The sequence below is a fragment of the Aeromicrobium sp. genome, from assembly GCF_050700635.1.
Lineage (GTDB): Bacteria > Actinomycetota > Actinomycetes > Propionibacteriales > Nocardioidaceae > Aeromicrobium.
Genome location: NZ_JBOHDT010000160.1, coordinates 1 through 56227, shown reverse-complemented (window position 1 = coordinate 56227; position 56227 = coordinate 1). Strand labels below are relative to the sequence as shown.

Below are 56227 nucleotides of genomic sequence, written 5' to 3'. Positions count from 1 at the left end.
CGCGCAGCGTGATCTCGTCGCCGCAGGTCGGGTTCACGTGGTGTACCTCGGCCTCGTACGGCTCGCGGAGTCCGCGTCCGTGCGGGTTCGTGTAGTGGTCCAGGATGATCTCCTGGTACAGCGAGTCGACGTCCATGTTGCCCCCTCCCATCAGCTCAGTCCTCAGGCTCCGAAATAGGTCTTCGTGTGATGCAACGCATCGACGAGCGCATCTATGTCCGATGTCGTCGTGTACAGGTAGAACGACGCCCGCGTGGTGGACTGCACGCCGAACCGCTGGTGTGCCGGTTTCGCGCAATGGTGCCCCGCTCGCACAGCGACCCCCCGAGAGTCGAGCAGCTGGGCGACGTCGTGCGGGTGCACACCTTCGAGCGTGAAGCTGACCGCTCCCCCGCGGTCGACGGCCTCCTTCGGGCCGATGACCGTGAGTCCGTCGATCTCCTGCATGTGGCCGAGCGCGTACGCGGTGATCGCATGTTCGTGGGCGGCCACGTTCTCCATGCCGATCGCGCCGAGGTAGTCGGTGGCCGCGCCGAGGCCGACGGCCTGGGCGATCGGCGGGGTGCCGGCCTCGAACCGTGACGGCGGCGGCGCGAACGTGGAGCGCTCCATCGTGACGGTCTCGATCATCTCGCCACCGCCGAGGAACGGCGGAAGCTCGGCGAGCAGGTCGTGACGGCCCCACAGGACGCCGATGCCCGTGGGTCCGACCATCTTGTGACCGGTGAAGGCGACGAGGTCGGCACCAAGCGCGGACACGTCGACCGGCAGCTGCGGAACGGCTTGCGACGCGTCGACCACGACGAGGGCGCCCGCCTCGTGGGCGCGACGGATGACGGGCTCGAGCGGGTTGATGGTGCCGAGCATGTTCGAGACCCACGTGAGTGAGACGACCGCGGTGCGTTCCGTGATGAGCTCGTCGAGCTGGTCGAGGTCGAGGCGACCTTCGTCGGTGATGCCGAACCAGCGGAGCGTCGCGCCGGTGCGCTCGGTGAGGAGCTGCCACGGCACGATGTTGGAGTGGTGCTCCATCTCGGTGATGACGACGTCGGTGCCTTCGCCGACTCGTCCGGCGTCTCCGAGCACGCGAGCAACGAGGTTGAGTGCCTCGGACGCGTTCTTGGTGAACACGACCTCCTCACGGCGGTTCGCACCGATGAAGCCAGCGACCTTGGTGCGTCCGTCCTCGAACGCCCCGGTGGCCTCGGCGCCCAGCTGGTGCATGGCGCGCGCAACGTTGGCGTTGTGCTGCCGGTAGTGCTCATCGAGCGCGTCGATGACGGCCGACGGCTTCTGCGACGTGTTGGCGCTGTCGAGGTAGACCAGCGGCAGGTCGCCGGACATCCGACGCGCCAGGATCGGGAAGTCCTCCCGGATCCTGGTCACGTCGTAGGTGGCCGGCTCTGCGATGGTCATGACAGTGTCCTCACGCTTGGGCGGCCGCCTTCACGTACTTGTCATAGCCCTCGGCCTCGAGCTGGTCGGCGAGCTCGCGTCCGCCCTGCTCGGCGACTCGTCCGGCCACGAACACGTGCACGAAGTCGGGCTTGATGTACTGCAGGATCCGCGTGTAGTGCGTGATCAGCAGCAGACCCTTGTCGGCCTGTGCGGTGTAACGGTTGACGCCGTCGGCCACGATGCGCAGGGCGTCGATGTCGAGGCCGGAATCGGTCTCGTCGAGCACGGCGAACTTGGGGTTGAGCAGCTCGAGCTGGGCGATCTCGTGGCGCTTCTTCTCGCCGCCGGAGAATCCCTCGTTGACGCTGCGCTGCGCGAACTCGGGGTCGAGGTCGACTCCCTCGAGTGCCGTGTTGACGTCCTTGATCCACGTGCGGAGCTTGGGCGCCTCGCCGTCGAGGGCGGTCTTGGCAGTGCGCAGGAAGTTCGCGACGGAGACGCCGGGCACCTCGACCGGGTACTGCATCGCGAGGAACAGACCGGCACGGGCGCGGGCATCGACGGTCATGCCGAGGATGTCCTGACCGTCGAGCGTCACCGACCCCTGCGTGATCTTGTACTTGGGGTGACCGGCGATCGAGTAGGCCAGCGTGGACTTGCCCGAGCCGTTCGGGCCCATGATGGCGTGCACCTCGCCGGAGTTGACCGTGAGGTCGACGCCGCGAAGGATCACCTTCTCACCGTCGTCGGTGTTGACGGAGACGTGCAGGTCCTTGATGTCCAGGGTGGTCATGCGTTCAGCTCCTGTTTCGGGGAAATGTCGACCATCACGGTGTCGCCGTCGATGGTCGTGGGGTAGGTCTGTACCGGCTCGGTGGCCGGGAGGTTGACGGGCTTGCCGGTGCGCAGATCGAAGCGCGAGCCATGCAGCCAGCACTCGATCTCGCAGCCCTCGACCTCTCCTTCTGAGAGGGGGATGGCCGCGTGCGAGCACTCGTCGATGACGGCGTAGACGACGTCACCATCACGCACCAGCGCGAGCTCGACGCCGTCGACCTCGACGGCGATGGCTCCGCCGTCGGGGACATCCGCCAGAGCGGCGGCCTGTACGAACACCATCAGAGCCGTCCGACGTGCTCGGCCAGCTCGTCCTCGATGGCCGCGACGAGCCGTTCCTGCAGCTCGGGTACACCGATGCGCCGGATGATGTCGTTGAAGAAGCCGTGCACGACGAGTCGACGTGCTTCTTCCTCCACGATGCCGCGGCTCATCAGGTAGAACAGGTGCTGGTCGTCGAAACGGCCGGTGGTGGAGGCGTGACCCGCTCCCTCGATCTCGCCGGTCTCGATCTCCAGGTTGGGCACCGAGTCGGCGTGGGCGCCGTCGGTGAGCACGAGGTTGTCGTTCTGCTCGAACGTGTCGATGCCCTCGGCGATCTTGCGGATGAGCACGTTGCCGATCCAGACCGTGTGGGCATCCTGACCCTGCAGCGCGCCCTTGTAGTCGACGTTGCTGCGGGTGTGCGGCGCCGTGTGGTCGACGAACAGGCGGTGTTCCATGTGCTGACCGGCGTCGGCGAAGTAGACGCCGAACATCTCGACGCTGCCGCCGGTGCCGACGTAGTCGGCCGAGGTGCTGGCGCGCACGATGTCGCCGCCGAGCGTCACCGTGACGTGCTTGAGCGAGGCGTCGCGACCCACGCGAGAGTGCTGGTTGACGACGTGCACGGTGTCGTCGGCCCAGTCGTGCACCGTGACGAACGTCAGCTCGGCGCCGTCCTCCAGAACGACCTCGATGTTCTCGGCCCAGGTGGCCGAGCCCGAGTAGTCGACGACCACGACGGACTTGCTGAAGGCGCCGGCACGGACGAGCAGCTGGCCGGCGGTCGCGGGCTCGACGTCGCCGCCCTTGATGCGCACCGTGGTGGGCACGTCGAGGACGGAGTCCTTCGGGATGGTGACCTCGAAGACCGATGTGGCCGCGTCCCAGGCGCGAGCCGACACGCGGTCGACAGGCACGTAGCCGGAGGCTCCGCGGGCGGAGTCGGCGACCGGTACGGAGCTGGCCGTCACGCCTGGCGCGGTGTCGACCTCAACGGTGAAGTTGTCACCGACAAGCGGCGTGTCCTGGTGCAGGCCGCGGAGTCGCTTGAGCGGGGTGAAACGCCAGATCTCCTCCAGGCCCGTGGGCACGACGTGGTCGTCGACCACGAAGGAGCCCTTAGGGTGGAGGTGCGATTCAACGTGGTCGAGTTCGAGGGCTTCGACGACGGTCAACCGACCGCTCCTTCCATTTGCAGCTCGATGAGCCGGTTGAGCTCGAGGGCGTACTCCATCGGGAGCTCCTTCGCGATCGGCTCGATGAAGCCACGGACGATCATCGCCATGGCCTCGTCCTCCTCCATGCCTCGGGACATGAAGTAGAAGAGCTGGTCGTCGCTGAGCTTGGAGACGGTGGCCTCGTGGCCGAGGGTGACGTCGTCCTCGCGGACGTCGACGTACGGGTACGTGTCAGAGCGGCTGATCTGGTCGACCAGCAGCGCGTCGCACTTGACCGTGCTGGCGGATCCGTAGGCGCCGTCGTTCACCTGCAGCAGGCCGCGGTAGGACGTGCGTCCGCCGCCGCGGGCCACCGATTTGCTCAGGATGGAGCTCGAGGTGTGTGGTGCGCAGTGCACCATCTTGGCGCCGGCGTCCTGGTGCTGGCCCTCGCCGGCGAAGGCGACGGACAGCGTCTCGCCACGAGAGTGCTCGCCCATGAGGTAGACGGCCGGGTACTTCATGGTGACCTTGGAGCCGATGTTGCCGTCGACCCACTCCATCGTGCCACCCTCCTCGCAGGTGGCGCGCTTGGTGACGAGGTTGTAGACGTTGTTCGACCAGTTCTGGATGGTCGTGTAGCGCACCCGGGCGTTCTTCTTGACGATGATCTCGACGACCGCGGAGTGCAGCGAGTCGCTGGAGTAGATCGGAGCCGTGCAGCCCTCGACGTAGTGCACGTAGGAGCCCTCGTCGGCGATGATCAGCGTCCGCTCGAACTGACCCATGTTCTCGGTGTTGATGCGGAAGTACGCCTGCAGCGGGATGTCGACGTGGACGCCCGGGGGCACATAGATGAACGAGCCGCCGGACCACACCGCCGAGTTGAGTGCGGAGAACTTGTTGTCGCCGACCGGGATGACCGTCGTGAAGTACTCCTGGAAGATCTCCGGGTGCTCCCGGAGTGCGGTGTCGGTGTCGAGGAAGAGCACACCCTGCTCCTCGAGGTCCTCACGGATCGAGTGGTAGACGACCTCGGACTCGTACTGCGCGGCGACGCCGGCGACGAGTCGCTGCTTCTCGGCCTCGGGGATGCCGAGCTTGTCGTAGGTGTTCTTGATGTCCTCGGGAAGGTCTTCCCAGCTGGTGGCCTGCTTCTCGCTGGACCGGACGAAGTACTTGATGTTGTCGAAGTCGATGGTGCCGAGGTCGGCGCCCCACGTGGGCAGCGGCTTGCGGCCAAAGAGGCGCAGGCCCTTGAGACGCAGGTCGAGCATCCACTCCGGCTCGTCCTTGAGCGCCGAGATGTTGCGGACGACGTCCTCGTTGAGACCGCGGGCCGCGATGGAACCGGCTTCGTCGGAGTCGGCCCATCCGAAGGCGTAGCGGCCGACGTCCTTGAGGCCGGGGTTCGCCTCCTCGACGGCGTTGGTGACGGGAGTCTCGGACGTGGTCGTCATGAGGGCAACCTCTCTGCAGCGGACTTCTTGGACGTTTGGTGTGGCAAATGCGTGGTGCAGATGCCGTCGCCGTTGGCGATGGTCGCCAGACGTTGGACATGCGTGCCGAGGAGGCGAGAGAACATCTCGGTCTCGGCCTCGCACAGGTGGGGGAACTCGCCGGCCACGTGGGCGACCGGGCAGTGGTGCTGGCAGATCTGCTCACCGGAAGCGGCCGCGTCGACCGTGGCGGCGTACCCGTCGCCCGTGAGTGCCTCGGCCAGGACGGCGGCTCGGTCTTGCGGCTCGGCGGCGTCGATGAGGGGACGGACTCGGTCCTCGAAGGCGGCCAGACGCTGTCGGGCGAAGGCCGACACCGCGTCGTCTCCCCCGGACTGCTGGACGAATCGGAGGGCATCGGTGGCGAGCGTGTCGTACGCATGACCGAAGTGGTCGCGACCAGTGTCGGTGATGACGAAGACCTTGGCGGGACGGCCGCGTCCTCGGGGCCCATGAACGCGCGGCTCGCGTGCCTCGAGCACGCCGTCGGCGAGCAGCAAATCGAGATGACGGCGTACGGCCGCGGGAGTCAGGCCCAGGCGCTCGGCCAGCGCAGCAGCCGTCGACGGACCGTTCTCCATGATCGTGGTGGCCACGCGCTCACGGGTGGGTGCGTCGTCGACGATCGGCGACGTCTCCTCTGCCCGCATGTTTTTCACAACACCAGTGTGCCGTTATTGTTTCCCCACATCAACAAAGGTGAGCCTAACCCGCCACACCTACCGCGAGTGGCGCAAATTCGTCGCATTCGTCAACGAAAGGCGGCGAATCTGCGCCACTCGGCGGGCAATTTGCGCCACTCGCGCAACTAGGCTGACGCCATGGCGTCGAAGGCTGCAGCGGTGGAGGTCGACGCCGGTGGGCGTCAGGTACGGGTATCGAGCCCCGATCGGGTGATCTTCCCGGCATCAAAGCTGGGTGGCGACGTCACGAAGCTGGAGGTCGTCGAGTACTACGTGGCCGTCGCCGACGGCATCGTGCGGGCGCTGCGCGACCGGCCAGTCTCCCTGGAACGGTGGCCCAAGGGCGTGCTGCCCGGAATGAAGCTCACCGCGCGCGACGCCACCCACGGACGCGGTCCGCAGGGCGACGCGTTCTACCAGAAGCGCCTCATGCGCGGCATGCCTGAATGGGCCAAGTCGGTCCGGGTGCACTTCCCGTCCGGGCGGCGGGCCGACCAGCTCTGCCCCGACCACGTCGCCGCCGTGGCTTGGGCGGCCCAGATGGGCGCGATCACGTTCCACCCCTGGCCGGTTCGATCCACCGACGTCGACCGGCCCGACGAGCTTCGCATCGACCTCGACCCGCACGGCACCACCTCGTTCGTCGACGCCGTCCGCGTGGGCGGTGCCGTCAAGGAACTGCTCGACGAGGTCCGCATCGCCGGCTTCCCGAAGACGAGCGGCAAGAACGGCGTGCACGTCTACATCCGCATCGAACCGAAGTGGACGTTCACCGACGTCCGCCACTCCGCCATCGCCTTGGGCCGCGAGCTCGAGCGCCGCACCGACGGAGTCACCACGGCGTGGTGGAAGGAGGAGCGCGGCGACAACATCTTCGTCGACGTCAACCAGAACTGCCGCGACCGCACGATCGCGTCCGCCTACAGCCTCCGCCCGAAGGAGGGCGGTCCGGTCTCGACCCCCGTCACCTGGGACGAGCTGGCCGACCTCGACGACCCGAACGAGTTCAATCTCCGCACAGTGCCGGCCCGCCTTGCGTCAGTCGGTGACGCACACGCCGCCATCGACGACGTGCACCACTCACTTGAGCCGCTGCTCGACTGGTGGAAGCGCGACCTCGAGAACGGCCTGACGGACATGCCCTACCCGCCCGAGTACCCGAAGATGCCGGGCGAGCCGAAACGGGTCCAGCCGAGCCGTTCTCGCAGCGATACGAGTGGAAACATCATGTAGCTGTCGTGGCGTACCCACAGCTCCGCCCCGGCGAGGTCGACAAGCGCACGCAACGGCGGAATGGTGGACGTCGAAGGCAGACGTCCTTGAAGGGAGCCTCTGATGTCCAGCCCGTACCCAGCGATCGCCATGTTGTCGCGTGCACTCGACCAGACCGGCGACGTGCTCGCGGCGATACGCCGTGACCAGCTGTCCGATCCCACGCCGTGCGCCGACTGGGATGTCGCCCACCTGATCGGCCATGTCCTCGGCGCTCCCGCACGATTCGCCGAGGCAGCGCGAGGTGGCGAAGCCGACTGGTCGGCCGCACCGAAGCCGGTCAGCAGCAACTCGGTCACACAGTTCCGCTCGGAGGCGGACGACCTGATCCACACCTGGCACCAGCGGGGCGACCAAGCCGAGGCCGGGTCGGTCGACTGGCAGACTGCGGAGTTCGCCGTCCACACCTGGGATCTGGTGAAGGCGACCGGCCAGAACCGCAAACTGGATCCGGAGGTCGCCGAGCGGGGCCTGGCTTTCATGACGCAGGGGCTCACGCCGGAGAACCGGGAGCCGGCGTTCGATCCCGAGGTCGAGGTTCCCGAGGACGCCGACCCCTACGACCGCCTCGCCGCCTTCGCGGGGCGACACATACCTACCTCATGACGTCGGCGAGGTCGTAGCCGACGACCTGCTCGAGCTGCGCGTAGCCGCACGACTCGGGCTCGCGGTCGTCGCGCCACCGCTTGAACTGCGCGGTGTGGCGGAAGCGGTCGCCCTCCATGTGCTCGTAGCCCACCTCGACGACGCGTTTCGGCGCGAGCGGCACGAAGGAGAGGTCCTTGGTGCCGGTCCAGCGGCTCTGACCGCCTGGCAGACGCCCGCTGGCCTGGGCGGCCTCGTCCTGCCACGCACCCCACGGGTGATCGGCGAACTCGACCCGCAGCGGGTCGAGCTCCTCGAGCAGCTCCGCCCGCCGCGCCTCGGAGAACGACGCGCACACGCCGACGTGCTGTAGCCGGCCATCGTCCGCGTACAGCCCCAGCAGCATCGACCCGAGCAGCGGCCGCTCGGGCGTCGACGTCTTGTGCAGGCGGTACCCGGCCACGACGACGTCGGCGGTGCGGGAGTGCTTGATCTTGAGCATCGTGCGTCCGTTCGGCGCGTACGGCCCGTCGAGCCTCTTGGCCACGACTCCGTCGAGGCCCGCACCCTCGAACTGGTCGAACCACTCCTCGGCCTCAGCCGCATCGAGCGTGCGACGCGTGACGTGCACGGGCGCCGACGCGCCGGCCATTACCCTCTCCAACCGCTCGCGGCGGGCTGAGAACGCCGCGTCGAGGAGCGACTCGTCATCGATGGCGATCAGGTCGAAGGCCACCAGGCTGGCCGGCGTCTGCTCGGCCAGCAGGTTGACCCGAGACTCCGCGGGGTGGATGCGCTGGCTCAAAGAGTCGAAGTCGAGTCGACCATCAATCGCGATCACGATCTCCGCGTCGACCACAATCCGCTCCGGCAGGTTGTCCTTCACCGCCGCAACGACGTCGGGGAAGTAGCGCGTCAGCTCCTTGGTCGACCGGCTGGCGATGACGACATCGTCGCCGTCGCGGAAGACGATGGCCCGGAATCCGTCCCACTTCGGCTCGTACGAAAACCCGCCCTCCACCGAGTCCGCAGCGGGAACCCCCTTCACCGACTTCGCGAGCATCGGCCGCAGCGGGGGCATCACCGGCAGGTCCATGAAAGCCAGCATTTCACGTGGCTCCTCCGAGATGCGCCGAATAATCGTTCGGGCCATCCTGAGGGCAACGACATGGTGTCGTCTGATTCGAGAAGGAGCTCATCGTGATCGTCCTCGGTGTGATTCTGGTGATCTTGGGCGCGGTGCTCAATGTTCCGATCCTCTACACGATCGGTGCCATCTTGCTGATCGTCGGCGTAGTCCTCTGGGTCCTCGGCTCGATGGGCCGCGGGGTGGGGGGCAGACCCCACTACTACTGAGCCGGACATCGGCTGACGCATGAACCGGTGGCCGTAGCCGAATCTCCTACACTGAGCGGGTGAGTCAACCCGCCGTCGAGGTCCACGACCTCGAGATGCGCTACGGCCCCACCACCGCAGTCGACGGCCTGTCGCTTACAGTCGCCCCGGGCCAGGTCACCGCGATCCTCGGTCCCAACGGAGCGGGCAAGACCACGACCATCGAGACCTGCGAGGGATTTCGACGTCCTCACGGCGGCTCCGTGCGAGTGCTCGGCCTCGACCCCATCGCGGACGCTCGGGAGCTACGCCCCCAGGTCGGCGTCATGCTTCAGTCCGGCGGGGCATGGTCGGGCGTGAGGGCTGACGAGATGCTGCGCCACATGGCGTCGTTGCATGCCCATCCCCTCGACGTCGGGGCGCTCGTCGCCCGCCTCGGACTCGGTTCGTGCGGGCGCACCCCCTACCGGCGCCTGTCCGGTGGCCAGCAGCAGCGGTTGAGCCTCGCCATGGCGGTCATCGGGCGCCCGCGCCTGCTGTTCCTCGACGAGCCAACCGCGGGCCTCGATCCCCAGGCTCGCCGCGCCACCTGGAACCTCATCGACGAGATGCAGTCCGACGGAGTCACCACGGTGCTCACCACTCATTTCATGGACGAGGCGGAGGTGCTGTCCGACCAGGTCCACATCGTCGATTCCGGCAAGGTCATCGCCTCCGGTTCCCCGGCCGAGCTCTCTCAGTCCGGCGCTAAGAACACGGTCCGATTCACGGCCCGTCCCGGGCTGGACGTCGACGCCTTGATGCTGGCCCTCCCCCACGACACGAAGGTCGACGAGACACAGCCTGGCCACTACGTCATCGCCGGCGACGTCGACCCCGAGCTGCTGGCGACCCTCACGGCGTGGTGTGCCGGACAGGGTGTGCTTGCCGAGTCGGTGCTCGTGGAGCGTCAGACCCTGGAGGACCGGTTCCTCGAGCTCACCGGGAAGGCGCTTCGATGATCCTCGACCTGTCCCCACGGCCGGGCGCCGCGACGAAGAGCGAGATGCTGAAGGCGCAGACCGTCATGGAGCTTCGGCTGCTTTCTCGCAACGGTGAGCAGCTGCTGCTGACCTTGGTCATCCCGTTGCTGCTCCTGGTCCTCGGAACCCGCTCCGACCAGATCGTCGATCTCGGCCCTGGCCGTCCGATCGACATCATCACGCCCGGTGTACTCGCGCTGGCCGTGCTGTCGACGTCATTCACGTCCCTCGCCATCGCCACCGGTTTCGAGCGACGCTACGGCGTGCTCAAGCGGCTCGGCGCGACTCCGCTCCCCCGCTGGGGGCTGTTGATCGGCAAGATCGGCGCCGTCCTGCTCGTCGAGCTCGTCCAGCTCCTGCTGCTTACGGTGGTGGCGATGCTCGTGGGGTGGGACCCCTCGGGTGGCGTGGCGGCGGTCGGCTGGCTGATACTCCTGGCCCTGCTCGGCACGGCCGCCTTCGGATCGCTCGGGCTGCTCATCGCAGGAACCCTGCGCGCCGAGGCGACACTGGCCGTCGCCAACCTCGTCTACGTGATGTTGCTCGTCGGTGGCGGTCTCATCGTCCCGCTCGAGCGTTACCCCGGACCCACCCATCGCGCACTCGAGCTGCTGCCCTCCGGTGCGCTCGGACAGGGGCTGCGCGACGCGTTCAACGGTGTCTCCCCCGGCCTGCTGCCGGTGGTCGTGCTGCTGGTGTGGGCGCTCGGCGCCGGCGTCCTCACCGCAAGGACGTTCCGATGGGAGTGAAGTCGGCCCTCCTCTCGCCGGATCGCGTGACCGTCGAGCGATGGGCGTGGGCATCGGTCGTCGCCAACACGGTCATCGTGCTCACCGGTGGCCTGGTACGGCTCACCGGCTCCGGCCTCGGCTGCCCCAGCTGGCCGCGCTGCACGGACGAGTCGTTCGTGCCGCACCGCGAGCTCGGTATCCACGGCGTGATCGAGTTCGGCAACCGCATGCTCACCTACGCGCTCGTCGCCGTCGCGATCGGAACGCTCATCGCCATCTGGAGGTGGGCCGGGGCGACGCCATTCACCCGGCGGCTCGCGGTCGTGCTGGCACTCGGCATCCCGTTCCAGGGCGTCATCGGCGGCATCACAGTGCTCACCGATCTCAACCCATGGATCGTCTCGCTCCACCTGCTGCTCTCGATGGCGCTCATCGTGGGCTCGGTGCTACTCGTCGTCCGTGTTCGACCCGAGGCCGCAACACCTGTTCCGGCCCGATCGGTCGCGCTCAGCCAAGTCACGTTCGCCGTGCTGGTCGTGGTCGTCTATCTCGGCACCATGGTCACGGGCAGCGGTCCGCACGCCGGCGACGCCAGCTCTCCGCGCAACGGACTCGACCCGCACGTGATGAGCCACGTTCACGCAGCCGGCGTCTACGTGCTGCTGGCCCTGACCCTCGCCACGATCGTCGTGCTGCGCGGAACTGCTGCCGTACGCTTCGCGTTCCTGCTCCTGGCCGTCGAGCTCCTGCAAGTCACCATCGGCCTCGTGCAGTACCTCACCGATCTGCCCGTCGCGCTCGTGGCAGCCCACCTGGTGGGTGCCGCGATCCTGGTGGCCTCGGGGGCGCGCCTCGTGCTGGCGGTCCGGTCAGCCGCGAAGGTGGATGAGCGTCCACTCGCCACCCAAAGCGGTGACTCTGCGTCCACTCAACTGCGCTGACTGGACGTAGAGTCACCGCCCGCGACGGCCTCAGGTCGGTGCATGGCGCGGCAGCCTTCGGCGTCCGGATCGGAGTCGTCGAGCACGAAGCCGCAACGTTCGTACAGGCGGATCGCGGTCTCGTTGCCGTCGAGCACCCGCAACCACAGGGGCCGGCCGGCAGCAGCGGCGATCACCCGTCCGACGAGTGCACGGCCGACGCCGTGCCCGCGTGCCGATGGGGCAACCCACATGGAGATCAGCTGCTGGCCGTCGTCGTCATCGTTGGGCCGGATCGCGACCAGGCCCACGGGTGCGGCCCCGTGCTCAGCCACGAAGCAAGCGCCGGGCGCGGCCAGACGAGCGCGCCAGTTGCCCTCGCGGTCCTGTTCGCCGGTCCAGCGCTCGACCGACGCCGCAAAGGCCTGCGGGTCCTCCAGGAGCGAGCGCTGACGGAGCAGGCGCCAGACCACCCAGTCGTCGGGGCCGACCTCGCGGACCCGCATCGTCACCCCGGCTTCGAGCGACCAGTCGCCACTCGAGGTGCTCATGCGGGACGGAGCCGGTCGGTGGGAACCGACAGCGTGACGCGCTCGACCATGTCCACGGGGCGTCCGACCACCAGGGCGAAGTCGGCGTCGCTCACCACGACGTGGTCGGCGTCCACCTCGACGATCACGACCCGCTGGTCGGAACCGTCGTCGCGGCGGAGCAGCCACGGCTCGGCCAGGTAGGACAGGCCGGCGTCTTCGAGCATGTCCTCGGCAGCGAACCGGTCAATGGCCGCACCGATCGGGTGGCCGACCAGGTTGACGGGGACGACGAGGCCGCTCTCGTCCGCCACAAGGTAGCCGATGAGCTCGCCATCGTCGCGGTGGTAGGGCTGCCAATCGGCGGGGATCACCGGAGGAAGGGGTCGGCGGCCGCGGCCACGAAGAGCAGCGCGAGGTAGGCGTTGGAGAGATGGAACAGGCGCATCGGCTTGATGACCGACAGCTCCTCGCTGTCGTGCGAGCGAGTGCGGAGGTCGTAGGCCTCGACGAGGAACACGATGCCGAGGACGATCGCGACGCCGGGGTAGAACCAGCCGGTGACGGCCACCGGCCACAGGGCGATCGACGTGAGGACCATGATCCAGGAGTAGGTGACGATCTTCTGCGCGACCTCGCGCGAGGAGGCCACCGACGGGAGCATCGGGACGCCGGCGGCGGCGTAGTCGTCGCGGTACCGCATGGCCAGGGCCCAGAAGTGGGGCGGCGTCCAGAAGAAGACCACGACGAACAGGACGACCGGCGCCCACGCGAGCTCGCCCGTGACCGCTGTCCAGCCGATCAGCGCCGGGAAGCAGCCCGCCGCTCCGCCCCAGACGATGTTCTGGGTGGTCCGTCGCTTCAGGATCATCGTGTAGCCGACGACGTAGAACACGTTGGCGGCGAGCGCGAGCCCGGCCGAGAGCCAGTTGACGAGCACCCCGAGCCAGAGCGTGGAGACGACACCCAGCACCAGGCCGAACACCAGGGCGGCGCTGGTCGAGACCTGGTGCCGTGGCAGCGGGCGACGCGCGGTGCGGCGCATCTTGGTGTCGATGTCGGCGTCGAAGACGCAGTTGAGGGCGTTGGCGCTGCCGGCCGACAAGGTGCCACCGACGACCGTGGCAATCACCAGCCACAGCGGCGGGACGCCCTGGGCCGCGAGGAACATGACCGGCACGGTGGTGAGCAGCAGCAGCTCGATGATGCGTGGCTTCATCAGCGCCACATAGGCACCGACAACCCCCGTGAACGTGGTGCGGGACGACGCCTCGAGGGACCCCTGGGCCAACGGCGTCTCGAGTGCACTCACGGGGGCGAGTCTAATCCCACGGCTAGTAGGGTCGGAGCGACGGCACGACGAGGTCGTCGAGGCGACCTCCACGACGAGAGATCAGGAGCCCTGCGTGAGCTCGGCAACCCCCGCACTGGACTGGAACAAGCTCGACGACACCGCGGTGGACACCGTCCGTCTGCTGGCTGCCGACGCCGTGCAGAAGACCGGCAACGGCCATCCCGGCACCGCGATGAGCCTCGCTCCCGCCGCCTACCTGCTGTACCAGAAGATCATGCGGCACGATCCCGCCGATCCGCTCTGGCCAGGACGGGACCGGTTCGTGCTGTCGTGCGGGCACTCCAGCCTCACGCAGTACATCCAGCTCTTCCTCGCCGGCTACCCGATGACGCTCGACGACCTCAGGAGCCTGCGCACCTGGGGCAGCCAGACGCCGGGGCACCCGGAGCACCACCACACGCCTGGTGTGGAGGTCACGACCGGACCCCTCGGCCAGGGTGTCGGCAACGCCGTGGGCATGGCGATGGCCGCTCGGCGCGAGCGTGGCCTGCTCGACCCCGACACCGCCGAGGGCGAGAGCGTCTTCGACCACCAGGTCTACGTGTTCGCGTCCGACGGCGACCTCCAGGAGGGCGTGGCGTCGGAGGCGTCGTCGCTGGCCGGCCACCAGCGGCTCGGCAACCTCACCGTTCTGTACGACTCCAACCAGATCTCCATCGAGGACGACACCGACGTCGCGTTCAGCGAGGATGTCGCCCAGCGCTACGAGGCCTACGGCTGGCACGTGCAGACCGTCGACTGGACGAAGGGCGGCAAGGGCTACGACGAGGACGTGGTGGCACTGCACCGGGCCTACGCGGCCGCCCGTGAGGTCACCGACCGGCCCAGCCTCATTGTCCTGCGCACCATCATTGCTTGGCCGGCCCCCACGGCGCAGAACACCGGGGCTGCGCACGGCTCGGCGCTCGGCGCCGACGAGGTCGCCGCCACCAAGAAGGAGCTCGGCTTCGACCCCGACGAGTCGTTCGTCGTCGCCAACGACGTGCTCACCCAGACGCGGGAGGCCCGCGAGCGTGGCGCGCGCGTCCATGCGGAGTGGCAGGAGCGGTTCGACGCCTGGAGTTCGGCGAACAGCGAGGCCAAGGCCCTGCTCGAACGGATCACGTCCCGCGCCCTGCCGCCGGGATGGGACGCCGACCTGCCGACCTACCCCGCCAACCAGAAGGGTGTCGCCACCCGAAAGGCGTCCGGCGAGTTCCTCAGCGCTGCCGCAGCCCACCTGCCCGAGCTGTGGGGCGGTTCGGCCGACCTCGCCGGCTCCAACAACACCACCCCGGATGGTGAGCCGTCGTTCATCCCGCCCGACCGCTCCACCAAGGAGTTCCAGGGCGACTGGTACGGACGGGTGCTGCACTTCGGCATCCGCGAGCACGGCATGGGCGCGATCCTCAACGGCATCGCCCTGCACGGACCCACCCGGCCGTACGGCGGCACGTTCTTGGTGTTCAGCGACTACATGCGGCCTTCCGTTCGGCTCGCCGCACTGCAGGAGCTGCCCGTCACCTACGTGTGGACCCACGACTCCATCGGCCTCGGCGAGGACGGCCCCACCCACCAGCCGGTCGAGCACCTGGCGGCGCTGCGGGCCATCCCCGGTCTCGACGTCGTCCGCCCAGCCGACGCCAACGAGACGGTGGCCGCCTGGCGGACCCTGCTCGGCATCACCAACCGCCCGGTGGCGCTCACGCTCAGCCGGCAGAACGTGCCGACGTTCCCGCGGGGCAGCGGTGGGTTCGCCGACGCCGACGGCGTCGCCCGAGGCGCGTACGTTCTGCTCGACTCAGACCGGGAACCGGACGTCGTGATCGTCGCCACCGGTTCGGAGGTGCAGCTCGCCGTCGAGGCCCGCGAGACGTTGGCCGCCGATGGCGTCCAGGCTCGCGTCGTGTCGATGCCGTGTCGCGAGTGGTTCGAGCAGCAGGACGTCGCCTATCGCAACACCGTCATCCCGCCGTCGGTCCGCGCCCGCGTGTCGATCGAGGCCGGCGTGTCATTCGGATGGCGCGACGTCGTGGGCGACGCCGGACGCATCGTGAGCCTCGAGCACTACGGCGCCTCCGCCGACTACGCCACCCTGTACGACCAGTTCGGCATCACCGCGAGCGCCGTCGTCGTCGCCGCGCACGAGTCGATCGCTGCCGCCACGTCCGCCGAGCCCGTCGGGTTCCACGCGCGGCCGGCCGGACCGGTCGGACCCGGAGACAACGTGGACGCACCCGGCTGACCGACAACTCACCCCCGAGCGAAGGAGACCCATGAACGACCGCCTACAAGCCCTCACCGATGCCGGCGTGTCGATCTGGCTGGACGACCTCTCCCGCGAGCGCATCGTGTCCGGCGGACTTGCCGAGCTCGTCGAGTCGTCCGGGGTCGTGGGCGTCACCACGAACCCGACGATCTTCGCGAGCGCGCTATCCGACGGCGAGCTGTACGCCGACCAGATCGGCGAGCTCAAGGAGTCGGGTGCAGGCGTCGACGCCGCCGTCTTCGAGCTCACCACCACCGACGTACAACGCGCCTGCGACGTCCTACGCGATGTTTACGACGCCACCGACGGCGTCGACGGGCGGGTGTCCATCGAGGTCGACCCCGGCGCGGCTCGCGACACCGATCACACGGTGGAGCTGGCCCAGAAGCTGTGGCAGCGCGTCAATCGTCCGAACCTCTTCATCAAGATCCCGGCCACCGAGGAGGGGCTGCCCGCGATCACGGCGACCATCGCGAACGGCATCAGCGTCAACGTCACGCTGATCTTCTCGCTCGACCGCTATCGCGGCGTCATGGACGCCTACCTTGCGGGGCTCGAGCAGGCGGCAGAGAACGGGCACGACCTGGGCTCGATCCAGTCGGTCGCGTCGTTCTTCGTCAGCCGCGTCGACACCGAGGTCGACAAGCGGCTCGGTGACGATCATCCGCTGCGTGGCAAGGCGGCCATCGCCAACGCTCGCCTGGCGTACGAGGCCTTCGAGGCGGTGGCCCGATCACCGCGGTTCCAGGACCTCACGGCGAAGGGTGCCAACCCGCAGCGACCGCTGTGGGCCTCCACCGGCGTCAAGGATCCCGCCTACCCGGACACCATGTACGTCACCGAGCTCGTCGTCGCCGCCACCGTCAACACCATGCCCGAGAAGACGATGGACGCCTTCGCCGAGCACGGGGAGATCAGAGGCGACACGGTTCACGGCACCTACGACGACGCCCGCGACGTCATCGCGGCGCTCGAGCGGGAGGGCATCAGCTACGACGACGTCGTCGCCGTCCTCGAGGACGAAGGAGTCGACAAGTTCGACACCTCATGGGCCGAGCTGCGCGACACCGTCTCGAACGAGCTCGACAAGGCCTGATCCATGACGTCTCTCCCGTTCGGCGCCACGCTCGCCGTTCCCGTCCAGCGTGAGTTCGAGCAGGCGATGCACCGTGCCATCGAGGACCGAGTCGCCTCTCGCATCGCCGACCAGGATCCGACACTGTGGGGTCCCGAGGCCGAGTCCGAGGCATCCGTCCGCCTGGCGTGGACATCGCTGCCCACGTCGTCGCGCCCTCTCGTCGACGAGATCGAGGCGCTGCGCGATGACCTGGTCAGTCGCGGTCTCGACCACGTCGTCCTGTGCGGGATGGGAGGCTCCTCGCTGGCTCCGGAGGTCATCTGTCACACCGCCGGCGTGGAGCTCACGGTGCTCGACTCCTCGCAGCCCGACATGGTTCGGCGCGCCCTCGCCGACCGCCTCGAACGCAGCGTGGTCGTGGTCTCCAGCAAGTCCGGCGGCACGGTCGAGACCGACAGCCTGAAGCGCGGCTACGAACAGGCCGTCCGAAGCGCAGGCCTCGACCCGGCCGACCACATCGTCGTCGTCACCGATCCCGACTCCCCCCTCGACCAGGAGGCCTCCGAGGCCGGCTACCGGGTGTTCCGCGCCGATCCGGATGTCGGCGGACGCTACTCGGCGCTCACCGCCTTCGGCCTCGTGCCGGCCGGTCTGGCCGGCGCGCCCATCGGGGAGCTCCTCGACGACGCCGAGACGGTGCAGGCGAGCGTCGCTGCTGACGACGGCGACAACCCGGCCCTGAGGCTGGGCGTCATGCTCGGCGTCGCGAACCGGCACGGTGTCGACAAGCTCGTGCTCGCCGACCAATCGCGTCACGGCCTCGGCGACTGGATCGAGCAGCTGGTGGCCGAGTCCACCGGCAAGCAGGGTCGGGGCATCCTGCCCGTCGTCGTGCCGTTCGAGAACGCGTTCAACTTCAACCCGAGCACGGCCGACAGCTTGTTGGTCGCCCTCGGCGGTCCCAATGCGCCCGAAGCGCAGTCGGGGTGGTCGGCCGGCGTGCGCGGCGGGCTCGGCGCGCAGATGCTCGTCTGGGAGACCGCGGTGGCCGTGGCGGGTCGCCTCCTCGGCATCAATCCGTTCGACCAGCCCGACGTCGAGAGCGCCAAGAAGGCGGCCCGTGCGGCCCTCGACGGCGGGAGCAACTCCGAACAACCCGATCTGGAGTCCGAGGGGGTGGCGGCGTACGGCACTACGGCGTCCGACCTGCGGGCCGCGGTCGACGAGCTGCTCGCCTCACTCGACCTGTTCCACGGCTATGTCGGCGTCCAGGCCTACGTCGACCGCCTCGGCGTGCCCGAGTACGCCGCGCTCCGTGAGGACCTGGCCAAGCGGACCGGCCGCCCGGTCACGTTCGGCTGGGGCCCGCGCTTCCTGCACTCGACCGGGCAGTACCACAAGGGCGGACCCGCTACCGGCGTGTACCTGCAGCTCACCTGCGACCCGGTGGACGATCTCGACGTCCCGGGGCGTGACTTCACCTTCGGGCAGTTCATCGCGTCCCAGGCCGCGGGCGACGCGCAGGTTCTCCGCAAGAGCGGACGTCCGGTCCTCCGCCTGCACCTGTCCGACGCATCAACTGCCCTGCCAGTCCTGCGCGAGCTCCTTTCATGACCAACCCTCTGCGCGACCCACAGGACCGCCGCCTGCCCCGGATCGCCGGCCCGTGCAGCCTGATCCTGTTCGGCGTCACCGGCGATCTCTCCCGCAAGAAGCTCATCCCGGCCGTCTACGACCTGGCGAACCGGGGCCTGCTGCCACCGGGGTTCGGGCTCGTCGGTTTCGCTCGCCACGACTTCAGCCAGGATGAGTTCGCTCAGCTGATCAAGCAGGCCGCGAAGGACGGAGCTCGCACGCCGTGGCGCGAAACCCTCTGGAACCAGCTCGCTGCCGGGATCCGATTCGTTCCCGGGGAGTTCGATGACGATGCCGCCTGGAAACGTCTTGCCGACACGATGCGCGAGCTCGACGAACAGCAGGGGACCAACGGCAACCACGCGTTCTACCTGTCCATCCCACCGGCTCTGTTCCCGGTGGTCGTCTCCCAGCTCAGGGAGCACGGCCTGGCGACGTCCGACGACGGCTGGCGTCGGGTGGTCATCGAGAAGCCCTTCGGGCACGACCTCGCCTCGGCCCAGGACCTCAACCGGGTCGTGGCCGAGGTGTTCCCTCGCGAGAGCGTGTTCCGCATCGACCACTACCTCGGCAAGGAGACGGTGCAGAACGTCCTGGCGTTCCGGTTCGCGAACGGGATGTTCGAGCCGATCTGGAACGGCAACTACGTCGACCACGTCCAGATCACGATGGCCGAGGACATCGGCATCGGCACCCGGGCCGGCTATTACGACAGCATCGGCGCCGCACGGGATGTGATCCAGAACCATCTGCTGCAGCTGATGGCTCTCATCGCGATGGAGGAGCCGGTCTCGTTCAAGGCGTCGAGCCTGCGGATCGAAAAGCAGAAGATCCTGGCCAATGCCCGTCCGACCCCTCGCCTCGACTTCCACACCGCACACGCCCAGTACGTCGCGGGGTGGGCCGGTGGCGAGAAGGTCGCCGGCTACCTCGAGGAGGAGGGTATCCCGCGGGGGTCGACCACCGAGACCTACGCGGCCATGCGCATCGACATCGCCACCCGGCGCTGGGCCGGCGTGCCGTTCTACCTGCGCGCCGGCAAGCGGCTCGGCCGCCGTGTCACCGAGGTGGCCGTGGTGTTCAAGCCGGCCCCGCACCAGCCGTTCGCCAAGCACGACGTCGAGGAGCTCGGCGAGAACGCGCTGGTGATGCGCATCCAGCCCGACGAAGGTGTCACGCTCCGCTTCGGCGCCAAGGTGCCCGGAACCACCATGGAGATCCGCGACGTCCTGATGGACTTCGCCTACGGGGGTGCGTTCGTCGAGAGCAGCCCGGAGGCCTACGAGCGCCTCATCCTCGACGTCCTCCTCGGCGACCCGCCGCTGTTCCCGCAGCACGAGGAGGTCGAGCTCGCCTGGGAGATCCTCGATCCCGTCATCGAGCACTGGGCCCGCCAGGAGAACATCGACACCTACACGGCCGGAACCTGGGGACCGGCCTCCGCTGACGAGATGATCGCCCGCGACGGCCGGACCTGGAGACGACCATGATGGAGACGAGCCTCGAAGGCACCACGTCGTCCGACATCGCCCACGCGATGGTCAAGGCACGTATCGCGGCCGGCAGCCCGGCCATGGACATGGTGCTCACGCTGCTCGTGGTCACCGACGACGAGACGGTCGGCGACGCACTCCGGACCGCCGCGCTGCTGTCCCGTGAGCACCCGTCCCGAGTCATCGGCATCGTGCTGGGTGACGGCCGAGGCGCACCACGCGTCGATGCGAAGGTCCGTGTCGGCCAGAATGCTTCCGGCGAGTCGGTGCTGCTCCGGCTGTCCGGTCCGCTGACCAAGCACGCCGACTCGGTCGTCCTTCCACTGCTGCTCCCCGATTCCCCGGTCGTCGCCTGGTGGCCGCACAAGGCCCCGGCCAACCCGGTGGCCGACTCCATCGGCCAGCTGGCCCAGCGGCGCCTCACCGACGCCGAGAGCACCGACTCCCCCGTCCGCTCCCTCAAGGCCACGGCCCGCCACTATTCCCCCGGCGACACCGACCTCTCCTGGACGCGCCTCACGCCTTGGCGAGCCCTCCTCGCCGCCGCTCTCGACCAGTCCGCCGGAAAGGTCACCGGCGGCGCCGTCGAGTTCAAGCCCGGCAATCCGGTGGGGACGCTCCTGGTCGCCTGGCTCGAGAGCCGGCTGCGCGTACCCATCACGCAGCGACGCGGCGACAAGGAACAGATCTCGAAGGTGGTGCTGAACATGACTCACGGTGACGTCACCATCGAGCGGATCGACACCAGGTCGTGCCTGTTCAGCATCCCGGGCTCGGCACCGCGCGAGGTGCCGCTCGGCGCTCGCACCCTGGCCGAGCTGCTCGCCGAGGACCTGCGCCGACTCGACTCGGACGACATCTACGCCGCCACCATCAAGCACCTCCTGGCCGACGCATGACCGTCGAGGTGTTGCCCGACGCGGATGCGCTCGCCCAGGCGATCGCCGAACGACTCACCACCCTCGTGGCCGGCTCGCAGGCCCAGGGGCACAAACCGCGGATCGTCCTCACCGGTGGAACGATCGCCGCGGCTGCCTACGAGCGGATCGACGCGGACGCAGCCGACTGGTCCGACGTCGAGTTCTGGTTCGGCGACGAGAGGTTCGTCCCAGAGGGACACGCCGATCGCAACGACCAGCAGGCTCGCGACGCGTTCCTCGACCGGGTCAGTGCGACGAGCGTCCACAGCGTCGTCGGCAACGACTGCTCACTGAGCGCTGCCGAGGCTGCCGACCGCTATGCCGCCACGCTGCCGGAAGACCCGTTCGACGTGGTGCTCCTCGGCATGGGGCCCGACGGCCACGTCGCGTCGTTGTTCCCGCACCACATCGCCCTGCACGAGGTCGACCGTGACTGCGTCGAGCTCTTCGACTCCCCCAAACCGCCGCCGGTACGAGTCTCCTTGACCTTCCCGGCCCTCAACCACACCGAATCCGTCTGGTTCCTGGTCGCAGGTGAAGAGAAGGCCGACGCCGTCGCCCGGGCACTGGCCGACGACGGGTCGATCGACGAGACCCCCGCCCGAGGCGCGCGTGGCTTGCAACGGACCCTGTGGTTCGTCGACGAAGCCGCAGCGTCGAAGTTGGACGAACGATGACGGGTCAGAAGATGACTTCGCCAGACTTGCGCTTGGTGCGGAGGGTCTCGATGGCCTCGGTGAGGATCTCGGCGGCCTCTTCCTCGCTCCGGCGTTCCTTCACGTAGGCCAGGTGGGTCTTGTACGGCTCGATCTTGGGGGCCGTCGGACGGTTCTGTTCGTCGATGCTGGCCGGCATGCCGCAGCGCGGGCAGTCCCACGACTCCGGAACCTCGGCCTCGATGGAGAACTGCAGCTCGGTCACGTGGTCGTTGCTGCAGAAGTACGTGACCGACTGACGGGGAGCCGCTTCGCCGCGCTCGGCCTCACCCATGGGTCCGGAGCCGATGCGACTACCCCGGATCGCGCCCGCGGCCATGTCAGTTGCTCACCTTCAACAGCAGTCCGAGCGCCACGATGCAGACGACCCACACGACGGCGATGCCGACGGTGATGCGGTCGAGGTTGCGCTCCGCGACCGACGATCCGCCCAGCGAGCTGGAGATGCCACCGCCGAACATGTCGGACAGTCCACCACCGCGCCCCTTGTGCATGAGGATCAGCACGATCATCAGCAAGCTGGCGATCGTCAGGACTACGGAGAAGAGAATGATCACGTCGAGCCTTTCAGGCCGAGAGATTCGGCATGTCGTAGAACCGGGCGATGGCGGCGAATTCCTCCGCCTGGAGACTTGCACCGCCAACCAGGGCACCGTCCACGTCGGGCTGCGCCATGATCGCGGCGATGTTTGCCGCCTTGACCGATCCGCCGTACAGGATACGCAACGACTCCGCGGTTTCGGACGAGAACGTCTCAGCTACCCGCGTACGGATGGCCGAACAGACCTCTTGTGCGTCCTCGGGCGTGGCCACTTCACCGGTGCCGATGGCCCACACCGGCTCGTAGGCGACGACCAGGCCGGCGACCTGCTCGGCGCTCAAGCCGGAGAGTGATCCGTCGATCTGCGCCACGGTGTGAGCGACGTGGTCGCCGGCCTGACGGACGTCGAGACCCTCTCCCACACACACAATCGGCGTCATGTCGGCAGCCAGCGTCTTGACCGCCTTGGTGTTGACCACCTCGTCGGTCTCGCCGTGGTGCTCACGCCGCTCGGAGTGCCCGACGACGACGTAGGTGCAGCCCAGCTTGGCCAGCATGGCGGCGGAGATCTCGCCGGTGTACGCCCCGCCGTCGTGCTTGGAAACGTCCTGGGCGCCGTATCGGATGGTGAGACGATCGCCGTCGACCAGGGTCTGCACGCCACGAATGTCGGTGTACGGCGGGATGACCGCCACCTCGGCCTTCTCGGGGTCGTGCTTCTTGTCCTGCAGCGTCCAGGCCAGCTTCTGAACCAGGACGACGGCCTCCTGGTGGTTGAGGTTGGACTTCCAGTTGCCCGCCATCAGCGGTGTGCGTGTCATGGGGAGTCACCTTCCAGTACTGCGAGTCCGGGCAGCGTCTTGCCCTCGAGGTATTCGAGGCTGGCGCCACCGCCGGTGGAGATGTGGCCGAAATCGTCGTCGGCGAAGCCGAGCTGACGCACCGCCGCGGCGGAATCGCCCCCGCCGACGACGGAGAGCCCGTCAATCTCCGTGAGCGCCTGCGCGACGGCTTTCGTGCCGACCGCGAACGCGTCCATCTCGAAGACGCCCATCGGGCCGTTCCAGAACACCGTGTGCGCCGACCGGACGACGTCAGCGAAGGCCGCTGCCGAGTCGGGCCCGATGTCGAGCCCCATCTGGTCGGATGGCATCGAGTCGGCGGCGACCGTGGTGGGTGGCGCGTCAGCGGCGAACTCGGGCGCGACGACGATGTCGGTGGGCAGTACGAGGTCGACATCCTTCGCGGCGGCCTGCTCGATGTAACCCTTGACGACGTCAAGCTGGTCGTCCTCGAGCAGCGACGAGCCGACCTCGTGGCCCTGCGCGGCCAGGAACGTGAACACCATCCCGCCACCGATGAGCAGGCTGTCGGCCTTCTCGATCAGGCTGTCGATGACGCCGAGCTTGTCGGAGACCTTCGAGCCACCGAGCACCACGACGTAAGGGCGCTCCGGGCTGGACGTCAGTCGTTCGAGGACCTCCACCTCCGCCTGCACGAGGCTGCCGACCGCGGCCGGGAGCCGTGCCGCGACGTCGTAAACGCTGGCCTGCTTGCGGTGGACCACACCGAAGCCGTCGGAGACGAAGGCGTCGGCCAGCGCGGCCAGCTGATCGGCGAACGCGCCACGCTCGTCGTCGTCCTTGCTGGTTTCGCCTGCGTTGAAGCGGACGTTCTCGAGGATGGCGACCTGCCCGTCCTGCATGGCCGACGCGATTCGCTGTGCTTCCGCGCCGACGGTGTCGTTGGCGAACAGCACGGGAGAACCGAGCAGCTCGGCCAGTCGTTCAGCGACCGGTTTGAGCGTGTACGCCGGATCTGGTGTGCCCTTGGGCCGGCCCAGGTGGGCCACCACGAGCACGCGCGCGCCGGCGTCGCTGAGCCGCTTGATGGTCGGGAGGCTGGCGCGCACGCGACCGTCGTCGGTGATCGTCTGGCCGTCGAGCGGCACGTTGAGGTCGCTGCGGACCAGAACCCGCCGGCCGCGCAGGTCACCCAGGTCTTCGATGGTCTTCACGAGCGTGTCTGACCGACCGGGTCAGAGCGTGGCGCCGACGTGGTTGATCAGGTCGACGAGGCGGTTCGAGTAGCCCCACTCGTTGTCGTACCAACCGACGACCTTGACCTGGTCGCCGATGACCTTGGTGAGGCCGGCGTCGAAGATGCAGGAGGCCGGGTCGGTGACGATGTCGGCCGAGACGATCGGGTCCTCGGTGTAGACGAGGTAGGGCGCAAGTGGGCCGGCCGCGGCGGTCTTGACGATCTCGTTGACCTCTTCGACGCTCGTCTCGCGCGAGACGGTGACGGTGAGGTCGGTGGCCGACCCGGTGGGGAGGGGCACGCGAACCGCGTAGCCGTCGAGCTTGCCCTTGAGCTCGGGCAGCACCAGACCGATGGCCTTGGCCGCGCCGGTCGAGGTGGGCACGAGGTTGATCGCCGCGGCGCGGGCGCGACGCAGGTCCTTGTGCGGGGCGTCCTGGAGGTTCTGGTCCTGCGTGTACGCGTGGATGGTGGTCATCAGCCCCTTCTCGATGCCCAGGCCGTCGTGCAGGGCCTTGGCCATCGGGGCGAGACAGTTGGTGGTGCAGGACGCGTTCGAGATGACCGTGTGGGCCTCGGGGTCGTACTGGTCGTGGTTGACCCCCATGACGATGGTGATGTCGTCGTTGCTGGCCGGCGCCGAGATGATGACCTTCTTGGCGCCACCGTCGATGTGCGCCTTCGCCTTGGTGGCGTCGGTGAAGAAGCCGGTGGACTCGATCACGATGTCGGCGCCGACGGACGTCCAGTCGAGCTTGGCGGGGTCACGCTCCTCGAAGGCGACGATCTTCTGGTCGCCGACGGTGATCGAGTCGCCGGTGTGGCTGACATCGCCGTCGAGGCGGCCAAGGATCGAGTCGTACTTGAGCAGGTGCGCGAGCGTGGCATTGTCGGTGAGGTCGTTGACGGCGACGATCTCGATGTCGGCGCCGGCAGCACGCGCCGCTCGGTAGAAGTTGCGGCCGATGCGGCCAAATCCATTGATGCCTACGCGAACGGTCACGGCGAAGGAGCTCCTGCAGATCGAAGGTCTGGTTTCGCCCAGCCTATCTAGTCCGCGATTCAGGCGTCGCGGAGGGCTTCTTCGCCGAGACCGGCCTCGGTGTCGGGGATGCCCCGGTCCTGCGCGTTCTTGTCGGCCATGGCGAGGAGGCGCCGGATGCGGCCGGCGATTGCGTCCTTGGTGAGCGGCGGGTCATGCAGCTGCCCGAGCTCTTCGAGGCTGGCCTGGCGATGCTCGACCCGCAGGGTGCCGGCCATCTTGAGGTGGTCAGGCACCTCGTCGGCCAGGATCTCGAGCGCTCGTTGTGCCCGGGCTCCGGCCGCCACGGCAGCGCGGGCCGACCGCCGCATGTTGGCGTCGTCGACGTTGGCGAGCCGGTTGGCGGTGGCGCGCACCTCGCGTCGCATGCGGCGCTCCTCCCAGGCCAGGAGCGACTCGTGCGCGCCAAGACGGGTGAGCAGGGCACCGATGGCCTCACCGTCACGGATGACCACGCGGTCGACACCACGCACCTCCCGTGCCTTGGCGCTGATGCCGAGCCGGCGGGCGGCGCCGACCAGGGCGAGGGCGGCTTCGGGTCCGGGGCAGCTGACTTCGAGCGACGACGACCGGCCGGGCTCGGTGAGCGAGCCGTGCGCGAGGAATGTTCCCCGCCAGGCCGCCACGGCGTCGCAGGATGCACCGGAGACAACCTGGGGCGGGAGCCCCCGCACGGGCCGTCCGCCGGAGTCGACGAGACCCGTCTGACGGGCCAGCGCCTCGCCGTCGCGGTTGACCCGCACGATGTAGTGAGTGCCCTTGCGAAGACCGCTGCTCTGCATCACCACGACCTCGCTGTCGTGTCCGTAGACCTCGGCGATGTCCTTGCGCAGACGGCGGGCCGCTGCCCCGGTGTCGAGCTCGGCCTCGACCACGATGCGTCCGGCGACGATGTGGATTCCGCCCGCGAAACGGAGGATCGATGAGACCTCGGCCTTGCGGCAGCAGGACTTGGTGATCGCCGTGCTGGAGAGCTCGGACTTGACCTGTGCCGTCATGGCCATGCGGTGACTCCCTCCACGGTGCGGTCGAACGGTGCCACTCTATTGCCCCTTTCCTAGACACGGTCCAAGATTGCGCGGAACGCATCAGCAAGTCGGTGCGGATCGTGCTGGTCGGACCCGGGACTCCGTGCGACGTCGGCCGTGACGAGCTGGGCACCGAGCTCGCGCGCGACCTTGGCGAGGGTGCCTCGGCCGTCGGGTAGCGACGTGTCGGCCACGACCGCGTCGAGGCCCAGGTCGGGAGCGTGGGCCGACAACACCTCGAGGTGATCGGTGGGCGTCAGTCCCTCGGTCTCGCCGGCCTGCTCCTGGAGGTTGAGCACGAGGACGCGGTGCGCGCTGGTGCCGACCAGGGCGTCACGCAGCTCCGGCACCAGAAGCGTGGGCATGACGCTGGTGAACCACGATCCTGGGCCGATGACCACCCAGTCGGCCTCCCGCACGGCCTCCAGCGCCTCGGGGCAGGCGGGCGGGTCCATCGGATCGAGCCGGACGCTGACGACCTGACCGTCGACGCCCGCGACCTGGACCTGACCGCGCACCAGAGTGAGACGGTCCGGCGCCGAGCGGAGGTGGACGTCCGCCTCGATGTCGAGTGGCACGGCAGCCATCGGCAGCACGCGTCCGCGCGCGCCGAGCAGCTCACCGACGAGGTCGAGGCCGCCCACGTGATCGCCGAGGATCTCCCAGATGGCCGCGATCAGCAGGTTGCCGACAGCGTGGTCGCGCAGGGGGCCGTTGCCGTCGAACCGGTGCTGCAGGATGCCCGCCCACTGACGTCCCCATTCGTCGTCGGCACAGAGTGCGGCGAGCGCCATGCGGAGGTCGCCCGGCGGGAGAACACCCAGCTCGTCGCGCAGGCGCCCCGACGAGCCGCCGTTGTCGGCGACGGTGACGACACCGGTGAGATCGGTCTGGAGCAGCCGTAACGCGGACAGGCTCGCAGCGAGTCCGTGTCCGCCGCCGAGCGCGACAACCCTCATTCGGGTTTCACTCGCGGCCGAGGTCTCGGTGCACGACGAGGGTGCGGACGTCGTGGGCACGGAGGCGCTCCGCGAACGCCTCGGCCATCGCCACGCTGCGATGACGTCCGCCGGTGCAGCCGATGGCGATGGTGAGGAAGTGCTTGTCCTCGTGCAGGAACCCGTCGGTGAGCAGGGCGACCAGGCCCTCGTAGCGGTCGAGGAACTCCTCAGACCGGGGCTGCTTGCGCACGTAGTCGCGCACCGGTTCGTCGAGGCCGGTGAGCGGACGCAGCTCGTCGATCCAGTACGGGTTGGGCAGGAACCGCATGTCGGCCACCATGTCGGCGTCGATCGGGATGCCGTACTTGAACCCGAACGACACGACGGAGGCTCGCAGACCCTTGCTGTCGTCGTCCTCGAAGGCGGCCTGGATGCGCTGGCCGAGCTGGTGCACGTTGAGATTCGAGGTGTCGACGACGATGTCGGCGCGGCCTCGGAGCCGGGTCAACAGCTCGCGCTCGCGATGGAAGCCGTCCATGAGACGGCCCTCGCGGCTGAGCGGGTGCGGGCGCCGGGCTGCCTCCTGCCGGCGGACCAGGACCTCGTCGGCCGCCTCGAGGAACAGGATCTGGGTGGGCGTGCCGCGCGCCCGCAGCTCCTCGAGCACGTCGACCAGCCGGTCGAAGAACGGGCCCGACCGCGCATCGACCACGACGGCCAGCTGATCACTGAACTCTGACCGCTCGACGGTCTCGACCGTCTCGACGAGAACGTCGGCCGGCAGGTTGTCGATGACGTAGTAGCCGAGCTTCTCGAGCCCCTTGGCCGCCGAGCCCTTGCCGGCTCCGGTCATGCCGGTGACCAGCACGAGCTTCGAGAGCGAGGTCATTTAGGGTGTGCCTTCCAATCCCGCGTGGGAAGCGAGCGCGGCATCCGCGCCCGATCCGGCAAGGCCGAGGAGGGAGGCGCACCGGGTAGTGCGGCGACCGACGAGAACGCCGCCGGTCGGGATGCGGGGTCGCGATTCGCGTCGCGCGGGGTTGGAAGGCATACCCTAATCCTCCACGATCTCTCCGGTCGCCATGTCGACGGCGGGTGCAGGAGCTTCATCCGACAGCGCCGCCACGATGGATTGTGCCGTAGCCGGGCCGACGCCGGGGACGTTCGCGATTTCCTCGATGCTCGCAGCCCTCAGCTTCTTGACCGACCCGAAGGTCTTGAGCAGGGCTCGACGACGGGTCGGCCCGAGGCCGGCGACGTCGTCGAGGACGCTGCCGGTCATGGCCTTCGCGCGGCGTTGCCGGTGGTGGGCGATGGCGAACCGGTGCGCCTCGTCGCGCACCCGTTGGAGCAGGTAGAGCCCCTCGCTCGTTCGCGGCAGGATGACCGGGTCGTCGTCGTCGGGCACCCACACCTCCTCGAGCCGCTTGGCGAGCCCGCACAGGGCGATGTCGGTGAGTCCGAGCTGCTGCATGGCTGCCTGGGCGGCTGCGACCTGCGGCGGGCCGCCGTCGACGACGATCAGCGACGGCGCGTACGCGAACCGCTTCGGCTTGCCCGTCTCGGGATCGACTCCTTGCTCGTCTGCACCCTCGGCGCGGGCCTTGAGCAGCCGCGCCAGCCGTCGGGTGATGACTTCGTGCATGGCGGCGACGTCGCTCTGTCCCTCGTGCCGCACCGTGAAGCGCCGGTACTCGGACTTGCGTGGCAGGCCGTCCTCGAACACCACCATCGAGGCGACGATCTCCGTGCCCTGGAGGTTGGAGACGTCGTAGCACTCGATCCGCAAGGGGGCGGTCGGGAGGCTCAGCGCGTCCTGGATCTCCTCCAACGCCTGGCTGCGCGCCGTGAGGTCGCCGGCCCGCTTCATCTTGTGGCGGGCCATCGACTGGTGGGCGTTCTGCTCCACCGTCTCCATCAGCCGCTTCTTGTTGCCGCGGCGCGGGACGCGAATGGTGACCGGTCCGCCGCGCAGCTCGGTGAGCAGCTCGGTGACGACGTCGGCGTCAGACGGGAGCTCGGGCACGAGCACTTGCCGGGGGACGACCTCGGACGCCGACTCGCCGTACAGGGTCACCAGCGCGCGCTGCACCAGCTCGGGCACATCGGTGTCGTCGGCACGATCGGCCACCCAGCCGCGCTGGCCGCGGATGCGTCCGCCGCGCACGGTGAAGATCTGCACGGCGACCTCGAGCGGGTCGATCTCGAACCCGAACACGTCGGCGTCGGTGCCGTCGCGGAGGACGACCGTCTGCTTCTCGAGCACCCGGTTGAGGGCTGCCAGGTCGTCGCGGAGCCGGGCGGCCAGCTCGTACTCCTGGGCCTCAGAGGCCTCTCGCATCCGCTTCTGGATGCGCCGCGTGAAGGCGGTCGTCTGACCGCCCATGAACGACATGAAGTCGTCCACGATCGCGCGGTGCTCCTCCGCGCTGACCCGGCCGACGCAGGGCGCGGCGCACTTGCCGATGTCACCCAGCAGGCAGGGCCGGCCGACGGCCTTGGCCCGCCGGAACACGCCGGCGCTGCACGAGCGCATCGGGAAGACCCGGAGCAGTGTGTCGACGGTGTCGCGGATGGCCCAGGCGTGTCCGTAGGGGCCGAAGTAGCGAACCCCCTTGCGCTGGGCCCCCCGCATGACCATGACCCGCGGGAACTCCTCGGACACCGTGACGGCGAGCCAAGGATAGGACTTGTCGTCGCGGTACTTGATGTTGAAACGCGGGTCGAACTCCTTGATCCAGGTGTACTCGAGCTGCAGGGCCTCGACCTCGGTGTCGACGACCGTCCAGTCGACCCCCGCCGCCGAGGTGACCATCTGCTGGGTGCGGGCGTGCAGGCCGGCGATGTCCTGGAAGTACGAATTGAGGCGCGCACGCAGCGACTTGGCCTTGCCGACGTAGATGACGCGGCCCGCGTCGTCGCGGAAACGGTAGACGCCGGGACCCACGGGGATCTCCCCTTGAGCGGGTCGATACGTCGCGGGATCTGCCACCCCACCAGCCTACGGGCGGCCTCGGACCGTCAGCTGACGATGAGCTTGTCGCCGTCGACCTCGAGCTTCTTGGCGGCGAGCGGCTTCGGTGCCGGGCCCTTCTTCACCGAACCGTCCTCCGCCGAGTACTGGCTGCCGTGGCAGTTGCACTGGATGGTGTCACCGTTGACCTCGCCGACGGTGCAGCCGGAGTGCGTGCAGACCGCGGTGAACGCCTTGAAGTCGCCCTCGGTCGGCTGGGTGACGACGATCTTCTGCTTCTGGAACACCGTGCCGCCGTTCACGGGGACGTCGGCCGTCGTGCCGATCTCGCCGCCGGCAGCTGCGTCGCCCCCGGATCCACTGTCGCCGGAGGTCGCGTCTCCGCCCGCTGCGTCCTTGGGTTCGTCGCTTCCGCATGCTGCGAGGACGGCCCCTGCGCCCACGGCCGCGACCCCTCCCAAGACGGCTCGGCGAGTGGTCTGGTCGCTCAGCTCGGTCATGACTGCTCCCCTTTGGGCGGACTCGTTACGCCTTCAACGACCCTAACGTCTGGCGGGTTCCTTGAGAATGGTTGCGAGAAACGTTCCGGTGTGGCTCTCCGTGTTCTCGGCGATGTCCTCGGGCGTGCCCTCGGCGATGAGCAGACCTCCACCGTTGCCGCCCTCCGGACCCATGTCGATGACCCAGTCGGCGGTCTTGATGACGTCGAGGTTGTGCTCGATGACGATGACGGTGTTGCCGGCGTCGACCAGCCTGCCGAGCACGCCGAGCAGCTTGCGGATGTCCTCGAAGTGCAGCCCGGTGGTGGGCTCGTCGAGCACGTAGACGGTCTGTCCGGTGGAGCGCTTCTGCAGCTCGGCCGACAGCTTGACGCGCTGCGCCTCACCGCCGGACAACGTTGGCGCCGGCTGACCCAGCCGTACGTAGCCGAGGCCGACGTCGACCAGAGTGCGCAGGTGCCGGGCGATGGCCGGGATCGCGGTGAAGAACTCCGCTGCCTCCTCGATCGACATGTCGAGGACGTCGGCGACGGTCTTGCCCTTGTAGTGCACCTCGAGCGTCTCGCGGTTGTAGCGCGCGCCGTGGCAGACCTCGCACGCCACGTAGACGTCGGGCAGGAAGTTCATCTCGATCTTGATGGTGCCGTCGCCGGCGCACGCCTCGCAGCGTCCGCCCTTGACGTTGAACGAGAAGCGGCCCTGCAGGTAGCCGCGCATCTTCGCCTCCGGCGTCTGGGCGAAGAGCTTGCGGACGTGGTCCCAGACACCCGTGTACGTGGCCGGGTTGGAGCGCGGCGTGCGTCCGATGGGCGACTGGTCGACGTGAATGACCTTGTCGATCTCCTCGGCCCCGCTGATGCTGCGGTGGCGGCCGGGGATGGTGCGCGCACCGTAGATCTGCCGCGCCAATGACATGTAGAGGATGTCGTTCACGAGCGTCGACTTGCCCGAGCCTGACACGCCGGTGACGGCGATGAACTGCCCGAGCGGGAACGTGACGTCGATGTCCTGGAGGTTGTGCTCGCGAGCACCGTGGACCGTGACCTCGCGCCCCTTGGTGCGCGGACGCCGGATTGCGGGTAGCGGGATCGACTCGCGACCGGACAGGTATCGCCCGGTGAGCGAGTCGTCGCTGTTCAGCAGGTCCTCGACCGGCCCGGACACGATGACCTGCCCGCCGTGCTCGCCGGCGCCGGGGCCGATGTCGACGACCCAGTCGCTGGTGCGGATGGTGTCCTCGTCGTGCTCGACGACGATGAGCGTGTTGCCGAGGTCGCGGAGGCGCACGAGCGTCTCGATGAGCCGGTGGTTGTCGCGCTGGTGCAGACCGATGGACGGCTCGTCGAGCACGTAGAGAACGCCGACCAGGCCTGCACCGATCTGGGTGGCCAGCCGGATGCGTTGTGCCTCGCCGCCGGACAGCGAGCCGGCCGCCCGGTTGAGGCTGAGGTAGTCGAGCCCCACGTCGAGCAGGAAGCGCAGTCGTTCGTGGATCTCCTTGAGCACCCGCTCGCCGATCTGGCGTTCACGGTCGGTCATCTCCAGTGTCGACAGATACTCGGCGGCCTCGCGGATCGACAGCGCGGCGACGTCGGCGATGTTCTTGGGTCCGTACTCCTTGCTGTTCATCAGCACGGCGAGGATGACGGGCTTGAGGCGCGTGCCGTTGCAGACGGGGCACGGCACCTCGCGCATGAAGCCCTCGAGCCGCTCGCGACTCGTTTCCGACTCCGTCTCGGCGTGGCGCCGGTCGAGGTAGCTGATCGCCCCCTCGAACATCGTGTAGTAGGAACGCTCGCGGCCGTAGCGGTTCTTGTAGCGCACGTGCACCTTGGTGGGGTGCCCGCGCATCAGCGTCTCGCGCACCTCTTCCGGCAGTGAGCCGTACGGGGCGTCGGTACTGAAGCCGAGCTCCTCACCGAGCGCGCCGATGAGCCGTGAGAAGTACTCCGAGACGTGGGCCGACGACCATGGCGTGATGGCGCCCTCGTTGATCGACTTGGAGTCGTCGGGCACGACCAGCTCGGGATCGACCTCCATCCGGGTGCCGAGTCCGTGACACTCCGGACACGCACCGAACGGAGCGTTGAACGAGAACGAGCGAGGCTCCAGCTCGTCGATGGCGAGGGGATGGTCGTTGGGGCAGGCGAGCCTCTCGGAGAAGCGGCGGAGCCGATGTGGGTCATCGTCGGGCAGGTCGACGAAGTCGGCGATGACGAGGCCGTCGGCCAGGTTGAGCGCGGTCTCGACCGACTCGGTGAGTCGCTGCTTCATCGAGTCCTTGACCTGGAGCCGGTCGACGACGACGTCGATGGTGTGCTTCTTCTGCTTCGCGAGCTTGGGCGGCTCGTCGGCGAGGTTGTGGGTCTTGCCGTCGACGAGCGCACGGCTGAATCCTTGCGACTGCAGCTGACGGAACAGCTCGCCGTACTCGCCCTTGCGGCCCCGGATGATCGGTGCGAGCACCTGGAAGCGCGAGTCGGGCTCCAGGGCGAGGATGCGGTCGACGATCTGCTGCGGCGTCTGTCGGGCGATGGGCTCACCGCACTCGGGGCAGTGCGGGCGGCCGGCACGGGCGTAGCGCAGGCGGAGGTAGTCGTAGACCTCGGTGATCGTGCCGACGGTCGACCGCGGGTTGCGCGAGGTGGACTTCTGGTCGATCGAGACGGCCGGCGACAGGCCCTCGATGAAGTCGACGTCGGGCTTGTCCATCTGGCCCAGGAACTGGCGCGCATACGCCGACAGCGACTCGACGTAGCGCCGTTGACCCTCGGCAAAGATCGTGTCGAACGCCAACGACGACTTGCCGGACCCGGAGAGGCCGGTGAACACGATGAGTGAGTCGCGCGGGAGGTCGATCGAGACGTCCTTGAGGTTGTGCTCACGGGCGCCGCGGACGACAAGGCGGTCGGTCACTGATTCCCCTGCTCTGGCGGTGTGGATGGCGGAGTCGGACGTGCGCAGTTGGCGGCCGTCTTAGGCCTTCTCCATGGTATCGACGCCCGGTGACAGAACCTCCTCACCCGGCGCGGTTTGGACTGATGGCAGGCTGGGGCCATGAGCTACTCCGGTGAGGTCGAGGTCGGCGGTCCGTCCGACACACGCGAGGCGGGTGACCTCGTCATCACCAAGGTCGCCGTCGGCCCGATGTCCAACAACGCCTACCTCCTGCGATGCGCGATCACCGATGAGCAGGTGCTGATCGATGCGGCCAACGAGCCGGAGACGCTGCTCGGCCTCGTCGGTGAGGCGGGGCTCGCCCGCGTGATGACGACCCACCTGCACCCTGACCACTGGCAGGCTCTTGCCGCCGTCGTCGAAGGGACGGCCGCGGAAACCGTCGCGAGCGCCATCGACGCCGAGCACATCCCCGTCGCCACGAACCTCGAGGTGGCTGACGGTGCCCGTGTTCGCGTCGGCACGTGCGAGCTCGAGGTCATCGGCCTGGTCGGCCATACCCCCGGCTCGATCGCCCTCGCCTACAACGACCCCGACGGCATCGTCCACCTGTTCACCGGCGACTCCCTCTTCCCCGGTGGTGTCGGCAAGACCTCGTCCCCCGAGCTCTTCACTTCTCTGATCGACGACGTCGAGACCAAGCTCTTCGGCCGTTTCGGAGACGACACCTGGGTCTATCCCGGCCACGGCAACGACACGACCCTCGGCACCGAACGTCCTTCGCTCGGCGAGTGGCGCGAGCGCGGCTGGTAGACGCAGACCGGGGGTGGCTCCCAGATCTGGTAGTCAGCAGCACGCAGGTGTTTCGCGGGCCGTTTGCTTCGCGCGGAACTCGGCATCTTCGGACTGGGCGCCCCAGAACGTCTCAGAGTCAGACAGGACTGTGTAGATCTCCCACTGCTCACTGTTCGGGGCGTTCTCGACCCAGAACTTGTCCTGCTTGGCGTAGCAGCACGTTGAGTCTCTCTCCACGGTCGACGCGAACCCGGCTTCGGAAAGGCGCGACAGTTCAGAATCGACCGTGTCAACGTCTGAGACCTCAACGCCCAGGTGATTGATGGAACCCCCGCGGCCGGGGTTTTCGATCAGCACCAGCTTGAGGGGCGGCTCGGCTACGGCGAAGTTCGCATAGCCGGCCTTCGTCTTGGCAGGTTCAGTCGCGAACAACGTGGAGTAGAAGGCAATTGACTCCTCCAGGTTGTCGACGTTGAGCGCCAGCTGGATGCGCGACATGAGTCCTCCTCAGGACATGGATGACTGTCTATGTTCGGACCTTGTCACGGATATCGACACCTGTCAATATAGATACATGTCGAACTCATTGCTGACGTTGACGCCGGTCGAGACGGTCGCCTGTTGCGCCCCGTTGACGACGGAGCCGCTCACGGATGCTGCGGCCGATCGGATCGCGCCACTGATGAAGGCGCTGGCTGATCCCGTCCGCCTCCGGCTCCTGTCGCTGGTCGCGTCCCACGCAGACGGTGAGGCATGCGTGTGCGATCTCAATGACGCGTTCGACCTGTCGCAGCCCACGATCAGCCATCACCTCAAGGTTCTGCACGATGTCGGCCTGCTCGACCGCTCCAAGCGGGGTGTCTGGGTCTACTACTCCATCAGGCGGGAGGCCTTGGCCGACCTCGGCTCGCTCCTTGGGGGCGTCGTCAGGTGAAAGCCGCGCGACGTCAATCGCCGAGCGAGGTCGGCAGCGACGACTAGAGTCCTGCCATGAGGCCGCTCGTTGCCTGCGCCGCGCTCGTCGTGTTGGCAGGGTGCGGCTTCCCTTCGATCGGCGGCGCAGACCAGGACGAGATCGATGACGCCGCGGCGCAGACCTGTGCTGAGGTGCGGTCCGGCATCGCCGCGTTCAACGAGCGCAAGTACACCGCCACCATCGACCACTTCGTGAAGGCCAAGCCGTTCGCGAAGAGGTACGCCGAGCTCAGTGACGAGAAGAAGGCGGACGATCTGCTCGAGGCGGTCGAGTACTACGCCAATCTGCCGGCGGACGAGTACCGCGAGGCGTTCGCTTCGTCACGGCAGTTCCAGAAGTACAAGGAGATCACGCTGGGCCAGTGCGAAACCGGCACCTCCGCGTAACGGTCAGAAGCGGACGGGCAGGTCGTCGACGCCGTAGACGAAGCTCAACCGGCGGAAGTTCAGCTCCTCCTCGGGTTTGGCGAGGGCGAGGTCGGGGAACCGGCGAAGCAGGCGCGGGAACACCGTGCGCAGCTCGATCCTGGCCAGCTCCGCGCCGATGCACCGGTGGATGCCGTGGCCGAAGGCGAGATGGGCGCTCAGTGGGACCCGGAAAGGGTCGAAACCCTCCGGGTCGGCGCCGGCCGACGCGACATCACGGTTGGCGCCCGACAGCGATGTCAGCAGGACGTCGCCCTTCCGGATCTGCTGGCCGAACAGCTCCATGTCCTGCTTCGCGAACCGCGGGAACGCCAGCTGCACGACCGATAGGTAGCGCAGCAGCTCGTCGACGACGCGGTCGACCTCGTCGCGGGAGCCGTCACGGACCAGAGCGGCGTGCTCGGGATCGCGCAGCAACACGACGGTGCCGAGCGCGATCATCCCAGCGGTCGTCTCGAACCCGCCCGTGAAGACACCGTCGGCCAGACCGGCAAGATCGACGTCGCTGATCGCGTCGCCCTGGTCACGGATGATCTGGCCGAGCAGTCCCGGGCCGGGATCCTGGCGCTGACGGGCGATCGCGTCGAACAGGAACTCCCGCTGCTCTGACATCGCACCGAACGCCGCTCCCCCGCCTCCCATGGCGTCGAACCGCGCGCTGCCGAGCTTCGAGAACCCGTCGCGGTCGTCGTAGTCCAGACCCAGAAGTGCGCAGATCGTCTGGAACGGCACCGGAAAAGCCAGGTGCTTGGCGAGGTCGACCGGCGAGCCCAGCACCTCCATCTCGTCGAGGTGATCGTCGACGATGCCCTCGATGACCGGCTCGAGTCGGGCGAGCCGCCGCATCGTGAACTCCGGCGTGACGATCTTGCGCAGCCGCGTGTGCAGCGGCGGGTCGGTGAACCCCAGTCCACCGATGTCGTCGGACGTGGCGGGGCCGTCGCCGTTGAAGAGATGGCGGATGTCGTTGCTGTAGCTGTCGCGGTCGGTGAGCACGGCGCGCGACTCGGGGTAGCCGGTGAGGAGCCAGACCCGGAAGTCGACGAACGGCACCGGTAGACGGGACAGCGGCGAGCTCCGCCGGATCTCGGCGATACGGGGGATCGGGTCGGAGCCGATCCGTTGGAGCGGCACCTTCGTGGGTTCGGGGAGGAAGGCGACCCGGGAGAGGTCGATCCCCTTCCTCCGGAGTCGACGGACGGCAACCCGACCGACCCATCCGCCCACGAGAGTCCTGACGTCCACCAGCACGCTCACGAAAGTACACGTGCTCTTGCGGCTTCGGGTCCCACTTGGGCATGGTGAGAGCGCGCCGTGTCATTCCCACACGGCCAGCGAGGGGATCGCCATGAGCACCGACACTGCCGGCAGTAGCCAGTCCACCGAGCTGCGGCGGGTGATGGGGCCGAAGCTCCTGCTCCTATTCATCATCGGCGACATCCTCGGCACCGGCGTCTACGCCCTCACCGGGCAGGTCGCCGCCGAAGTCGGCGGAGCCGCCTGGCTGCCGTTCCTTGTCGCCTTCGTCGTCGCGCTGCTGACCGCGTTCTCCTACCTCGAGCTCGTGACGAAGTACCCGCAGGCCGCCGGCGCGGCGCTGTACGTCCACAAGGCATTCGCGGTGCACTTCTTCACGTTCATCGTTGCGTTCGCCGTGATGAGCTCTGGCATCACCTCGGCCTCGACTGCCTCGCGTGCGTTCGCGTCCAACCTCGCGCTGGGCCTCGGCTGGGAGGCTTCGAGCACCGTGATCATGCTGATGGCGATCGGCTTCATGGCCTTGGTGATGGCGATCAACCTGCGAGGTGTCAGCGAGAGCGTCAAGACGAACGTCGTGCTCACCCTCATCGAGCTCACCGGCCTCGTGCTCGTCATCCTCGTGGGCATCTGGGCGATCAGCGGGGGCGATGCCGACTTCTCGCGGGTCGTCGCGTTCGACACACCGGAGGACAAGAGCATCTTCCTCGCTGTCACCACCGCGACGTCGCTGGCCTTCTTCGCGATGGTCGGGTTCGAGGACTCGGTCAACATGGCCGAGGAGTGCAAGGACCCGCCGGGCATCTTCCCGAAGATGATGCTCACCGGACTCGGCGTCACCGGCCTGATCTACGTGCTCGTCTCGATCTGCGCGGTCGCACTCGTGCCAGTGGGCGAGCTCGCAGCCAGCGACACACCACTCACCCTGGTGGTTGAACGGGGCGCACCGGATGTCCCGATCGGAGACATCTTTCCCTTCATCTCGATGGTCGCCGTGGCCAACTCCGCCCTGATCAACATGATGATGGCCAGCCGGCTGCTCTACGGCATGGGCAAGCAGGGCGTCATCCCCCGCTCCCTCTCGAAGGTGCATCCCCGGACCCGCACACCATGGGTGTCGATCCTGTTCACCACCGCGCTCGCGTTCGCCCTGATCGCGTACGTGTCGTATGCCAGTGAGGACGCCATCGCCGTGCTCGGCGGCACGACGGCGCTGCTCCTGCTGGGTGTTTTCGCCGTCGTCAACGTCGCCGTGCTGGTGCTGCGGCGCGACCCGGTCGAGCACGACCACTTCCGCACGAACACGGTGGTCGCCGTGCTCGGCGCACTCGCGTGCCTGTATCTGGTCACACCCCTGTCTGGGCGCGCCGGTGAGCAGTACCAGGTGGCCGGGCTGCTCCTGCTCGTCGGCCTCGCGCTGTCCGTGCCGGTCTATCTGGCCCGACGATCCCGGGGTGAGGACGTCAAGATCGACAAGCCGGACGAGATGGTCTAAGCGCTCGTCAGTCCCGCGGCTCGGCCGGATCAGGCGGCTCGGCCGGATCAGCTGGATCGACGGGATCAGGCGGACCGGCCGGACCGGCCGGCTCGAGGACCCTGGTCTTGTAGAGGCTGGCAGCGGCGGTGATCAGCAGCGTCACGACGATCACGCCGAGGCTCAGCAGCGTCGGTATCTCCGGCACCGGCACGGGTTCGCCACCGTTGATGAAAGGCACCTCGTTCTCGTGCAGCGCATGCAGCACGAGCTTCACGCCGATGAAGAACAGGATGAACGCCAGACCCTGGGACAAGTAGACCAGGCGCTTCATCAGGTCGCCGAGCAGGAAGTACAGCTGGCGAAGACCCATCAGGGCGAACACGTTGGCGGTGAAGACGAGGTAAGGCTCCTGGGTGAGGCCGTAGATGGCCGGAATCGAGTCGAGTGCGAAGATCAGGTCGGTGGTGCCTAGGGCAACGATGACCAGGAACATCGGAGTCATCAGCCGCTTGCCGTTCTCGATGACGTAGAGCTTCAGGCCCTCCCAGCGGTCTGTGAACTTCAGGTGGCTTCGGGCGAATCGCACGACGGCGTTCTCGGCGTCGTCGTCGTGGTCGGTGTCCTTGGCCAGCGTCCACGCCGTGTAGACGAGGAACGCGCCGAAGACGTAGAAGACCCAGGAGAACTGGTTGATCGCCACAGCGCCGAGCGCGATGAAGATTCCCCGGAAGATGAGCGCGAGCACGATGCCGACCATCAGAGCTTCCTGTTGGTACTTCCTCGGCACGTTGAAGCTGGCCATGATGATGATGAAGATGAAGAGGTTGTCGACCGACAGGCTGTACTCGGTCAACCAGCCGGCGAAGAACTGCAGACCGTAATCGCCGTTCGATGCGCTCGGATCATTGTGATACAGCGTGACCCAGATGCCGAAGGCGATGGCCAGCCCGACGTAGACCGACAGGTAGGTCAGGCACTCTCTCGTGGATGGCTCATGGGGCTTGCGTGCGACGATCGCGATGTCGAACAGCAGGACGGCGATGGTGACGCCGATCGTGATGAGCCATTCGGTCTGAGAAACCTGCACGGACATTCCTCCGGTCGTCGACAACGCCGGAGGTCTCTTCCGCCACCCCTGGTAACCCGGGTGGCCCGCAGCACCGGTCGTCCGATGACGGTCGACGTGATGACGACACCGCGGCGAAGGAATACTCCCCTCCGCACCCCAGTGTGGCAGGTGCGCTCGGCCGGCTAGACGCCCGCCTCCAGCATGCCGCGCAGCTCCTTCTTGAGATCGCGGATCTCGTCGCGCAGCCGGGCGGCGACCTCGAACTGCAGCTCGGCGGCGGCCGTGTGCATCTGCTCACTAAGCTGGTCGATGAGGTCGGCCAGGTCGCCCGAGGGGAGATCGGCGAGATCGGCGGTGTGCTGGCCGAGCGGCACCGGCGCCCCCTTGCGTCGGCGGTCGCCGGTGGCGGCCAACAGACGCGAGGTGTCGGCGTCCTCGCGCGCCAGCAGATCGGTGATGTCGCCGATCTTCTTGCGCAGCGGCGTCGGGTCGATGCCGTGCTCGAGGTTGTACGCCACCTGCTTGGCGCGGCGACGGTTGGTCTCGTCGATCGCCGCCGCCATCGAGTCGGTGACGGTGTCGGCGTACATGACGACCTGCCCGGACACGTTGCGGGCCGCGCGGCCGATGGTCTGGATGAGGGACCGTCCGGAACGCAGGAACCCCTCCTTGTCGGCGTCGAGGATGGCCACGAGGCTGACCTCCGGAAGGTCGAGACCCTCGCGCAGCAGGTTGATGCCGACGAGCACGTCGTACTCCCCCATGCGCAGCTCGCGCAGCAGCTCCACCCGACGCAGGGTGTCGACCTCGCTGTGCAGGTATCGCGTGCGGATTCCCGCCTCGAGCAGGTAGTCAGTGAGGTCTTCGGCCATCTTCTTGGTGAGCGTGGTGACGAGCACGCGCTCATTGCTCTCGGTGCGTCCCTTGATCTGGCCGATGAGGTCGTCGATCTGGCCCTTGGTGGGCTTGACGATGACCTCGGGATCGACCAGGCCGGTCGGACGGATGATCTGCTCGACGACATCGCCGTCGACCTTCTCCATCTCGTACGGACCAGGGGTGGCCGACAGGTAGACCGTCTGGCCGATGCGATCGAGGAACTCGCCCCAGATGAGCGGCCGGTTGTCCATGGCGCTCGGCAGCCTGAACCCGTGCTCGACGAGCATGCGCTTGCGCGACATGTCACCTTCGTACATCGCGCCGATCTGCGGGATCGTGACGTGCGACTCGTCGACCACCAGGATGAAGTCCTCGGGGAAGTAGTCGAGTAGGCAGTTGGGCGCCGAGCCAGGCGCGCGGCCGTCCATGTGCCGCGAGTAGTTCTCGATGCCCGCGCAGGTGCCGACCTGCTGCATCATCTCCAGGTCGTACGTGGTGCGCATGCGCAGCCGCTGCGCCTCGAGCAGCTTGCCATCACCCTCGAGCTCGGCCAGGCGCTCACCGAGCTCGACCTGGATCGTCTCGATGGCTCGGGTCATGGTCTCGGGTCCGGCGGCGTAGTGGGTGGCCGCGCCGACGTACAGCTCGGTGTCCTCGCTGAGCACCTCGCCGGTGAGGGGATGCAGCGTCATGAGCCGCTCGATCTCGTCGCCGAAGAACTCGATGCGGACGGCCATCTCCTGATAGACGGGGAAGATCTCGACGGTGTCGCCCTTGACCCGGAACGTGCCGCGCGTGGACGTGACGTCGTTGCGGACGTACTGGCCCTGCACGAGCGTGCGCAGCAGATGATCGCGTGACATCTGCTCACCGACCCGGAAGCCGATCATCCGGTCGAGGTACTCCTGCGCCGACCCGAGGCCGTAGATGCACGACACGCTGGCAACGACGATGACGTCGCGGCGGGTGAGCAACGACCAGGTGGCCGAGTGACGCAGCCGCTCGACCTCGTCGTTGACTGAGGAGTCCTTCTCGATGTAGGTGTCCGTCTGGGGGAGGTAGGCCTCGGGCTGGTAGTAGTCGTAGTACGACACGAAGTACTCGACCGCGTTGTCGGGAAGCAGGTCACGGAGCTCGTTGGCGAACTGGGCCGCGAGAGTCTTGTTGGGCATCATCACCAGCATCGGACGCTGCAGTCGTTCGGCCAGCCACGCCGCGGTGGCCGTCTTGCCGGTGCCGGTGGCACCCATGAGCACGACATCCTGGACACCGCCGGTCATCCGCTTCTCGAGCTCGTCGATGGCCGCCGGCTGGTCGCCCGCCGGCTCGAAGTCGGAGACGACGCGGATGGGGGCCACCTGGCGCTGCAGCTCGGACACCGGTCTCATTCGTCCCAGCGTACCGAGCACAACCGACAGAACGCCCAGGCAACCTCGTCGGTTTACTCTGGCCGCATGCCTTCATCAGATCGCCGCGCAGCTCGTCGCCAGGAGATCCTCGCGGCCACGCGCAACCTGTTCGACGAACGAGGAGTGCGTGATGCCCAGATCGAGGACATCGCGAAGGCCGTCGGTATCAACCGGGCCATCATCTACCGGCACTTCTCTGGCAAGGAGGAGCTCTTCGCGATGGCGCTCGTCGGCTACCTGGATGAGCTCGACGTCGAGCTGGAGGAGGCTGCCGAGTCCTCGAAGGATCCCTCTGAACGGCTGATCGCGATCACCAACGCCTTCCTCGACTACGGCGAGAGATACCCAGCCTTCGTCGACTGCGCCCAAGCGTTGCTCCGGCGTCGAGGGGACGAGCTGATGGCGGAAGTCAGCGAGCCGGCGATGTTCCGGCTCGGACGGTCCATGACCGCATGCACCGCACATGTCGTGAGCGTGCTCGAGGACGGCACGAAGGAGGGCGTGTTCGACGTCCCGAACCCCGACCTCGTCGCCAACATCTTCTACACCCAGGCTCTGGGCGTGCTGAACCTGGCCACCTTGCGGATCTCCGTACGCGCTCTCGACCCCGGCCATCCCCGGGTCGATCCGGTGTCGTTCGACGAGGTGAAGGAGTACGTCGCCCAAGCCGCCTGCGCGATGGCGCGGGGACCTGCCCCGGTGTCCTGAGCTCTACGCCTCCAGGATCGCGACGACGCCCTGGCCGCCGGCCGCGCAGATCGAGATCAGGCCGCGGCCCGATCCCTTCTCGTGCAGCAGCTTGGCCAGATTGGCAACGATGCGCCCGCCGGTGGCCGCGAACGGGTGCGCGGCGGCGAGCGACGATCCCTTGACGTTGAGCTTGCTCCGGTCGATCGACCCGAGCGGCTCGTCGAGACCCAGCTTCTCCTTGCAGAACGCGGGGTCCTCCCACGCCGCGAGCGTGGTGAGCACCTGCCCGGCGAAGGCCTCGTGGATCTCGTAGTAGTCGAAGTCCTGCAGGGACAGTCCCTGGCGCGCGAGCATCCGCGGCACCGCGTAGACCGGCGCCATCAGCAGGCCCTCGGCGCCGCTGACGTAGTCGACGGCGGCGGTCTCATAGTCGACGAGGTACGCGAGCGGGGTCCAGCCGCGACGCTCGGCCTCCTCGTCGGAAGCGAGCAGCACGGTGGAGGCACCGTCGGACAAGGGCGTGGAGTTGGCCGCCGTCATGCTGGCACCCTCGCCTTTGCCGAAGACGGCCTTGAGCGTGGCGAGCTTCTCCATCGAGGAGTCGGCGCGCATGTTGTTGTCGCGCTCGACGCCCAGGTACGGCGTGACCAGGTCGTCCTGCCAGCCCTCGTCATAGGACGCGGCCAGGTTCTGGTGCGACTTCACCGCGAGCTCGTCCTGGGCCTCGCGGGTGATGCCCCACTCCTTGGTGGTGATGGCCTGACTGTCGCCCATCGACAACCCAGTGCGGGGTTCGGCGTTGCGCGGCTGGTCGGGGATGAGATGCCCGGGACGGATCTTCGCGACCGCTGCGAGACGGCCCTTGTTGTCCTTGGCGTTGTTGGCCTCGAGCAGGATCTTGCGGAGTTTGTCGCCGACCGCCAGCGGCGCGTCGGAGGTGGTGTCGGCGCCGCCGGCGATACCGAACTCGATCTTGCCGAGCGCGATCTTGTTGGCGACCTGGATGGTGGCCTGGATGCCGGTGTCACAGGCTTGCTGGATGTCGGCGGCCGGCGTCTCGGCCGACAGGCGGGAGCCGAGCACGGTCTCACGAGCGAGATTGAAGTCGCGGCTGTGCTTGAGCACGGCGCCGGCGACGAACTCGCCGGCGCGCTCGCCCTCGAGCCCGTGGCGCTCGACGAGCCCGTCGAGGGCAGCGGTGAGCATGTCCTGGTTGGACACGTTGGTGTAGACCGTGTTCGAGCGCGCGAACGGAATGCGGTTGCCACCGATCACGGCGACCGGGCGGACGGAGCCAGCCGGGGTGGGGCCACTCAGGGCGGACGCCGCCTTGGCGGCTGCCTTCTGTGCGGTCTTCTTCGTCGGCGACGTGTCCGCCATGACGTGCTCCTTGCTGTTCGTGGATCGTTCTCAGTCTGGGACGATGTGGGCGTGTGCGCCTCACCACACAGGTGGACTGGCCCTGTCACACGAGGTTACAGTTCCACGAGACATTCAGATACCGATGGTATGCGAGAGATAGGACACATCCGGCCATGACGGATCGTTACCAGGACCTGGCCCACAACCCGATCGGCAAGTTCGTGGTCAAGAACCTCGGACTGCCGAACCCGCCCTACCTCGAGCGCTACGAGGGCGGCCCTCTGGTCAAGGGCACGGTCCTGACCGGCGCGGCCACCCAGACACCCGTCGCCAAGGCCGTCACTGCGGCCCTCAAGGCGGCCAGGATCGGGGCCACCGGCGTCCCGTCGGGCACCAAGAAGTACAAGGGGCTGGTGTTCGACGCTTCAAGCATCGACTCAAGCGAGGGGCTCGTGTCGCTGCAGGAGTTCTTCACACCCGTGCTGCGTCAGCTGGAGGCGTGTGGACGGGTCGTCGTCCTCGGAGCGCTCCCCGACGAAGCCGTGTCCGAAGCAGCGGCCCTCGCCCAGCGTGCACTCGAGGGCTTCACCCGTTCGCTGGCCAAGGAGGTCGGCAACGGCAGCTCCGTCAACCTCGTCTACGTCGCGAAGGGTGCGGAGTCGTCAATCGGCTCCACCCTGGAGTTCCTGCTCTCCCCCAAGTCGGCCTACGTGTCCGGTCAGGTCATCCGCATCGGGCTCACCGACCTCAAGGACGCCGACAAGGCGGGCGACCCCGCCAAGCCGCTGGCCGGCAAGGTCGCTCTCGTCACCGGCGCGTCGCGGGGTCTGGGTGCCGCCGAGATCCGTGCGCTCCACCGCGACGGCGCCACCGTCGTCGGACTCGACATCCCGCCGCTCGAGGCGGACCTGAAGGCGCTTACCGACGAGCTCGGTGGCGGTGCCATCTCGCTCGACATCACCGCCGCGGACGCGCCCGAGGAGATCGCCGCCTATTTCAAGAACAACCACGGCGGGGTCGACATCATCGTGCACAACGCCGGCATCACCCGCGACAAGCGGTTGCGCAACATGAAGCCGGAGAACTTCGCGCTCGTCGTCGACATCAGTGTCGGCGCTCCTCAGCGCATCACCGACGAGCTGCTCGACCAGGGCCTGATCCGCGAGGGCGGCCGCATCGTGGGCATCTCGTCCATCGCCGGCATCGCCGGCAACAACGGACAGACCAACTACGGCACGGCCAAGGCCGGCGTCATCGGGTGGATCCAGTCGCTGAGCAAACGGGTGGCCAAGGACGGCATCACCGCCAACGCGATCGCCCCGGGATTCATCGAGACGGAGATGGTGAAAACGATCCCCCTGGGGATCCGCGAGGCCGGCCGCAGGATGAACTCCATGTCGCAGGGCGGCCTGCCGATCGACGTCGCCGAGGCCATCGCTTGGTACGCCAACCCGGGGTCGTCGGCCGTGTCCGGCAACGTCGTCCGCGTCTGCGGTCAGAGCCTGCTGGGTGCCTGACATGACGACGCGGTCGTTCGACAAGGCGCCGTCCACTGCGCCACTGATGCTGAAGGCCGTCCTGCCGGCGATCCCCGTGGTCGGCGAGCTCCCCGGTATCAAGCACGGCAGCGGCTCGGTGCCGGACCTGACCCTGGAACGACGGAACGTCTCGACGAAGCCAGGTCATCTGGAGCAGTACAACGAGGTCTGCGGCTTCCCCCGAAGCAACAACCTGCCGGCCACCTACCCGCACATGGCGGCCTTCGCGCTGCACATGGCCCTGATGACCGACACCGCGTTCCCGTTCGCCCCCATGGGCCTGGTGCACCTGCGAAACAGCATCACGCAGCACCGTCCGATCGGCGTCGACGAGACGTTCGACATCTCGGTCCGGGCCGCCGACCTCCGCCCGCACAGCAAGGGGCGCCTGGTCGACGTCGTCACGACCGTCAGCATCGACGGGGTGGTCGTGTGGGACGAGGTCACCACGCTGCTCTCTCGCGGCCGCGACGGCGGCACGGAGAACAGCACGCCTCCGCTCGCGGGAGTCGAGGCTCCCGACGGTGTCGTTCACTGGAAGCTGGCGGGCGACCTCGGCCGGCGGTACGGCGCCGTGTCGGGCGACCGCAACCCCATCCACCTGTACCCGATCACCGCGAAGGCCTTCGGGTTCCCGCGGAACATCGCTCACGGCATGTGGACCAAGGCGCACGCACTGGCCGCGCTGCAGAACAAGCTGCCGAACGCCTTCACGATCGACGTCGAGTTCAAGAAGCCGATCCTGCTCCCGAGCACGGTCGTGTTCGGCAGCAACATCGACGGAAACGTCATCACGCTTGGCGTCACGAGTACCCGCAAGCCGTCCACGCACCTGGTCGGTCGCATCGCGCCTGCGTAACGCTCCCTGTAACTCGTCGTTACAGTCGCTGGAGGAACACGTATGCGTGATCGACCGACCTTGGCCCGACTGCTCGCGTCGGCCTTGGTGCTGAGCGGCCTGACGCTGGGCGGCCCGGCTCCCGCCCAGGCGGCCGGAAGCAGCTGGGAGCCGAGGCCCGAGGACCACCCGAAGACGGCCAGGCAGACCGACGTGCCGATCCGCATGTCCGACGGCACCGTGCTGCGCGCCGACGTCACGCGTCCCGCGGATGCGGCGGGCCAAGCCGTCGACATGAAGCTCCCCGTGATCGTCACGATCACGGCGTACAACAAGACCGTCATCGCCGGCGGGGCCGGCGGACTCGCGGGACCGGATCCGAACCACCTGGTCAAGCGCGGCTACGTCCAGGTCGTCGTCGACGCGCGAGGCACCGGGTCGTCGGGCGGCCGCTGGGCGGCGTTCAGCGCCCGCGAGAACAAGGACTCCAGCGAGATCATGACCTGGGCGCACTCGCAGCCCTGGAGCAACGGCATCACCGGTATGAGTGGCGCCTCCTACATGGGCATCAGCCAGCTGTTTGCCGCCTCGGCCAAACCTGCTGGCCTGAAGGCCATCTTCCCGCAGGTCCCTGGCGCCGACGTCTACCGCGACGTCGTGGCATCCGGCGGCCAGCTGGACGTCGGATTCATCCCGTTGTGGCTCGGACTGATCACCACCACCGGAATCCTTCCGCCGGCCTATGCGGCCTCCGACCCGGCGTCGACGATCGGGGTGCTGGTCGACCGCATCATGACCGCCGGGGCCTTCACGTCCCCACTCCTCATCACCGCTGCCCTCGGCGGCGACCCGAACTACGACGGGCCGTTCTACGCCGAACGCTCGGTCATCAACGTGATCGACCAGGTCGACGTGCCGACGTTCTTCATCGGCGGCGAGCACGACCTCTTCCAGCGCGGCACTCCCCTGCTGTTCGAGAACCTCCGCAAGCGTGGCGTCCCGACGAAGATGATCGTTGGGCCGTGGGACCACGTGGAGGGCTCGTCCGGGGAGAAAGTGGGCGACGCGGGCTACGGGTCGCTCGCCGATCTGCAGCTCCGCTGGTTCGACCACTACCTCAAGGACTCCCCCGATCCCGCGCTCGACTCCGACATCCCGAACCTGACCTACTTCGACCAGGGCCCGGACACCTGGACCACCTCGTCCAACTGGATCGAGGACCAGCGCGCCACGAGCTTCCGGCTCTCCGGCTCGGCCACCATCGCCGAGCCGGGCGGACTCACCACCGAGGCGGTGAGCGACGGCACGTCGGACGTCCTTCCGGTCCCGGTCGCCGGTTTGTGCACCCGCTCGGCCAACCAGTGGACGGCCGGGGTGATGAACTCCTCCGGATTCGACAACCCGTGCCTGAAGAACAACGCGTTGAACGACAAGCTCGGGGTGGTGTTCGAGACCGAGCCGGTCACGTCGCCGGTGCAGATCCAGGGGCCGATCAACGCGCATCTCTTCACGTCCAGCAACAGCGGTGACGGCATGCTCTCGGTGGCCGTGGAGGACGTCGCACCCGACGGCACGGTCAGTCGTCTGACCGGTGGCTGGCAGGTCATCTCGCACCGCACGCTCGACGACTCACGCACCCGCACCCTCGACGGGAAGATCATCCAGCCCTATCACCCGTTCACGCGGGAGGCGCAGAAGCGGCTCGCGCCGGGCGAGGTAGCCCCGATCGACGTCGAGGTCTTCCCGACCGCCGCCACGATCCAGCCCGGGCACAAGCTCCGGCTGGCCGTGCAGGCGTTCGACGTTCCCCACCTGCTGCCATCGCTCGGTCTCGCGCCGGGCTCGCTCACCGTGATGAAGGTGCACGCGTCCGACAAGTACCCGTCGGAGCTGACGCTCCCGACAGTTCCCTGACGGTGCTCAGTCGGCCGGGTTCACCCGGCGGATGAGGCCCTCCTGGGCGATGGTCGCGAGCATGTCGCCGTCCTCGCTGAACACCCGGCCGATGGCGAGCCCGCGGGCGCGTGACGCCGACGGCGAGTGCTGGTCGTAGAGGAACCACTGGTTGGCCTCGGTCGGCCGGTGGAACCAGATGGTGTGGTCGAGCGATGCCACCTGCATGTCGGGGGAGCCGATCAGCCGGCCGTGCGGGATGAGCGTGGGGCCGAGCAACGTGAGATCGGAGAAGTACGTGAGCACGGCGTTGCGCAGCCGGCGGTCGTCCGGCAGCGTGCCCGCGAACCGGAACCACAGGCGCTGCGTCGCCGGGTCGTCGCCGGCGGTGACGAGCCTGGCGTCGATCGCCGACCACTCCTTGACCCACCAGTCGGCGGCCTCGGGATTGATGGTGCGGATGATGTCGGGCATCGGTGTGCACTCGTCGGGCGACGGGACGTCCGGCATCTCGTCCTGGTGGTCGAACCCGTCCTCGACCTTCTGGAACGAGACGGTCATGTAGAAGATGATCGCGCCATGCTGCCGTGCGGCGACCCGTCGAGTGGTGAACGAACCGCCGTCGCGGACGTTCTCGACGTCGTAGATGATCGGGATGCTCAGGTCGCCGCCGAGCAGGAAGTAGCTGTGCAGCGAGTGGACGTGACGCTCCTCCGGTGCAGTGAGCTGTGCTGCCACGAGCGCCTGCGCGGCGACCTGTCCGCCGAACACGCGGATGAAGCCCGTGTCGTCCAGCTGCCGTCCGCGGAACAAGCCCTCGTCGAGCTTCTCGAGGTCGAGCAGGTCGATGAGCTCCGTCAGCGTCGCAGGCACGGCCACACCCTACCCACGCTCACGGGAGAGAAACTCACCCGTCGCGAGAGAAAAATTCACCGCCCGCGAGAGAGAACGTGACTGCTGCCACGACGGGAAATCTCGAGAGGAGTGTATGACTTTCTCGCGACCGGGTAGGAAGTCTCTCGCGAGGGGTGAATTTCTCTCTCGCGAGCGATTAGTGCTCGTTGTTCTTGCGCTGGCGGGCAAGGAACTTCTCGAACTGGTCGGCCAGCTCCTCGCCGCTCGGGATCGACTCGTCCTCGGCGAGCAGCGACTGCGCGGCTCCGCGGGTGAAGGCGTCGTACTGTTCCTCCAGACCCGACAGGACGTCCTCGCCGTCCTGCGCGGCGATCTGCTGCTCGATCTCGGCCAGCGCCTCGCCCTGGGAGGCGCGCAGCGTCTCGTAGTCGAGCTGCAGGCCGAGCCGGTCAACCACAGCATCGAGCAGGGCCACGGCGGCGGTCGGGTAGTCGACCTGCGCGAGGTAGTGCGGCACGTGGACGACGTAACCGGCGGCATCGAGACCCCGCTGCGCGAACCGGTACTCCAGCAGTGCCTGAACCGATGACGGCACTCGCACCTCGGCCGACCACAGGTTCTTGCGGTCGACGAGCTCGGGTCGCGAACCGTGCGCGGTGATCATGGGCGGACGGGTGTGCGGGACCCCCATCGGCACCGCACCGAGCCCGAGGGTGAGCGGAACGTTGAACTCCTCGACGACCTCCTGGACACCGTCGACGAACGACTCCCACCGGAAGTCGGGCTCGGGTCCGGAGAGCAGCAGGTACGGGGTTCCGCCGTCGTCGTGCTCGAGCACGATCTCGAGCGAAGGGTCCTCGTAGTCCTGGTAGTGGTCGGACCGGAACGTGATGAACGGACGACGGGCCCGGAAGTCGTAGAGCTTGTCGAGATCGAAGCGACACACCACCTCGCCATGGCCCGTGCGGAGCTGGGTGGCCGCGAGACGCGGAGCAGCTCCAGCGGTCAGGAAACCGTCGAGAGCATGGATGAGGACAGGTCGCTCGGACGGATTCACGGGTTCGTCATCACGTCGGGAAAACCACTTCATCGTCAGCGCCTCACGCGTCCGGCTTATTCCGCCCGAGCGCGGCCAGGATGTCGTCGGCGATCGCGTCGGGGGTGAGACCGAGCCGTCCGAGGATGACGTCGCGTTTGGCGTGGTCGAGGAACTCCTGCTCGACGCCGTGGACGCGCACCGGAACCTCAGCTCCGGCGTCGCGAAGGGCCTGGGTGAAGGCCGCGCCGACGCCACCCTGACGTCCGTTGTCCTCGACCGTGACCACGAGCCGGTGCTGGGCCGCGAGCTCGACGACGGCCGGGTCGAACGGTTTGACCCACCGGGGATCGACGACGGTGACGCCGAGGCCGGAACCCCGGACGATCGCAGCCGCGTCAAGGGCGGTCTGGGCGAGACACCCGGCGGCCAGCACGAAGACGTCTGGGGACTCGTCGCTGGCAAGCACGTCGGCCACGCCGAGGCGCTCGAGCGCGGGTACGTCGGGACCGACCGCACCCTTGGCGAACCGCACGACCGTGGGTGCGTCGTCGACGTCGACGGCCTCGCGCAGCAGCTCGCGCAGCTGGGAGCCGTCGCGCGGTGCCGCGAGACGCAGGCGGGGCACGATCTGCAGCAGCGACATGTCCCACATGCCGTTGTGGCTGGCGCCGTCGTCACCCGTGACGCCAGCGCGGTCGAGCACGAATGTGACGCCGCACTTGTGTAGCGCGACGTCGAGCAGCACCTGGTCGAAGGCCCGGTTGAGGAACGTGGCGTAGACGGCGACGACGGGGTGCAGCCCGGCCATCGCCATGCCCGCGGCGCTGGTGACTGCGTGCTGTTCGGCGATGCCGACGTCGAACACGCGGTCGGGGAACTTGTCGGCGAACGCATCGAGACCGACCGGATAGAGCATCGCGGCGGTGATGCCGACGACGTCGGGACGCTCGTCGGCGATGCGCACGATCTCGTCGCGGAACACCGAGGTCCAGCCGGCCGGCGCCACGGCGGTGGCGTCGCCGGTCTCGCGGTCGAACGGCGGCGCCTGGTGCATCTGGTCGTTCTCGTTGGCGACCGCGATGTCGTAGCCCTGGCCCTTGGTGGTGATGGCGTGCACGAGCACGGGGCCGCCGAACCTGCGGGCCTGCGCCAGTGCGTGCTCGAGCGACGGCCGGTCGTGGCCGTCGACCGGACCGATGTACTTGAGCCCGAGGTCCTCGAACATCCCCTGCGGCGCGAGCGCGTCCTTGATGCCCTTCTTGATGGCGTGCAGGGCATCGTAAAAGGCCGGACCGACCGCACGGGTGCGGTTGAGGCGGTCCTTGATGGCGCTGAGCGCCGGCTCATACCTGGGGTTGGTGCGGATCTCAGTCAGTCTGTTCGCCAGTCCGCCCACAGTCGGCGTGTAGGACCGGCCGTTGTCGTTCACCACGACGACGAGGCGGCGGTCCTGGCCGGCGGCGATGTTGTTGAGTGCCTCCCACGCCATGCCGCCGGTGAGAGCGCCGTCGCCGATGACCGCGACGACGTGGTCGTCCTTGCCGAGAATCTGGTTGGCCTTCGCCATCCCGTCCGCGTACGACAGGCTCGTGGAGGCGTGCGAGTTCTCGACCCAGTCGTGCTCGGACTCGCCCTGGCACGGGTAGCCGGACAGCCCTCCCTCCTTGCGCAGCGTGGAGAACTCGCCGGCACGACCGGTGAGCATCTTGTGGACGTACGACTGGTGGCCGGTGTCCCAGACGATGCGGTCGCGCGGGGAGTCGAAGACCCGGTGGATGGCCATGCCGAGCTCGACGACACCGAGGTTGGGGCCGAGATGGCCGCCGTTGGCGGCGACCGTGCAGATCAGGAGCTCGCGGATCTCCTCAGCGAGGCGGGTGAGCTCCTCGTCGGACATCTGCCGTAGGTCGGCAGGTCCGGTGAGGGTGTCGAGCACGGCCATTGGGTCAGTCTAACGAGTGCGGATCAACCCGCGGGGGTGGTCAGGAGCGCTCTCAGGACCCGTCGACATATCGACCGCGAACGTGGGTGAGGACCTCCGCCGAGCTCGTCTCCACGTGCTCCACGACTCCCTCCAGGAGGATTCCCCAGCCGACATGACGTGGGGGCGCGGACTCCAGCCGGACGCCCAGCCAGGCGGACGCATCGGCGAGCACCGGTCCCCACTCCGACTCACGCCACTCCCCCAGCGTGAACGGCCCGCCAGGCGCGGGAACCGTGCCGGCGAACGCCTCGGCGAGGTACGTGTGGCCGGGTCCGAGAACGTTCACGATGAGCGTCGTGGGTGGCTCGTCCCACAGGTTCGACTCCTCGTCGACCAGCCCCAGCACGTGCGCCGGGTCGCCCGCGGCCACCAGGAGCGACGAGACGGTGAGGCCGCGCCGTTCGCGTCCGGAACCGGCCGCCCAGACCGTCACCGGAGCCGGCAGGTGCCCGCGAAGGCGCCGGAGCGGGTCGCGCTCGCCCTCGGGCGGCACGAACGGGTGCTCGGAGTGGATCGTCACACCTGTCAGCGTAGGCCGGTCAAGCCAGTTGGTGCTGGAACGCGTAGGCGGCCGCGGCGGTGCGCGACTTCACGTTCGTCTTGCCGAAGATGTTGCTCAGATGACGGGCGACCGTCTTCTCACTGAGGAAAAGCTCGGCTGCGATCTGTGGGTTGGTGCGGCCGGCCGCGACAAGGCGGAGCACCTCGAGCTCCCGCGCGGTCAGGCCGTCCGGTCGCGCCCGTCCCAGCAGACGCTCCACCTCGCGCTGTGCCAATGGCGCTCCGAGGTCAGCGAACGTCCGCCCAGCCACCTGGAGCTCCGCAGCAGCCGAGTCCTCGTCGTCCATCGCCCGGAACGCCTGTCCGATGCGGGTGCGGGCCCAGGCCGCCTCGTACCGGGCGCCCTGGCTGAGCCAGCCTCGCCATGCCGTGCGCAGATGCGGCAAGGCCACGGATGGCTCGTCCACGGCGAGGCAGACGGATCCGCGCGTGTATGCGGCCGAAGCAGACAGCGCCGGAGTGGCAAAGGAGGCGGCGATCTCCTCCAGCTCGTCGGCAGCTGCGGAAGCGCCTTCGATGTCGCCGGCCGCGAGCAGCACCTCGACCGCGACCGGAATGACCCGGCTTCGGCGTACGGGGTTGTGGTCCTCATCGAGCTGTCTCCTCACCGCGGCTCCGGCGGCGTCGACTCGTCCCTGCCCCAGCCACAGCAGCGCCAGGCCGGGCTGTGGATCATGGCCGTGCTCGTCGGCCGCGGCGTACGCGGCTGCAGCTGCGTCGAGATCACCTGTGAGGCGGAGCACCTCTCCGCGTTCGTAGTAGACCTCTCCGACCGCGCGACCCAGGCCCAGCTCCTGGTAACGAGCCTCGGCGAGGGTGAGCTCTTCGAGCGCGTCGGCCCAGGCACCCTGGGCCCGCATGATCTGGGCCCGGTGTACAGCCGCCTGCCCGGTGTACTGGGCGAGTCCCTGTTGCTGTTCGCACCAGGTGGACAGCATCCTGGTCCAGTCCGTCATCCGGCGGACGTCATCCAGCTCCTGGCAGGCCTCGATCATCGCGCAGTAGACCCTGCCTGCCATGATCGAAGTGACTTCGCCGGCCGCAACGCAGACCATCGCCTCGTCCAACAGGGCAAGGCCCTCCGGCACCCGACCTTGGTAGATGAGCATTCGGCCCTGGCACACCATGCCGATCGCGACGAGGTCGGGTTCACCGTGCCGGCGGCCGGCTTCGGCCACCGATACTGCGAGGTCGTGAGCGGTCTCGACCTGCCCGCCGAAGACGTGGTGAAACATCTCGTGCATCCTGAGGTAGCCGTGCTCAGCGGTGTCGGCCTCGGACTCCAACAGACGTGAGGCCCGCGCATGCCAGCCCTGGGCCGCAGCGTGGTTGCCCGAATTGTGAAGCAGCGTGGTCAGCTCGAGCGCGTCGCGAGATGCGGCAAGGTGGTCACCACGCTCGCTGGAAACCTGGAACGACCGCTGCAGGGCACGAACGCTCGTCTCCGTATCGCCGACCAAATAAGCCGCGGTCGACAAGGCATGGAGATCGGCGGGTTCGAGCTCGGCGAGGTCGGGAACGGACAATCGGTCTCGAGCGGCTGTCCATTCGCCCCGCTCGAACGCCTCTCGACCCCGGATGAGCTCGTCGACGATGTTCACCGCAACCTCCATGGGGAAGGCTACGCCTACGGTCCGTCGTCAGACAGATCTGACCGTCGCTCGACTCGGCGCGCTTCTGCGCTCAACAATGTGGTTCGCGATGAAGCCCGCGTCGCGGTTCGCCCCGGCGATCAGCATCGATGACGCGGCGTACTGGAAACCGAGTCCGCAGAAGTACAGACCGGGTGCGGCATCGACGATCCCCCGCATCTCGACGGGCCAGCCGCCTTCACCGAGGATCGGCAGGTCGATCCATCCGAAGGCCTGACGAAAGCCGGTGCACCACACCACGTTCGACACGTCGGCGACCCGACCACCCTCGAGGACGGGAAGGCCGTCCTGCACGCCGACGACGCGTTCGTGAAGCCGCTCGACACCGCGCGCGACCAGGTCCGAATCCTTGACGCGCAGTGCCGGCGCACCGTGGAACCGGACCTCTTCCATCATGTGTCGGCCCATTGGGGTCCGTCTGGTCATCACGTGCTTGAAGACGAACACCAACATCGGGAAGAAGACCTTGAACATCGGCGACTCGAGCCGCACGGGGATCTGCCCGCGGTCGCGGCCGCACAGGATCGTGGGCTGCTCCGCGGCGATTTCGTACGCCACGTCGGCACCGGAGTGCGAAGCGCCAACCACCAGGACCGCTCCCTCGCGCATCTGCGCGGGCCGGCGGTACTCACTGGAGTGGAGCTGCATGATCATCGGGTCGAGCTCGTCGGCGAACTCGGGGACGTACGGAGTCCGGCCGAACGTCCCGGTGGCGACGACGACGTTGTCCGCGAAGATCGAGTCGTCTCCGACCGTGGCCACGTAGCCGTCGCCGTGGGCGGCGAGCCGATCGACCCGGGTGCCGAGACGCACCGGAAGGTCGAAGTGCTTCGCGTAGGACTCTAAGTAGTCCCCCACCTCGTCCTTGCCCGGGAACGACCACGGGGGTGCCGGGAACGGTAGGCCTGGCAGTCCGTCATACCTCGCCGGACTGTAGAGCTTGAGGGTGTCCCACTGCCGTCGCCAGCCGTCGCCCACGCGGTCGTTGCCGTCCACGATCAGGCAGTCCCGCGCGTTGCGCCGCAGGTGATAGGCCGTGCTGAGCCCGGCTTGGCCGGCTCCGATGATCAGCGTCTCGATGTGTTCGACAGACATGATGACCTCCAGGTGATGAGGTCTCACACGGTAGGAATCGCGGCCCTGACGCCGCATCGGGCGATCCACCCATTCGGGAATCCGGTGCATGGGTGGGATGGCGCAGACGCAGGAAACCAGGGTTCTCACCGATGTTGCCGCGTGGTGCCCAGTGGCATCGTCGGTGCCATGGCGACCCTGACACGTTCGAACAACCGCATGATCGGTGGTGTCTGCGCAGGCATCGCCGAGCGGTACGGCTGGAAGACCCGGAATGTCCGGATCGTGTTCGTGCTGTCCGGCATCCTTCCCGGACCGCAGTTCGTGATCTACCTTGTGATGTGGGCCGTTCTTCCGAAGCCACCCGGCCCCGCTGACAGCTAGTCGAGGAGACTGCGCAGCACGTACGGCATGATGCCGCCGTGCCGGTAGTAGTTCGCCTCGCCGGGGGTGTCGATCCGGACGACGGCGTCGAACTCGACGTCATCGGCCTTGACTTTCACGGTGCGTGGCGTGTTGCCCTCGTTCATCGCGGTGATGCCGGTGACCTCGAACGTCTCCTCGCCGGTGAGGCCCAGCGACTCGGCGTTCTCACCCTCCGGATACTGCAGCGGCAGCACGCCCATGCCGATGAGGTTCGAGCGGTGGATGCGCTCGTACGACTCGGCGATGACGACCTTGACGCCGAGCAGCGCGGTGCCCTTGGCGGCCCAGTCGCGGGACGAGCCGGAGCCGTACTCCTTGCCGGCGAGCACCACGAGAGGCACGCCCTCGGCGATGTACTTCTCCGACGCCTCGAAGACCGTGGTCACG

54 protein-coding genes and 1 pseudogene (1 of these 55 cut by a window edge) are annotated in these 56227 nt (G+C 67.9%); 21 read left to right on the top strand and 34 right to left on the bottom strand.

All coding sequences use genetic code 11. The annotated features are described in order from the left end of the window. The 7 genes in view from sufU to ACRDPN_RS12240 are tightly spaced (at most 26 nt apart) and all read right to left on the bottom strand, a layout consistent with a single transcriptional unit that may run on beyond the window. Positions 1–136, bottom strand: partial view of a Fe-S cluster assembly sulfur transfer protein SufU gene (sufU, locus tag ACRDPN_RS12270; RefSeq protein WP_431448290.1) — the start only. It extends 335 nt beyond the left edge of the window; only the first 136 of its 471 coding nucleotides appear in the window; its start codon is at positions 134–136; its stop codon lies off the left edge, out of view. A gap of 26 nt (positions 137–162) precedes the next feature. Next, entirely contained in the window at positions 163–1416 is a 1254-nt protein-coding gene (locus tag ACRDPN_RS12265; RefSeq protein WP_431448233.1) for a cysteine desulfurase, read from the bottom strand. Between the two features lie 10 nt (positions 1417–1426). Next, the gene (sufC, locus tag ACRDPN_RS12260; protein WP_431448230.1) at positions 1427–2191 is read right to left on the bottom strand and encodes a Fe-S cluster assembly ATPase SufC; all 765 of its coding nucleotides are present in this window, start codon (positions 2189–2191) and stop codon (positions 1427–1429) included. Further along, positions 2188–2517 (bottom strand): non-heme iron oxygenase ferredoxin subunit, encoded by a 330-nt coding sequence (locus tag ACRDPN_RS12255; RefSeq protein WP_431448227.1) that lies wholly within the window; start codon positions 2515–2517, stop codon positions 2188–2190. The genes sufC and ACRDPN_RS12255 overlap by 4 nt, the downstream gene beginning before the upstream one ends. Next, on the bottom strand, positions 2517–3674 hold the full coding sequence (gene sufD / locus ACRDPN_RS12250; protein ID WP_431448224.1) for a Fe-S cluster assembly protein SufD: 1158 nt from the start codon (positions 3672–3674) through the stop codon (positions 2517–2519). The genes ACRDPN_RS12255 and sufD overlap by 1 nt, the downstream gene beginning before the upstream one ends. Further along, complete coding sequence (gene sufB / locus ACRDPN_RS12245) at positions 3671–5116, bottom strand: Fe-S cluster assembly protein SufB (protein WP_431448221.1); 1446 nt, start codon at positions 5114–5116, stop codon at positions 3671–3673. The genes sufD and sufB overlap by 4 nt, the downstream gene beginning before the upstream one ends. Continuing rightward, the gene (locus ACRDPN_RS12240; protein WP_431448287.1) at positions 5113–5805 is read right to left on the bottom strand and encodes a helix-turn-helix transcriptional regulator; all 693 of its coding nucleotides are present in this window, start codon (positions 5803–5805) and stop codon (positions 5113–5115) included. The genes sufB and ACRDPN_RS12240 overlap by 4 nt, the downstream gene beginning before the upstream one ends. 171 nt (positions 5806–5976) lie before the next feature. Here ACRDPN_RS12240 and ACRDPN_RS12235 point away from each other — a divergent pair, with 171 nt between their 5' ends. Both ACRDPN_RS12235 and ACRDPN_RS12230 read left to right on the top strand, forming a co-directional pair. Then, positions 5977–7071: a DNA polymerase domain-containing protein gene (locus ACRDPN_RS12235; protein ID WP_431448218.1), complete on the top strand. Its 1095-nt coding sequence runs from the start codon at positions 5977–5979 to the stop codon at positions 7069–7071. Between the two features lie 102 nt (positions 7072–7173). Further along, on the top strand, positions 7174–7716 hold the full coding sequence (locus ACRDPN_RS12230) for a TIGR03086 family metal-binding protein (RefSeq protein WP_431448215.1): 543 nt from the start codon (positions 7174–7176) through the stop codon (positions 7714–7716). On the opposite strand, the gene ACRDPN_RS12225 is transcribed toward ACRDPN_RS12230, so the two are convergent. Next, complete coding sequence (locus ACRDPN_RS12225) at positions 7706–8791, bottom strand: ATP-dependent DNA ligase (protein WP_431448213.1); 1086 nt, start codon at positions 8789–8791, stop codon at positions 7706–7708. The two genes, ACRDPN_RS12230 and ACRDPN_RS12225, sit on opposite strands and share 11 nt — an antisense overlap. 104 nt (positions 8792–8895) lie before the next feature. Between ACRDPN_RS12225 and ACRDPN_RS12220 the strand changes: the two genes are divergently transcribed. The 4 genes from ACRDPN_RS12220 to ACRDPN_RS12205 are packed head-to-tail and all read left to right on the top strand — an operon-like array spanning position 8896 to position 11724. Next, entirely contained in the window at positions 8896–9051 is a 156-nt protein-coding gene (locus ACRDPN_RS12220; RefSeq protein WP_431448211.1) for a DUF6131 family protein, read from the top strand. Between the two features lie 59 nt (positions 9052–9110). Next, the gene (locus tag ACRDPN_RS12215) at positions 9111–10031 is read left to right on the top strand and encodes an ABC transporter ATP-binding protein (RefSeq protein WP_431448208.1); all 921 of its coding nucleotides are present in this window, start codon (positions 9111–9113) and stop codon (positions 10029–10031) included. Beyond that, positions 10028–10801 (top strand): ABC transporter permease, encoded by a 774-nt coding sequence (locus tag ACRDPN_RS12210; RefSeq protein WP_431448205.1) that lies wholly within the window; start codon positions 10028–10030, stop codon positions 10799–10801. The genes ACRDPN_RS12215 and ACRDPN_RS12210 overlap by 4 nt, the downstream gene beginning before the upstream one ends. Beyond that, entirely contained in the window at positions 10792–11724 is a 933-nt protein-coding gene (locus tag ACRDPN_RS12205) for a COX15/CtaA family protein (protein ID WP_431448202.1), read from the top strand. The genes ACRDPN_RS12210 and ACRDPN_RS12205 overlap by 10 nt, the downstream gene beginning before the upstream one ends. Here ACRDPN_RS12205 and ACRDPN_RS12200 read toward each other — a convergent pair. Genes ACRDPN_RS12200 through ACRDPN_RS12190 form a run of 3 tightly spaced genes read right to left on the bottom strand, consistent with a single transcriptional unit; the run spans position 11712 to position 13524 of the window. Continuing rightward, complete coding sequence (locus ACRDPN_RS12200) at positions 11712–12254, bottom strand: GNAT family N-acetyltransferase (RefSeq protein ID WP_431448199.1); 543 nt, start codon at positions 12252–12254, stop codon at positions 11712–11714. The two genes, ACRDPN_RS12205 and ACRDPN_RS12200, sit on opposite strands and share 13 nt — an antisense overlap. Further along, positions 12251–12607 carry a hypothetical protein gene (locus ACRDPN_RS12195; protein WP_431448196.1) on the bottom strand — a complete coding sequence of 119 codons (357 nt, stop codon included), beginning with the start codon at positions 12605–12607 and terminating at the stop codon, positions 12251–12253. The genes ACRDPN_RS12200 and ACRDPN_RS12195 overlap by 4 nt, the downstream gene beginning before the upstream one ends. Then, entirely contained in the window at positions 12604–13524 is a 921-nt protein-coding gene (locus ACRDPN_RS12190) for a heme o synthase (RefSeq protein WP_431448284.1), read from the bottom strand. Before ACRDPN_RS12190 ends, ACRDPN_RS12195 begins: the two co-directional genes overlap by 4 nt. A gap of 115 nt (positions 13525–13639) precedes the next feature. Here ACRDPN_RS12190 and tkt point away from each other — a divergent pair, with 115 nt between their 5' ends. From tkt to pgl, 6 genes are read left to right on the top strand one after another with little or no spacing between them, the layout of a single operon-like run. Further along, a complete protein-coding gene (gene tkt / locus ACRDPN_RS12185; RefSeq protein WP_431448193.1) occupies positions 13640–15811 on the top strand; it encodes a transketolase in 2172 nt (723 codons plus the stop codon). 31 nt (positions 15812–15842) lie between these two features. Beyond that, positions 15843–16931 carry a transaldolase gene (gene tal, locus ACRDPN_RS12180; protein ID WP_431448190.1) on the top strand — a complete coding sequence of 363 codons (1089 nt, stop codon included), beginning with the start codon at positions 15843–15845 and terminating at the stop codon, positions 16929–16931. A 3-nt stretch (positions 16932–16934) separates the two neighbouring features. Further along, positions 16935–18527, top strand: coding sequence for a glucose-6-phosphate isomerase (locus ACRDPN_RS12175; RefSeq protein ID WP_431448187.1), 1593 nt, complete (start codon positions 16935–16937; stop codon positions 18525–18527). Continuing rightward, positions 18524–20038: a glucose-6-phosphate dehydrogenase gene (gene zwf / locus ACRDPN_RS12170; protein ID WP_431448184.1), complete on the top strand. Its 1515-nt coding sequence runs from the start codon at positions 18524–18526 to the stop codon at positions 20036–20038. The genes ACRDPN_RS12175 and zwf overlap by 4 nt, the downstream gene beginning before the upstream one ends. Beyond that, positions 20035–20940 (top strand): glucose-6-phosphate dehydrogenase assembly protein OpcA, encoded by a 906-nt coding sequence (locus ACRDPN_RS12165; RefSeq protein ID WP_431448181.1) that lies wholly within the window; start codon positions 20035–20037, stop codon positions 20938–20940. The genes zwf and ACRDPN_RS12165 overlap by 4 nt, the downstream gene beginning before the upstream one ends. After that, positions 20937–21638, top strand: a complete 702-nt coding sequence (gene pgl / locus ACRDPN_RS12160; protein ID WP_431448178.1) for a 6-phosphogluconolactonase — start codon at positions 20937–20939, stop codon at positions 21636–21638. The genes ACRDPN_RS12165 and pgl overlap by 4 nt, the downstream gene beginning before the upstream one ends. A gap of 4 nt (positions 21639–21642) precedes the next feature. On the opposite strand, the gene ACRDPN_RS12155 is transcribed toward pgl, so the two are convergent. The 11 genes from ACRDPN_RS12155 to uvrA form a co-directional block, all read right to left on the bottom strand. Then, positions 21643–21996 carry an RNA polymerase-binding protein RbpA gene (locus tag ACRDPN_RS12155; RefSeq protein ID WP_431448175.1) on the bottom strand — a complete coding sequence of 118 codons (354 nt, stop codon included), beginning with the start codon at positions 21994–21996 and terminating at the stop codon, positions 21643–21645. Position 21997: 1 nt separating this feature from the next. Continuing rightward, a complete protein-coding gene (secG, locus tag ACRDPN_RS12150; RefSeq protein ID WP_431448172.1) occupies positions 21998–22234 on the bottom strand; it encodes a preprotein translocase subunit SecG in 237 nt (78 codons plus the stop codon). 10 nt (positions 22235–22244) lie between these two features. After that, complete coding sequence (tpiA, locus tag ACRDPN_RS12145; protein WP_431448169.1) at positions 22245–23039, bottom strand: triose-phosphate isomerase; 795 nt, start codon at positions 23037–23039, stop codon at positions 22245–22247. After that, a complete protein-coding gene (locus ACRDPN_RS12140) occupies positions 23036–24235 on the bottom strand; it encodes a phosphoglycerate kinase (RefSeq protein ID WP_431448166.1) in 1200 nt (399 codons plus the stop codon). The genes tpiA and ACRDPN_RS12140 overlap by 4 nt, the downstream gene beginning before the upstream one ends. A gap of 21 nt (positions 24236–24256) precedes the next feature. Then, entirely contained in the window at positions 24257–25261 is a 1005-nt protein-coding gene (gene gap / locus ACRDPN_RS12135) for a type I glyceraldehyde-3-phosphate dehydrogenase (protein WP_431448163.1), read from the bottom strand. Positions 25262–25320: 59 nt separating this feature from the next. Next, a complete protein-coding gene (gene whiA / locus ACRDPN_RS12130) occupies positions 25321–26304 on the bottom strand; it encodes a DNA-binding protein WhiA (RefSeq protein ID WP_431448160.1) in 984 nt (327 codons plus the stop codon). A gap of 53 nt (positions 26305–26357) precedes the next feature. Then, positions 26358–27287 (bottom strand): gluconeogenesis factor YvcK family protein, encoded by a 930-nt coding sequence (locus ACRDPN_RS12125; protein ID WP_431448157.1) that lies wholly within the window; start codon positions 27285–27287, stop codon positions 26358–26360. A 7-nt stretch (positions 27288–27294) separates the two neighbouring features. Continuing rightward, a complete protein-coding gene (gene rapZ, locus ACRDPN_RS12120) occupies positions 27295–28158 on the bottom strand; it encodes an RNase adapter RapZ (protein WP_431448154.1) in 864 nt (287 codons plus the stop codon). A gap of 165 nt (positions 28159–28323) precedes the next feature. Further along, on the bottom strand, positions 28324–30261 hold the full coding sequence (uvrC, locus tag ACRDPN_RS12115) for an excinuclease ABC subunit UvrC (protein ID WP_431448151.1): 1938 nt from the start codon (positions 30259–30261) through the stop codon (positions 28324–28326). Between the two features lie 29 nt (positions 30262–30290). Further along, a complete protein-coding gene (locus ACRDPN_RS12110) occupies positions 30291–30743 on the bottom strand; it encodes a Rieske (2Fe-2S) protein (RefSeq protein WP_431448148.1) in 453 nt (150 codons plus the stop codon). A 42-nt stretch (positions 30744–30785) separates the two neighbouring features. Beyond that, positions 30786–33659: an excinuclease ABC subunit UvrA gene (uvrA, locus tag ACRDPN_RS12105; RefSeq protein ID WP_431448145.1), complete on the bottom strand. Its 2874-nt coding sequence runs from the start codon at positions 33657–33659 to the stop codon at positions 30786–30788. Positions 33660–33800: 141 nt separating this feature from the next. On the opposite strand from uvrA, the gene ACRDPN_RS12100 reads away from it, so the two are divergent. Next, the gene (locus tag ACRDPN_RS12100; protein WP_431448142.1) at positions 33801–34454 is read left to right on the top strand and encodes an MBL fold metallo-hydrolase; all 654 of its coding nucleotides are present in this window, start codon (positions 33801–33803) and stop codon (positions 34452–34454) included. A 33-nt stretch (positions 34455–34487) separates the two neighbouring features. Here ACRDPN_RS12100 and ACRDPN_RS12095 read toward each other — a convergent pair whose 3' ends face one another. Continuing rightward, complete coding sequence (locus tag ACRDPN_RS12095) at positions 34488–34934, bottom strand: ArsI/CadI family heavy metal resistance metalloenzyme (protein WP_431448139.1); 447 nt, start codon at positions 34932–34934, stop codon at positions 34488–34490. 76 nt (positions 34935–35010) lie between these two features. Between ACRDPN_RS12095 and ACRDPN_RS12090 the strand changes: the two genes are divergently transcribed. Then, positions 35011–35370, top strand: coding sequence for a metalloregulator ArsR/SmtB family transcription factor (locus ACRDPN_RS12090; protein WP_431448137.1), 360 nt, complete (start codon positions 35011–35013; stop codon positions 35368–35370). Between the two features lie 56 nt (positions 35371–35426). Further along, entirely contained in the window at positions 35427–35798 is a 372-nt protein-coding gene (locus tag ACRDPN_RS12085) for a hypothetical protein (protein ID WP_431448134.1), read from the top strand. A 3-nt stretch (positions 35799–35801) separates the two neighbouring features. On the opposite strand, the gene ACRDPN_RS12080 is transcribed toward ACRDPN_RS12085, so the two are convergent. After that, a complete protein-coding gene (locus tag ACRDPN_RS12080; protein ID WP_431448131.1) occupies positions 35802–37088 on the bottom strand; it encodes a cytochrome P450 in 1287 nt (428 codons plus the stop codon). Between the two features lie 97 nt (positions 37089–37185). Here ACRDPN_RS12080 and ACRDPN_RS12075 point away from each other — a divergent pair, with 97 nt between their 5' ends. Further along, positions 37186–38589, top strand: a complete 1404-nt coding sequence (locus tag ACRDPN_RS12075) for an APC family permease (RefSeq protein ID WP_431448128.1) — start codon at positions 37186–37188, stop codon at positions 38587–38589. A 7-nt stretch (positions 38590–38596) separates the two neighbouring features. On the opposite strand, the gene ACRDPN_RS12070 is transcribed toward ACRDPN_RS12075, so the two are convergent. Together ACRDPN_RS12070 and uvrB are read right to left on the bottom strand one after the other, a co-directional pair. Then, positions 38597–39658 (bottom strand): TerC family protein, encoded by a 1062-nt coding sequence (locus ACRDPN_RS12070; RefSeq protein ID WP_431448125.1) that lies wholly within the window; start codon positions 39656–39658, stop codon positions 38597–38599. 164 nt (positions 39659–39822) lie between these two features. Beyond that, positions 39823–41907: an excinuclease ABC subunit UvrB gene (gene uvrB / locus ACRDPN_RS12065; RefSeq protein ID WP_431448122.1), complete on the bottom strand. Its 2085-nt coding sequence runs from the start codon at positions 41905–41907 to the stop codon at positions 39823–39825. A gap of 66 nt (positions 41908–41973) precedes the next feature. On the opposite strand from uvrB, the gene ACRDPN_RS12060 reads away from it, so the two are divergent. Further along, complete coding sequence (locus ACRDPN_RS12060; protein ID WP_431448119.1) at positions 41974–42636, top strand: TetR/AcrR family transcriptional regulator; 663 nt, start codon at positions 41974–41976, stop codon at positions 42634–42636. Between the two features lie 3 nt (positions 42637–42639). Here the strand turns inward: ACRDPN_RS12060 and ACRDPN_RS12055 are convergent, their stop codons facing one another. Next, entirely contained in the window at positions 42640–43998 is a 1359-nt protein-coding gene (locus ACRDPN_RS12055) for an acetyl-CoA C-acetyltransferase (protein ID WP_431448116.1), read from the bottom strand. A 155-nt stretch (positions 43999–44153) separates the two neighbouring features. On the opposite strand from ACRDPN_RS12055, the gene ACRDPN_RS12050 reads away from it, so the two are divergent. From ACRDPN_RS12050 to ACRDPN_RS12040, 3 genes are read left to right on the top strand one after another with little or no spacing between them, the layout of a single operon-like run. After that, complete coding sequence (locus tag ACRDPN_RS12050) at positions 44154–45497, top strand: 3-oxoacyl-ACP reductase (RefSeq protein ID WP_431448113.1); 1344 nt, start codon at positions 44154–44156, stop codon at positions 45495–45497. A gap of 1 nt (position 45498) precedes the next feature. After that, positions 45499–46377, top strand: a complete 879-nt coding sequence (locus ACRDPN_RS12045) for a MaoC family dehydratase (RefSeq protein WP_431448110.1) — start codon at positions 45499–45501, stop codon at positions 46375–46377. 42 nt (positions 46378–46419) lie between these two features. Next, positions 46420–48270 carry a CocE/NonD family hydrolase gene (locus tag ACRDPN_RS12040; protein WP_431448107.1) on the top strand — a complete coding sequence of 617 codons (1851 nt, stop codon included), beginning with the start codon at positions 46420–46422 and terminating at the stop codon, positions 48268–48270. A gap of 6 nt (positions 48271–48276) precedes the next feature. Here the strand turns inward: ACRDPN_RS12040 and ACRDPN_RS12035 are convergent, their stop codons facing one another. The 6 genes from ACRDPN_RS12035 to ACRDPN_RS12010 all read right to left on the bottom strand — a co-directional run bounded on the left by ACRDPN_RS12035 (position 48277) and on the right by ACRDPN_RS12010 (position 55435). After that, positions 48277–49122 (bottom strand): acyl-CoA thioesterase, encoded by an 846-nt coding sequence (locus tag ACRDPN_RS12035; RefSeq protein ID WP_431448104.1) that lies wholly within the window; start codon positions 49120–49122, stop codon positions 48277–48279. A gap of 178 nt (positions 49123–49300) precedes the next feature. Beyond that, a complete protein-coding gene (locus ACRDPN_RS12030) occupies positions 49301–50161 on the bottom strand; it encodes a PAC2 family protein (protein WP_431448101.1) in 861 nt (286 codons plus the stop codon). Positions 50162–50204: 43 nt separating this feature from the next. Continuing rightward, positions 50205–52085: a 1-deoxy-D-xylulose-5-phosphate synthase gene (gene dxs, locus ACRDPN_RS12025; RefSeq protein ID WP_431448098.1), complete on the bottom strand. Its 1881-nt coding sequence runs from the start codon at positions 52083–52085 to the stop codon at positions 50205–50207. A 52-nt stretch (positions 52086–52137) separates the two neighbouring features. Further along, on the bottom strand, positions 52138–52647 hold the full coding sequence (locus ACRDPN_RS12020; RefSeq protein WP_431448095.1) for a flavin reductase family protein: 510 nt from the start codon (positions 52645–52647) through the stop codon (positions 52138–52140). 19 nt (positions 52648–52666) lie between these two features. Beyond that, positions 52667–54301: a LuxR C-terminal-related transcriptional regulator gene (locus tag ACRDPN_RS12015; protein WP_431448092.1), complete on the bottom strand. Its 1635-nt coding sequence runs from the start codon at positions 54299–54301 to the stop codon at positions 52667–52669. A 27-nt stretch (positions 54302–54328) separates the two neighbouring features. Continuing rightward, the gene (locus ACRDPN_RS12010) at positions 54329–55435 is read right to left on the bottom strand and encodes a flavin-containing monooxygenase (RefSeq protein ID WP_431448089.1); all 1107 of its coding nucleotides are present in this window, start codon (positions 55433–55435) and stop codon (positions 54329–54331) included. A gap of 168 nt (positions 55436–55603) precedes the next feature. Between ACRDPN_RS12010 and ACRDPN_RS12005 the strand changes: the two genes are divergently transcribed. Then, the gene (locus ACRDPN_RS12005) at positions 55604–55798 is read left to right on the top strand and encodes a PspC domain-containing protein (protein WP_431448086.1); all 195 of its coding nucleotides are present in this window, start codon (positions 55604–55606) and stop codon (positions 55796–55798) included. Here the strand turns inward: ACRDPN_RS12005 and acnA are convergent. Then, positions 55795–56227: pseudogene (acnA, locus tag ACRDPN_RS12000) on the bottom strand (aconitate hydratase); the annotation flags it as partial. The gene ACRDPN_RS12005 and the pseudogene acnA overlap by 4 nt on opposite strands.

Bases quoted from the DNA above. Each gene is read 5' to 3' on its own strand.
- ACRDPN_RS12265 (WP_431448233.1), bottom strand. From the start codon at position 1,416: ATGACCATCGCAGAGCCGGCCACCTACGACGTGACCAGGATCCGGGAG.
- sufC (WP_431448230.1), bottom strand. From the start codon at position 2,191: ATGACCACCCTGGACATCAAGGACCTGCACGTCTCCGTCAACACCGAC.
- ACRDPN_RS12255 (WP_431448227.1), bottom strand. From the start codon at position 2,517: ATGGTGTTCGTACAGGCCGCCGCTCTGGCGGATGTCCCCGACGGCGGA.
- sufB (WP_431448221.1), bottom strand. From the start codon at position 5,116: ATGACGACCACGTCCGAGACTCCCGTCACCAACGCCGTCGAGGAGGCG.
- ACRDPN_RS12240 (WP_431448287.1), bottom strand. From the start codon at position 5,805: ATGCGGGCAGAGGAGACGTCGCCGATCGTCGACGACGCACCCACCCGT.
- ACRDPN_RS12235 (WP_431448218.1), top strand. From the start codon at position 5,977: ATGGCGTCGAAGGCTGCAGCGGTGGAGGTCGACGCCGGTGGGCGTCAG.
- ACRDPN_RS12230 (WP_431448215.1), top strand. From the start codon at position 7,174: ATGTCCAGCCCGTACCCAGCGATCGCCATGTTGTCGCGTGCACTCGAC.
- ACRDPN_RS12225 (WP_431448213.1), bottom strand. From the start codon at position 8,791: ATGGACCTGCCGGTGATGCCCCCGCTGCGGCCGATGCTCGCGAAGTCG.
- ACRDPN_RS12210 (WP_431448205.1), top strand. From the start codon at position 10,028: ATGATCCTCGACCTGTCCCCACGGCCGGGCGCCGCGACGAAGAGCGAG.
- ACRDPN_RS12205 (WP_431448202.1), top strand. From the start codon at position 10,792: ATGGGAGTGAAGTCGGCCCTCCTCTCGCCGGATCGCGTGACCGTCGAG.
- ACRDPN_RS12200 (WP_431448199.1), bottom strand. From the start codon at position 12,254: ATGAGCACCTCGAGTGGCGACTGGTCGCTCGAAGCCGGGGTGACGATG.
- tal (WP_431448190.1), top strand. From the start codon at position 15,843: ATGAACGACCGCCTACAAGCCCTCACCGATGCCGGCGTGTCGATCTGG.
- ACRDPN_RS12175 (WP_431448187.1), top strand. From the start codon at position 16,935: ATGACGTCTCTCCCGTTCGGCGCCACGCTCGCCGTTCCCGTCCAGCGT.
- zwf (WP_431448184.1), top strand. From the start codon at position 18,524: ATGACCAACCCTCTGCGCGACCCACAGGACCGCCGCCTGCCCCGGATC.
- ACRDPN_RS12165 (WP_431448181.1), top strand. From the start codon at position 20,035: ATGATGGAGACGAGCCTCGAAGGCACCACGTCGTCCGACATCGCCCAC.
- pgl (WP_431448178.1), top strand. From the start codon at position 20,937: ATGACCGTCGAGGTGTTGCCCGACGCGGATGCGCTCGCCCAGGCGATC.
- ACRDPN_RS12155 (WP_431448175.1), bottom strand. From the start codon at position 21,996: ATGGCCGCGGGCGCGATCCGGGGTAGTCGCATCGGCTCCGGACCCATG.
- tpiA (WP_431448169.1), bottom strand. From the start codon at position 23,039: ATGACACGCACACCGCTGATGGCGGGCAACTGGAAGTCCAACCTCAAC.
- whiA (WP_431448160.1), bottom strand. From the start codon at position 26,304: ATGGCCATGACGGCACAGGTCAAGTCCGAGCTCTCCAGCACGGCGATC.
- ACRDPN_RS12125 (WP_431448157.1), bottom strand. From the start codon at position 27,287: ATGAGGGTTGTCGCGCTCGGCGGCGGACACGGACTCGCTGCGAGCCTG.
- rapZ (WP_431448154.1), bottom strand. From the start codon at position 28,158: ATGACCTCGCTCTCGAAGCTCGTGCTGGTCACCGGCATGACCGGAGCC.
- ACRDPN_RS12110 (WP_431448148.1), bottom strand. From the start codon at position 30,743: ATGACCGAGCTGAGCGACCAGACCACTCGCCGAGCCGTCTTGGGAGGG.
- ACRDPN_RS12100 (WP_431448142.1), top strand. From the start codon at position 33,801: ATGAGCTACTCCGGTGAGGTCGAGGTCGGCGGTCCGTCCGACACACGC.
- ACRDPN_RS12095 (WP_431448139.1), bottom strand. From the start codon at position 34,934: ATGTCGCGCATCCAGCTGGCGCTCAACGTCGACAACCTGGAGGAGTCA.
- ACRDPN_RS12090 (WP_431448137.1), top strand. From the start codon at position 35,011: ATGTCGAACTCATTGCTGACGTTGACGCCGGTCGAGACGGTCGCCTGT.
- ACRDPN_RS12085 (WP_431448134.1), top strand. From the start codon at position 35,427: ATGAGGCCGCTCGTTGCCTGCGCCGCGCTCGTCGTGTTGGCAGGGTGC.
- ACRDPN_RS12075 (WP_431448128.1), top strand. From the start codon at position 37,186: ATGAGCACCGACACTGCCGGCAGTAGCCAGTCCACCGAGCTGCGGCGG.
- uvrB (WP_431448122.1), bottom strand. From the start codon at position 41,907: ATGAGACCGGTGTCCGAGCTGCAGCGCCAGGTGGCCCCCATCCGCGTC.
- ACRDPN_RS12060 (WP_431448119.1), top strand. From the start codon at position 41,974: ATGCCTTCATCAGATCGCCGCGCAGCTCGTCGCCAGGAGATCCTCGCG.
- ACRDPN_RS12055 (WP_431448116.1), bottom strand. From the start codon at position 43,998: ATGGCGGACACGTCGCCGACGAAGAAGACCGCACAGAAGGCAGCCGCC.
- ACRDPN_RS12050 (WP_431448113.1), top strand. From the start codon at position 44,154: ATGACGGATCGTTACCAGGACCTGGCCCACAACCCGATCGGCAAGTTC.
- ACRDPN_RS12045 (WP_431448110.1), top strand. From the start codon at position 45,499: ATGACGACGCGGTCGTTCGACAAGGCGCCGTCCACTGCGCCACTGATG.
- ACRDPN_RS12040 (WP_431448107.1), top strand. From the start codon at position 46,420: ATGCGTGATCGACCGACCTTGGCCCGACTGCTCGCGTCGGCCTTGGTG.
- dxs (WP_431448098.1), bottom strand. From the start codon at position 52,085: ATGGCCGTGCTCGACACCCTCACCGGACCTGCCGACCTACGGCAGATG.
- ACRDPN_RS12015 (WP_431448092.1), bottom strand. From the start codon at position 54,301: ATGGAGGTTGCGGTGAACATCGTCGACGAGCTCATCCGGGGTCGAGAG.
- ACRDPN_RS12010 (WP_431448089.1), bottom strand. From the start codon at position 55,435: ATGTCTGTCGAACACATCGAGACGCTGATCATCGGAGCCGGCCAAGCC.
- ACRDPN_RS12005 (WP_431448086.1), top strand. From the start codon at position 55,604: ATGGCGACCCTGACACGTTCGAACAACCGCATGATCGGTGGTGTCTGC.